The 53,874-nt window shown below is 68.9% G+C and carries 54 protein-coding genes, 2 tRNA genes and 2 pseudogenes (2 of these 58 running past the window's edge); 26 read left to right on the top strand and 32 right to left on the bottom strand.

Features of this window, described 5'->3' with window-relative positions; all coding sequences use genetic code 11:
- Positions 1–150, top strand: partial view of a ferritin-like domain-containing protein gene (locus tag P1K31_RS02605; protein ID WP_276304719.1) — the final stretch only. Its footprint begins 570 nt before the window's first position; the window shows 150 of its 720 coding nt (coding positions 571–720); the start codon falls outside the window, past its left edge; it ends in the stop codon at positions 148–150.
- 12 nt (positions 151–162) lie between these two features.
- On the opposite strand, the gene P1K31_RS02600 is transcribed toward P1K31_RS02605, so the two are convergent.
- The 10 genes from P1K31_RS02600 to P1K31_RS02555 form a co-directional block, all read right to left on the bottom strand.
- The gene (locus tag P1K31_RS02600; protein WP_276304718.1) at positions 163–306 is read right to left on the bottom strand and encodes an SDR family oxidoreductase; all 144 of its coding nucleotides are present in this window, start codon (positions 304–306) and stop codon (positions 163–165) included.
- Between the two features lie 85 nt (positions 307–391).
- Positions 392–583 (bottom strand): hypothetical protein, encoded by a 192-nt coding sequence (locus tag P1K31_RS02595; protein ID WP_276304717.1) that lies wholly within the window; start codon positions 581–583, stop codon positions 392–394.
- 382 nt (positions 584–965) lie between these two features.
- Complete coding sequence (locus P1K31_RS02590) at positions 966–1,157, bottom strand: DUF7576 family protein (RefSeq protein WP_276304716.1); 192 nt, start codon at positions 1,155–1,157, stop codon at positions 966–968.
- 315 nt (positions 1,158–1,472) lie between these two features.
- Positions 1,473–1,634, bottom strand: coding sequence for a hypothetical protein (locus P1K31_RS02585; RefSeq protein WP_276304715.1), 162 nt, complete (start codon positions 1,632–1,634; stop codon positions 1,473–1,475).
- Between the two features lie 30 nt (positions 1,635–1,664).
- Entirely contained in the window at positions 1,665–2,903 is a 1,239-nt protein-coding gene (glmU, locus tag P1K31_RS02580; protein WP_276304714.1) for a bifunctional sugar-1-phosphate nucleotidylyltransferase/acetyltransferase, read from the bottom strand.
- Positions 2,904–3,349: 446 nt separating this feature from the next.
- On the bottom strand, positions 3,350–5,185 hold the full coding sequence (locus tag P1K31_RS02575) for an FAD-binding protein (RefSeq protein WP_276305765.1): 1,836 nt from the start codon (positions 5,183–5,185) through the stop codon (positions 3,350–3,352).
- Positions 5,186–5,216: 31 nt separating this feature from the next.
- Positions 5,217–6,107 (bottom strand): succinate dehydrogenase/fumarate reductase iron-sulfur subunit, encoded by an 891-nt coding sequence (locus P1K31_RS02570; RefSeq protein ID WP_276304713.1) that lies wholly within the window; start codon positions 6,105–6,107, stop codon positions 5,217–5,219.
- Positions 6,108–6,111: 4 nt separating this feature from the next.
- Positions 6,112–6,477 (bottom strand): succinate dehydrogenase hydrophobic membrane anchor subunit, encoded by a 366-nt coding sequence (locus tag P1K31_RS02565; protein WP_276304712.1) that lies wholly within the window; start codon positions 6,475–6,477, stop codon positions 6,112–6,114.
- Positions 6,478–6,894, bottom strand: coding sequence for a succinate dehydrogenase, cytochrome b556 subunit (gene sdhC / locus P1K31_RS02560; protein ID WP_276304711.1), 417 nt, complete (start codon positions 6,892–6,894; stop codon positions 6,478–6,480).
- Between the two features lie 131 nt (positions 6,895–7,025).
- A complete protein-coding gene (locus P1K31_RS02555; protein ID WP_276304710.1) occupies positions 7,026–8,045 on the bottom strand; it encodes a succinylglutamate desuccinylase/aspartoacylase family protein in 1,020 nt (339 codons plus the stop codon).
- A gap of 144 nt (positions 8,046–8,189) precedes the next feature.
- Between P1K31_RS02555 and P1K31_RS02550 the strand changes: the two genes are divergently transcribed.
- Both P1K31_RS02550 and P1K31_RS02545 read left to right on the top strand, forming a co-directional pair.
- Positions 8,190–9,548, top strand: coding sequence for a putative ATP-dependent zinc protease (locus tag P1K31_RS02550; protein ID WP_276304709.1), 1,359 nt, complete (start codon positions 8,190–8,192; stop codon positions 9,546–9,548).
- Between the two features lie 252 nt (positions 9,549–9,800).
- Positions 9,801–10,352, top strand: coding sequence for a DNA-3-methyladenine glycosylase family protein (locus P1K31_RS02545; protein WP_276305764.1), 552 nt, complete (start codon positions 9,801–9,803; stop codon positions 10,350–10,352).
- Between the two features lie 39 nt (positions 10,353–10,391).
- Here P1K31_RS02545 and cysE read toward each other — a convergent pair whose 3' ends face one another.
- The gene (gene cysE / locus P1K31_RS02540; RefSeq protein ID WP_276304708.1) at positions 10,392–10,979 is read right to left on the bottom strand and encodes a serine O-acetyltransferase; all 588 of its coding nucleotides are present in this window, start codon (positions 10,977–10,979) and stop codon (positions 10,392–10,394) included.
- A gap of 487 nt (positions 10,980–11,466) precedes the next feature.
- Entirely contained in the window at positions 11,467–12,621 is a 1,155-nt protein-coding gene (locus P1K31_RS02535; RefSeq protein ID WP_276304707.1) for an acyl-CoA dehydrogenase family protein, read from the bottom strand.
- 123 nt (positions 12,622–12,744) lie between these two features.
- Here P1K31_RS02535 and P1K31_RS02530 point away from each other — a divergent pair, with 123 nt between their 5' ends.
- The 6 genes from P1K31_RS02530 to P1K31_RS02505 all read left to right on the top strand — a co-directional run bounded on the left by P1K31_RS02530 (position 12,745) and on the right by P1K31_RS02505 (position 19,172).
- Positions 12,745–14,715, top strand: coding sequence for a 3-hydroxyacyl-CoA dehydrogenase/enoyl-CoA hydratase family protein (locus P1K31_RS02530; RefSeq protein ID WP_276304706.1), 1,971 nt, complete (start codon positions 12,745–12,747; stop codon positions 14,713–14,715).
- Positions 14,716–14,759: 44 nt separating this feature from the next.
- Positions 14,760–14,834: transfer RNA gene (locus P1K31_RS02525), tRNA-Glu, on the top strand.
- Between the two features lie 544 nt (positions 14,835–15,378).
- Positions 15,379–15,669 carry a DdfA family disk-determining factor gene (ddfA, locus tag P1K31_RS02520; protein ID WP_276304705.1) on the top strand — a complete coding sequence of 97 codons (291 nt, stop codon included), beginning with the start codon at positions 15,379–15,381 and terminating at the stop codon, positions 15,667–15,669.
- Positions 15,670–15,817: 148 nt separating this feature from the next.
- On the top strand, positions 15,818–16,243 hold the full coding sequence (locus tag P1K31_RS02515) for an Hsp20/alpha crystallin family protein (protein ID WP_276304704.1): 426 nt from the start codon (positions 15,818–15,820) through the stop codon (positions 16,241–16,243).
- Between the two features lie 162 nt (positions 16,244–16,405).
- Positions 16,406–18,394 (top strand): AMP-dependent synthetase/ligase, encoded by a 1,989-nt coding sequence (locus P1K31_RS02510; RefSeq protein WP_276304703.1) that lies wholly within the window; start codon positions 16,406–16,408, stop codon positions 18,392–18,394.
- Between the two features lie 85 nt (positions 18,395–18,479).
- Complete coding sequence (locus P1K31_RS02505) at positions 18,480–19,172, top strand: class I SAM-dependent methyltransferase (protein ID WP_276304702.1); 693 nt, start codon at positions 18,480–18,482, stop codon at positions 19,170–19,172.
- Positions 19,173–19,239: 67 nt separating this feature from the next.
- Here P1K31_RS02505 and P1K31_RS02500 read toward each other — a convergent pair whose 3' ends face one another.
- The 4 genes from P1K31_RS02500 to P1K31_RS02485 are packed head-to-tail and all read right to left on the bottom strand — an operon-like array spanning position 19,240 to position 26,882.
- Complete coding sequence (locus tag P1K31_RS02500; RefSeq protein WP_276304701.1) at positions 19,240–21,231, bottom strand: SpoVR family protein; 1,992 nt, start codon at positions 21,229–21,231, stop codon at positions 19,240–19,242.
- The gene (locus P1K31_RS02495; RefSeq protein ID WP_276304700.1) at positions 21,224–22,543 is read right to left on the bottom strand and encodes a YeaH/YhbH family protein; all 1,320 of its coding nucleotides are present in this window, start codon (positions 22,541–22,543) and stop codon (positions 21,224–21,226) included. Before P1K31_RS02495 ends, P1K31_RS02500 begins: the two co-directional genes overlap by 8 nt.
- A complete protein-coding gene (locus tag P1K31_RS02490; protein ID WP_276304699.1) occupies positions 22,534–24,813 on the bottom strand; it encodes a PrkA family serine protein kinase in 2,280 nt (759 codons plus the stop codon). The genes P1K31_RS02495 and P1K31_RS02490 overlap by 10 nt, the downstream gene beginning before the upstream one ends.
- Positions 24,810–26,882, bottom strand: coding sequence for a PrkA family serine protein kinase (locus P1K31_RS02485; protein ID WP_276304698.1), 2,073 nt, complete (start codon positions 26,880–26,882; stop codon positions 24,810–24,812). The genes P1K31_RS02490 and P1K31_RS02485 overlap by 4 nt, the downstream gene beginning before the upstream one ends.
- 408 nt (positions 26,883–27,290) lie before the next feature.
- Here P1K31_RS02485 and P1K31_RS02480 point away from each other — a divergent pair, with 408 nt between their 5' ends.
- Entirely contained in the window at positions 27,291–27,689 is a 399-nt protein-coding gene (locus P1K31_RS02480) for a DUF5820 family protein (protein ID WP_276304697.1), read from the top strand.
- Positions 27,690–27,714: 25 nt separating this feature from the next.
- Complete coding sequence (locus tag P1K31_RS02475; RefSeq protein WP_276304696.1) at positions 27,715–28,167, top strand: UPF0179 family protein; 453 nt, start codon at positions 27,715–27,717, stop codon at positions 28,165–28,167.
- On the opposite strand, the gene P1K31_RS02470 is transcribed toward P1K31_RS02475, so the two are convergent.
- Both P1K31_RS02470 and P1K31_RS02465 read right to left on the bottom strand, forming a co-directional pair.
- Positions 28,164–28,946: a M14 family metallopeptidase gene (locus tag P1K31_RS02470; RefSeq protein ID WP_276304695.1), complete on the bottom strand. Its 783-nt coding sequence runs from the start codon at positions 28,944–28,946 to the stop codon at positions 28,164–28,166. The two genes, P1K31_RS02475 and P1K31_RS02470, sit on opposite strands and share 4 nt — an antisense overlap.
- Before the next feature lie 53 nt (positions 28,947–28,999).
- The gene (locus P1K31_RS02465) at positions 29,000–29,485 is read right to left on the bottom strand and encodes a DUF309 domain-containing protein (protein WP_276304694.1); all 486 of its coding nucleotides are present in this window, start codon (positions 29,483–29,485) and stop codon (positions 29,000–29,002) included.
- Between the two features lie 110 nt (positions 29,486–29,595).
- Here P1K31_RS02465 and P1K31_RS02460 point away from each other — a divergent pair, with 110 nt between their 5' ends.
- Entirely contained in the window at positions 29,596–30,252 is a 657-nt protein-coding gene (locus tag P1K31_RS02460; protein WP_276304693.1) for a helix-turn-helix domain-containing protein, read from the top strand.
- Between the two features lie 200 nt (positions 30,253–30,452).
- On the opposite strand, the gene P1K31_RS02455 is transcribed toward P1K31_RS02460, so the two are convergent.
- Positions 30,453–30,893 (bottom strand): hypothetical protein, encoded by a 441-nt coding sequence (locus P1K31_RS02455; RefSeq protein ID WP_276304692.1) that lies wholly within the window; start codon positions 30,891–30,893, stop codon positions 30,453–30,455.
- Positions 30,894–31,025: 132 nt separating this feature from the next.
- Positions 31,026–31,457 carry a nickel-responsive transcriptional regulator NikR gene (nikR, locus tag P1K31_RS02450; RefSeq protein WP_276304691.1) on the bottom strand — a complete coding sequence of 144 codons (432 nt, stop codon included), beginning with the start codon at positions 31,455–31,457 and terminating at the stop codon, positions 31,026–31,028.
- Positions 31,458–31,749: 292 nt separating this feature from the next.
- Here nikR and P1K31_RS02445 point away from each other — a divergent pair.
- Positions 31,750–31,834 (top strand) — tRNA-Leu (locus tag P1K31_RS02445).
- 244 nt (positions 31,835–32,078) lie between these two features.
- The gene (locus P1K31_RS02440; protein ID WP_276304690.1) at positions 32,079–32,918 is read left to right on the top strand and encodes an MOSC domain-containing protein; all 840 of its coding nucleotides are present in this window, start codon (positions 32,079–32,081) and stop codon (positions 32,916–32,918) included.
- A gap of 101 nt (positions 32,919–33,019) precedes the next feature.
- On the opposite strand, the pseudogene P1K31_RS22025 reads toward P1K31_RS02440, so the two are convergent.
- From P1K31_RS22025 to P1K31_RS02425, 4 genes and pseudogenes are all read right to left on the bottom strand, one after another.
- A pseudogene (locus tag P1K31_RS22025) lies at positions 33,020–33,322 on the bottom strand (DUF3006 family protein); the annotation flags it as partial.
- A 45-nt stretch (positions 33,323–33,367) separates the two neighbouring features.
- Positions 33,368–33,646, bottom strand: coding sequence for a DUF3006 domain-containing protein (locus P1K31_RS02435; protein WP_276304689.1), 279 nt, complete (start codon positions 33,644–33,646; stop codon positions 33,368–33,370).
- Positions 33,639–35,042 (bottom strand): lamin tail domain-containing protein, encoded by a 1,404-nt coding sequence (locus P1K31_RS02430; protein ID WP_276304688.1) that lies wholly within the window; start codon positions 35,040–35,042, stop codon positions 33,639–33,641. The genes P1K31_RS02435 and P1K31_RS02430 overlap by 8 nt, the downstream gene beginning before the upstream one ends.
- A 42-nt stretch (positions 35,043–35,084) precedes the next feature.
- Positions 35,085–35,345, bottom strand: coding sequence for a DUF8072 family protein (locus tag P1K31_RS02425; protein WP_276304687.1), 261 nt, complete (start codon positions 35,343–35,345; stop codon positions 35,085–35,087).
- 196 nt (positions 35,346–35,541) lie between these two features.
- On the opposite strand from P1K31_RS02425, the gene P1K31_RS02420 reads away from it, so the two are divergent.
- Positions 35,542–36,714 carry a DUF63 family protein gene (locus P1K31_RS02420; protein ID WP_276304686.1) on the top strand — a complete coding sequence of 391 codons (1,173 nt, stop codon included), beginning with the start codon at positions 35,542–35,544 and terminating at the stop codon, positions 36,712–36,714.
- 109 nt (positions 36,715–36,823) lie between these two features.
- Here P1K31_RS02420 and P1K31_RS02415 read toward each other — a convergent pair whose 3' ends face one another.
- The 3 genes from P1K31_RS02415 to P1K31_RS02405 all read right to left on the bottom strand — a co-directional run bounded on the left by P1K31_RS02415 (position 36,824) and on the right by P1K31_RS02405 (position 41,136).
- On the bottom strand, positions 36,824–38,530 hold the full coding sequence (locus tag P1K31_RS02415; RefSeq protein WP_276304685.1) for a YcaO-like family protein: 1,707 nt from the start codon (positions 38,528–38,530) through the stop codon (positions 36,824–36,826).
- 54 nt (positions 38,531–38,584) lie between these two features.
- On the bottom strand, positions 38,585–39,397 hold the full coding sequence (gene tbsP / locus P1K31_RS02410) for a transcriptional regulator TbsP (RefSeq protein ID WP_276304684.1): 813 nt from the start codon (positions 39,395–39,397) through the stop codon (positions 38,585–38,587).
- An 83-nt stretch (positions 39,398–39,480) separates the two neighbouring features.
- The gene (locus P1K31_RS02405; RefSeq protein ID WP_276304683.1) at positions 39,481–41,136 is read right to left on the bottom strand and encodes a CHAT domain-containing protein; all 1,656 of its coding nucleotides are present in this window, start codon (positions 41,134–41,136) and stop codon (positions 39,481–39,483) included.
- A 123-nt stretch (positions 41,137–41,259) separates the two neighbouring features.
- Between P1K31_RS02405 and glyA the strand changes: the two genes are divergently transcribed.
- The 3 genes from glyA to P1K31_RS02390 all read left to right on the top strand — a co-directional run bounded on the left by glyA (position 41,260) and on the right by P1K31_RS02390 (position 44,114).
- Positions 41,260–42,507, top strand: a complete 1,248-nt coding sequence (glyA, locus tag P1K31_RS02400; protein ID WP_276304682.1) for a serine hydroxymethyltransferase — start codon at positions 41,260–41,262, stop codon at positions 42,505–42,507.
- A gap of 169 nt (positions 42,508–42,676) precedes the next feature.
- Positions 42,677–43,570, top strand: coding sequence for a tetrahydrofolate dehydrogenase/cyclohydrolase catalytic domain-containing protein (locus tag P1K31_RS02395; protein WP_276304681.1), 894 nt, complete (start codon positions 42,677–42,679; stop codon positions 43,568–43,570).
- Between the two features lies 1 nt (position 43,571).
- A complete protein-coding gene (locus P1K31_RS02390; RefSeq protein ID WP_276304680.1) occupies positions 43,572–44,114 on the top strand; it encodes an NUDIX hydrolase in 543 nt (180 codons plus the stop codon).
- Positions 44,115–44,562: 448 nt separating this feature from the next.
- On the opposite strand, the gene P1K31_RS02385 is transcribed toward P1K31_RS02390, so the two are convergent.
- Entirely contained in the window at positions 44,563–45,270 is a 708-nt protein-coding gene (locus P1K31_RS02385; protein WP_276304679.1) for a DUF7117 family protein, read from the bottom strand.
- Between P1K31_RS02385 and P1K31_RS22020 the strand changes: the two are divergent.
- From P1K31_RS22020 to P1K31_RS02375, 3 genes and pseudogenes are all read left to right on the top strand, one after another.
- Positions 45,269–45,529 (top strand): annotated as a pseudogene (locus P1K31_RS22020) (DUF7528 family protein); the annotation flags it as partial. The gene P1K31_RS02385 and the pseudogene P1K31_RS22020 overlap by 2 nt on opposite strands.
- 64 nt (positions 45,530–45,593) lie before the next feature.
- Positions 45,594–46,526, top strand: coding sequence for a DUF1028 domain-containing protein (locus P1K31_RS02380; protein ID WP_276304678.1), 933 nt, complete (start codon positions 45,594–45,596; stop codon positions 46,524–46,526).
- Between the two features lie 46 nt (positions 46,527–46,572).
- Positions 46,573–46,719 carry a DUF8555 family protein gene (locus P1K31_RS02375; RefSeq protein ID WP_276304677.1) on the top strand — a complete coding sequence of 49 codons (147 nt, stop codon included), beginning with the start codon at positions 46,573–46,575 and terminating at the stop codon, positions 46,717–46,719.
- 220 nt (positions 46,720–46,939) lie between these two features.
- Here P1K31_RS02375 and P1K31_RS02370 read toward each other — a convergent pair whose 3' ends face one another.
- Entirely contained in the window at positions 46,940–47,221 is a 282-nt protein-coding gene (locus tag P1K31_RS02370) for an amphi-Trp domain-containing protein (RefSeq protein WP_276304676.1), read from the bottom strand.
- A gap of 195 nt (positions 47,222–47,416) precedes the next feature.
- On the opposite strand from P1K31_RS02370, the gene P1K31_RS02365 reads away from it, so the two are divergent.
- Positions 47,417–47,704: a PadR family transcriptional regulator gene (locus tag P1K31_RS02365; RefSeq protein ID WP_276304675.1), complete on the top strand. Its 288-nt coding sequence runs from the start codon at positions 47,417–47,419 to the stop codon at positions 47,702–47,704.
- Positions 47,705–47,768: 64 nt separating this feature from the next.
- Here P1K31_RS02365 and P1K31_RS02360 read toward each other — a convergent pair whose 3' ends face one another.
- Positions 47,769–48,956, bottom strand: a complete 1,188-nt coding sequence (locus P1K31_RS02360) for an AI-2E family transporter (RefSeq protein ID WP_276304674.1) — start codon at positions 48,954–48,956, stop codon at positions 47,769–47,771.
- An 88-nt stretch (positions 48,957–49,044) separates the two neighbouring features.
- Here P1K31_RS02360 and P1K31_RS02355 point away from each other — a divergent pair, with 88 nt between their 5' ends.
- The 4 genes from P1K31_RS02355 (at position 49,045) to P1K31_RS02340 (ending at position 52,812) form a co-directional block, all read left to right on the top strand.
- Complete coding sequence (locus P1K31_RS02355; RefSeq protein ID WP_276304673.1) at positions 49,045–50,307, top strand: MgtC/SapB family protein; 1,263 nt, start codon at positions 49,045–49,047, stop codon at positions 50,305–50,307.
- Positions 50,308–50,372: 65 nt separating this feature from the next.
- Positions 50,373–51,710, top strand: a complete 1,338-nt coding sequence (locus tag P1K31_RS02350; protein WP_276304672.1) for an aminotransferase class III-fold pyridoxal phosphate-dependent enzyme — start codon at positions 50,373–50,375, stop codon at positions 51,708–51,710.
- A gap of 72 nt (positions 51,711–51,782) precedes the next feature.
- Complete coding sequence (locus tag P1K31_RS02345; protein WP_276304671.1) at positions 51,783–52,259, top strand: Lrp/AsnC family transcriptional regulator; 477 nt, start codon at positions 51,783–51,785, stop codon at positions 52,257–52,259.
- 208 nt (positions 52,260–52,467) lie between these two features.
- Complete coding sequence (locus tag P1K31_RS02340; RefSeq protein ID WP_276304670.1) at positions 52,468–52,812, top strand: DUF7344 domain-containing protein; 345 nt, start codon at positions 52,468–52,470, stop codon at positions 52,810–52,812.
- A gap of 322 nt (positions 52,813–53,134) precedes the next feature.
- On the opposite strand, the gene P1K31_RS02335 is transcribed toward P1K31_RS02340, so the two are convergent.
- Together P1K31_RS02335 and P1K31_RS02330 are read right to left on the bottom strand one after the other, a co-directional pair.
- Entirely contained in the window at positions 53,135–53,455 is a 321-nt protein-coding gene (locus tag P1K31_RS02335) for a ribbon-helix-helix protein (protein ID WP_276304669.1), read from the bottom strand.
- 127 nt (positions 53,456–53,582) lie between these two features.
- Positions 53,583–53,874, bottom strand: the final stretch of a protein-coding gene (locus P1K31_RS02330; RefSeq protein ID WP_276304668.1) for a TenA family protein. The gene runs 389 nt beyond the window's last position; 292 of the gene's 681 nt are visible here — the last part of the coding sequence; its start codon lies beyond the right edge, outside the window — the gene reads right to left on this strand; its stop codon occupies positions 53,583–53,585.

Raw genomic sequence — 53,874 nt, 5'->3', positions numbered from 1 at the left:
GCGCTCAGCATCCACAGCGTCGAGGCGCGCCACGCCGGCTACCTCAACCTCCACGAGTACCGCCTGCCGTACCCCGACGCCTTCGACCCGGCGAAGACGATGGAGGAGGTCCTCGCCGCCGCCGGACAGTTCATCGTCAGCGACGAGTGACGACGGGGGCGGTCACTGCGTGCTCGACATCCGGCCGTCGAGGACGAGCGACTCCCCGTTGACGGAGGCGGAGCGGTCACTCACGAGAAACAGGGCGGCCTTCGCCACGTTCCCCGGCGTCCCCGCCTTCGAGCATTCTTCACGTCGTGACGTCACGCGCCGACCGGGACGAGCCTACGCGGTATCCACAGGGGTCGAATACAGTCATAGACGGCGAACGGGTGGAGGCCGGGCGCGCGGGTCAGGCGCGTCCGGGGCGCGGGAACGGTCCGGCCACGCGTTCGTAGATCCGGGCGACGAGGATGAGGCCGAGCGCGGCGGCCCAGAGCGCGGCCGCCGCGCTGACGGTCAGGCCCGCGACGGCCAGGCCGACGACGCCGACGAGTTCGAGTACGACGGCCGCGAACGCGAGACCGCCGACGAGCGTATCCATCACCGACGGCAACGTCCGTATCCGGCATAGTTAATTTCACACGAACGCGAATGAGTGGGTCGTTATGGACGCGCTCAAGCGGCGTGTCGCCCCGTTATTGACCGATTAAAACGACCGACGGCGAAGCCTCGGAAGACGGTTCGGGCGCGCCGGTGTCGTCACTCCATCGAAACGATGTGTGAGTGTGCGGACGGCATCGCAGTTGAGCCAGGCGATGCCGCCGCACCCAGTCACAGGTGGGGGTCCCGACTCGCGCCGGGGGTGGCTCCCGTTACTCGGTAACTCCGGTGGAAGCCAAGTCGGTGTTCTCGGACCGATGTCTTAGTTGTACCGGCCGTCGGAATCGGTGAGTTATATCGATACACTCCGATTAAAGACGAAATTAACCCGGGAGACCCGACCACGCTTCGCGGCACTCCGGCCCGCAGAAGTGAGCCACCTCGATGCGCCCGTCGTCGATCCACGTGACGACGCGGTGGGTCGGATCCCGGACTATCGGTCGGTCGCAGACGGCACACCGCGGGGCGTTCGACTCGTCGACCTCCTCCCCGAGGTCCGACGTCGGGTCGACCATCAGCGGGGCACCTCCCCGGAAGACGCGGGCGAGCGTCGCATGAGCCGTGGGAACGTCCCACGAGCACTTATAGTGTCGGTCACGCGATCACGCCTCGCGGTCGAACGTCGGATCGAACAACTGCGCCGAGTTCGGATCGGGATCGCCCCCTCCACGACGGCGCACCGCGAGAGGTCCCCGACGCCCGCCGCGCGCAGCACCTCCTCGCCGTAGGAGGCGTTCCACGTGCGCTCGCTCGGCTCCCGGCGATCGATCTCGTGGACGGTGTCGCAGAGGGTCGACGCCGCACTCGCGGATCTCGCGCGGGGTCCGCTACTACGCTCCCGGGAGGGCCGTCGCGTCCGCCTCGGTGGTCTTCCCGGACGAGACGACGGTCGCCTCGCAGTCGGCCAGCAAGGGCGTGAGCGCCTTCCCGATGGGGCGGGTGGTGCCCGTGACGAACGCGACCCGTCCGGAGAGGTCTGGCGTGTCGAGCATGGACGGACCACGGACGGCGGGGCGGACGTCCTACCGGTCGCGGGTGACCGACTCGCCGGGGGTCGTGGTCGCGCCGGGCGAGAGCACCACGCCCGGCGACAGCGAGGTGTTGATGCCCGTCTTCGCGCCATCGCCCGCGACGACGCCGTACTTGCGCCGCCCGGTCGAGACGCGCTCGCCCTTGACGGTCTGCCTCACGTCGCCGCCGTCGTGCCGGAGGTTCGCCACGTTCGTCCCCGCGCCCAGGTTCACGCCGGGACCGAGCAGGCTGTCGCCGACGTAGGAGAGGTGGGGGACGTTCGCGTCGCGCATGACGACGCTGTTCTTGAGTTCGACGGCGTGACCGACGTGACAGCGCTCGCCGACGAGCGTCGCCCCGCGGACGTAGGCGTTCGGTCCGACGCTCGCGCCCGAGCGGATCAGCGCCGGCCCCTCGATCACGACGCCCGCCTCGACGACCGCGCCCTCCTCGACGACGACGGGGCCGCGCAGGTCGGCGTCGCCACGCACCTCCCCGTCGACGCGCGGTTCCAGTTCCGAGAGCTTCCACTCGTTGGCCTCTAACAGCTCCCAGGGGCGGCCGACGTCCATCCAGCGCTCGACCTGGACGGCCCGCACCTCGTGCTCGTCGACGACGCGCGCGAGCACGTCGGTGAACTCGTGTTCGCCCCGCTCGCTCTTCGGCACGTCGAGCCAGTCGCGCGCCTCGGCGGGGAAGACGTACGCGCCGGCGTTCGCGAGGTCGGTCGGCGGGTCGGCGGGCTTCTCGACGATGTCGACCACGCGCGCGTCGTCTCGCGGGTCGGTCCCCCGCTCGCTCGACCGGTCAGAGGCGCGTGGCGTCTCGTCGCCCAGCGTCAACACCCCGTAGTTCGTCGGGTTCTCGACCCGATACGCCGCGACGGAGGGGCCGCGCTCGAACAGCCGTTCGACGCTCGGGGCGTCGTAGAGGTTGTCGCCGTAGAGGACCGCGAAGTCGCCGTCGATGTACTCCCGGGCGCAGTTGACCGCGTGGCCCGTCCCCAACTGTTCCTCCTGTACGGCGAAACGGACGGGGACCCCCGCGTACTCCTCGCCGAAGTACTCGCGGACGTCGTCGGCCTCGTACCCGACGACGATCAGGAGTTCCTCCGCGCCGGCCCGGACGGCGCAGTCGGCCGTGTGCGCGACCAGCGGTCGGTCGGCCACCGGGAGCATCGGCTTCGGGGTCGAGTGGGTCAGCGGGCGCATCCGAGTACCCTCGCCTGCGGCGAGAATCACAGCCTGCATACCGCCACTCTTCGGGCCACCCGGTTATGCTTTTCTGGGCGTCGACGGGCGAAAGGATTATACTCCGAAGTCGCTCTGGATCGCCCTCGGCGCACCCTGAACGGCCACAACAGTGACGGCGGTGGAGGTGTCCTCCGAAAACGCAGCGGAAGGGGCGGGAATCGAACCACGCGAAGCCCTTGGTCCCGCCGGTCGACTCGTGAGTACCGGCGTCGCGACTTCTACCACGCGTACCCTTCCGCGCCAGTACGTCTACTCCGAGTGACCAGAAATAGACACTGGTACTCCGTACGGGATGCCTCGGCCGTGCGGTTTTTATCCTACGCGAGGGATAACGTTGCTCCGATCACCACGGAAAGCGGCTGACGTCTAGCGGTGGGCGGGCGACATGCGTCGCTTCGTCCGCCGCCGCGACGGTGACCGTCCGCGACGCACGACCGGTGCGGTCAGTAGCTTCTGACCTTCGGCTCGTACTTCCCGCCCTCGCCCTCGAGGATGACGGGCGTGTAGTACAGCTCCGGCCGGCCGTCGGTCCACGCGACCTGCGTGTGCTTGAGCCACTTCTCGTCGTCGCGGAACTGGAACTCCTCGCGCCAGTGTGCGCCGCGGAACTCCTCGCGCGCGAGCGCGCCGAGCGTCAGCGCCTCCGCGAGGTCGATGAGGTTCCGCGTCTCGATCGTCTGGATGAGGTCCGTGTTGAAGGTGCGCGAGGGGTCGCTGACGGCGACGTCGAGGTAGCGCTCGCGGGCGCGACGGATGTCGCGGAGCGCCTGTTTCAGGCCGTCCTCGTTGCGGAAGACGTTGACGTTCCGCGTCATCGACTTCTGGAGGTCGGCGCGGATCTCGGCGTGGTTGACGCCGTCGCGCTCCATCAGCCGCTCGACGCGCGTCCCCTCCCGCTCGACGGCGCGCGAGACGACCGCGTCCGGGGTCGCGTCGAGCAGCGCCCCGCCGTCCGCGGCGACGTCGTCCGTCCCCGCGTCGATCTCGCCTAGCGCGACCGGGGAGTCGACGGACCCGTCCTCCGTCTTCGCGGAGGGACCGGTCCGGATCTGTGCCGTCTCGGGCTGTCGGGTGGCCGCGTGGCGGCCCGCTCGCGCGCCGAAGACGATGAGCTCGGGCAGGGCGTTGCCACCGAGCCGGTTCGCGCCGTGGACCGAGACGCAGGCGCACTCGCCCGCGGCGTACAGCCCCTCGATGCACGTCGCGCCGTTCTCGTCGGTCTCGATGCCGCCCATCTCGTAGTGCTGGCCGGGCTTGACCGGCATCGGCTCCTCGAGCGCGTCGACGCCCTCGAAGTCCTCCGCGAGGTGGAGGATGTTCTCGAGGCGGTCGATGATCCGCTCCTCGCCGAGGTGGCGCATGTCGAGCATGACGCTGTCGTCCTCGAAGCCGCGGCCCTCGTTCGCCTCGGTCTGCTCTGCGCGCGCGACCACGTCGCGGGAGGCGAGTTCGCCGACGTTGTTCGCGTACCCGCGCTCGAACATGAAGCGCTCGCCCTCGCTGTTGTAGAGGATACCGCCCTCCCCGCGGACGCCTTCGCTGATGAGCACCCCCGTCGACGGCAGCGTGGTCGGGTGGAACTGCACGAACTCCATGTCCTGCAGCGGGACGCCCGCGCGGTAGGCCATCGCGGCACCGTCGCCGGTGTTGGCGACCGCGTTCGTGGTGTGGTCGTACATCTGGCCGGGGCCGCCGGTCGCGACGACGACCCCCTTGTTCGCGACGAAGCCGTTGATGCGCCCGGTCTTGATGTCGTAGCCGACGACGCCGTGGCAGCGCCGGTCCTCGGGGTTCTCGTGGTCGGTGACCGCCAATCGCGTGACGTAGTGCTCGTCGTAGACGCGGATCCCCCGCTTCACGACCTGCTCGTACATCGTGTGGAGCAGGTGGTGGCCCGTCTCCGCGCCCGCGTAGGTGGTGCGCGGGAACGAGAGGCCGCCGAACGGGCGCTGGGAGACGCGCCCGTCCTCGTCGCGGGAGAACGCCATCCCCCAGTGTTCGAGCTGGATGGTCTCCTCGGGGCTGTCCTGGCAGAGCGTTTCGACCGCCGGGGCGTCGCCGAGGTAGTCCGACCCCTTCATCGTGTCGTACGCGTGGTCCTCCCAGGAGTCGCCGTCGCGCAGGGCGGCGTTGATGCCGCCCTCGGCCGCGCCCGTGTGACTCCGGACCGGGTGGAGCTTCGAGACGATTGCGGTGTCCGCCCCCTCCTCGTTCGCCGCGATCGCCGCCCGCATGCCGGCACCCCCGCCGCCGACGACGATGACGTCGTGTTCGTGAATAGCCATGAGTAGTCTTGTAGTCGTATTCGGATTACCAGAACTTGAGGTTGTTCTTCACCGCCTCGCGCTTCAGCTCCTGGATGTGCTTCGTGAGCGGGATGTCCTTCGGGCAGACCTCCGTGCAGGAGAACTGCGTCTGACACCGCCACACGCCGTGCTCCTGTTCGATGATCTCCAGGCGGTGCTGCTTCAGGTCCTCGCCCTCGCGCTCGTCCATCGCGAAGCGGTAGGCCTTGTTGATGGCGGCGGGGCCGAGGTACTCGTTGTCGCCGGCGGCGATGTTGCACGAGGAGACGCACGCGGCGCACCAGATGCAGCGCGTGGACATCTTGATCTTCTCGCGGTTCTCGCGCGTCTGCTGCTGCTCGTCCAGCCCCGAGGGCAGGTCGTTCGTCTGGAAGAACGGCTCGACCGCGTCCATCTGGTCGTAGAAGTGCTGCATGTCCACGACGAGGTCCTTCACGACCTCCTGGTGGGGCAGCGGCTCGACCCGCACGGGGTTCGAGAGGTCGCTCAGCTGGGTCTTACAGCAGAGACGCTGGCTGCCGTTGACGAACATCGCGTCCGACCCGCAGATGGCCTGCCGGCAGGAGTGCCGGAAGGTGAGCGAGGAATCGTAGTGGTCGCGCGCGTAGATGAGCGCGTCGAGCACCGTCATCCCCTTGCGGTAGGGGACGACGAACTCGTCGAAGCGCGGGCGCTCCTTCCCCGCCACCTCCGGGTCGTAGCGGAAGACCTTCAGGGTGTACGTCTCCCCGTCGAGCGCGCTCTCCTCCGCGGTCCGCTCCGCCTCCTCGGCCTCGGCGCGGGCGCGCTTCGCCTCCAGCCTGCGCTGCTGCTGGGCGGCGGTCGCCCCGCCCGCGGATTGCTCTTCGGTCTCGGTCTCGGATTCGGTCTCGGATTCGGTGATTTGCGTACTCATTGTGTTAGAGGAAGCCGTTCATCGCCAGCGCCACGTAGGTGCCCTGTGCGACGAGCGCGAGGCTCGCGAGCGCGAGGACGGCCCCGACGATCCGCTTTCGCGTCCCGGCGAGCCCCTGGTTGATGAGGGCGTTGTAGACGCCGTTGACGCCGTGGAACGTCGCCGTCACGAGGAACAGCCACATCGTGGCGAAGTAGCCGATCTGCCCCATGCGGGCCTGCGTCCCGGCGAAGGTGATCTCGTAGGCGTGGTTCACGAAGTGAAGCAGCATGAAGTGGAAGGCGAGCACGCCGATGAGGAACACCGCCGTCAGCCGCTGGAGGAGCCACTTGGTGCCGCCCCGCTCGAAGGAGGAGTAGTGCTCCGCCATCTACAGTCCCCCCAGGAAGGACGGCACGCTCGCGACGACGATCGCGCCCGTCAGGATCATCGAGGCGTAGAAGCTCCTGTCCTGCGCGCGGAGGCCGACGCCGAGGTCGACGAACAGCAGGCGGACGCCGTTCAGGATGTGGAAGACGGCCACCGCGAGCAGCCCCACCTCGAGGAAGCGCACGACGATCAGCCCCTCGAGGCCCTGCAGCGTCGCGGTGTAGATGTCCGTGCCCCCGGCGGCGGTGACGCCGTTCGCGGCGGGCACGGCCGTACTCAGGACGGCGATGTGCGTGAAGAGATACCCGATGAGGACCCAGCCGGTGAACTTGTGGAACACCCACGCCCACATACCGGCGGAGAACTCCCGCCAGCGGCCGAAGTCCTCGACGAGCCCCCTGTCGTACGACTGGCTCATGTGTGTTTGTCGCAGGGGGGCGTGCGGGTATAGTAGTTACTAACTCCCCGTGCGAGCGGACTCGCGAGGGCCGACGGCGGCGACCGGCTCCCCGATACGCGACGGGGAGAGTCGAGAATCGACGGGGACGATCAGGGCGTGCGGGCGATGGACTGCTCCTGTTCGAGCGCGCGGAGGGTCTTCTCCTCCAGCTTCACGAGGTGACAGAGCGGGTTACCGGGGTAGACGAGCGGGTTCTCGAGCACGCCGACGAGCAGGCCGGTGAACGGGGCTTCGACCGTCTCCGTGTCCGCGCGGAACGGGTCGGAGATGGTGCAGATGACGTCGCCCTCGTAGACGAGCGTCCCGCGCTCGTACTTCATGTCGACGAGGCCGCCCACGTCCGCCCGGAGCCACGTTTTCTCGCCGCTGTCGTCGATGACCGTCCGCCAGCCCGGCCAGCGCACCTGCTCCGCGGGGCGGAGGCCGAACTCCGCGAGCACGCTCATGACGCCGTCGAGCGCCCGGTCGATGAGCGAGCGCTGGAACCGATGGGCCTCGCCCATCTCCACGGTGATGGTCGGCGTGTCGGCCTCGCTCGCCTCCCGGCGGAGGGTCCCCTCGGCCCCCTCACTCGACAGGATGACGTTCGAGGCGAACGCGTTCGCGAGGCGCGCCACCTCCGGGTCCTCCATGTCCGCGCGGACGTGGAGCATGTTGGTCCGCCCGCGCGTCGAGGTGTGGAAGTCGAGGCCGTAGTCGCAGGGGTCGAGGAAGTTCCGAAAGATGCGGTAGGCCATGCGCTTGGCCCCGGTACTCGTCTCGCTGCCGGGGAACGACCGGTTGAGGTCGCGGTCGTAGATGGGGAGGTAGCGCTGCTGGGCGATGAACGCGGGGACGTTGAGCACGGGGAGACAGACGAGCGTTCCGGCCAGCGTGGCGTGATCCCAGGTGTGTGCCACCTCGCGGACGACCTCGATCCCGTTCAACTCGTCGCCGTGGGACGCGGCGCTCAGGAACACCGTCGGTCCGGGGCGCTCGCCGTTGACGATCGTAACGGGGATGCGAACCGGGTCGCCGAGGTACGTCTCGCTGACGCTGTAGCGGAGGTTCTGCGTCTCACCGGGGGCGACCGTCCCCCCGTTGTAGGTGAACGCCTCGGGCTCTGCCATGGCGGAGAACTGTCCCGGACGGTATATATCGCCCGCGTCTCACGATCGCGCACGACAGTTCGTCACAACCAGCTACGATCGAGAGGAGGCCATAGCCCTCTAAGACCGGCACACATTTGTCCGGGGGCACTGTTGAATCGCGGTATGTCCACCACTGACGAAAACCGGGTACGAGTCGGCGTTCTCTCGCTCCACAACAGCAAGGAGACGAAGGCCATCCTGAACGCGGTCGACGACCTCGGCCACGTCTCGGAGTGGCTTCGCGCGGAGAACACGGCTATCTCGATCGAGGACGGGGAGGTGACGATCGAACCCGAGGTGGACATCGTCGCGAATCGCCTCCTGCTCTCGAACACGGAGGAGCCGGCGGAGGGGCTCGGTCTCGCGACGACGTTCAACCGCCTCCGTCCGATGCTCAACCAGCCGGGGGCGGTCCTCACCGCCATCCACAAGTTCGCGACGGCGGTGACGCTCGCGGACTGGAACATCCGGGTCCCGGACGCCCTGCTCGCGCTCTCGAACGACGGCCTCAACCGCAACCGCGGCCGCTTCGGCGACGTCGGCGTCTACAAGACGGCCATCGGCACCCACGGCGGCGGGACGTGGAAGGTGGACCTGACCGAGCCCGTCAACCCGAAGGTCGGCAACCGACAGGCGTTCCTTCAGAAGCTCATCGAACTCGACGACGAGAGGCACAGCGACCTCCGGGTGTACGTCGTCGGCGAGGAGATCATCGGGGCCATGCGTCGCTTCGCCCCGGAGGGCGACTGGCGCACGAACGTCGCCCTCGGCGGGGCCGTCGAGGACATGACCGGCGAACTCCCGACCGAGGCCGCGGAGACGGCCCTCTACGCCGCCGAGGTGCTGGGCCTCGACTACGCCGGCGTCGACCTCGTGAAGGGAAAAGACGGCTGGTTCGTCCTCGAGGTGAACCCCACGGCGGGCTTCAAGGGGCTTTACAAGGCGACCGGGCGCAGTCCCGCCCCCTACATCGCGAAGATGGCCATCGAGCGGGTGGGCGGCACCGTCGACGAGGAGCGCGTGCGCGAACTGTCCGCGACGCTCGACGACTCGACGCCCGCGAGCATGCCCCGGATCGACCCGATGGAGCAGGAGGAGGCCCCCCTCATCGGCTACATCGAGGAGGTCGTCGTCAGCGGGACCAGCGGCTCGACCGGCGCGCTCGCGAAGTCGGACACGGGCGCGACCCGCACCAGCATCGACACCTCCCTCGCCGCCGAGATCGGCGCGGGGCCGATCAAGAGCATGACGCGCGTGAAGTCCGGCAGCGTGAAGTCCGGCAAGGCACGGCCCGTGGTCGACCTCGTCATCGGCATCGGCGGCCGCCAGCACACCGTCACCGCCAGCGTCGAGGACCGCAGCCACATGGACTACCCGCTGCTGCTCGGGCGCGACATCCTCCAGCACTATCGCGTGGACGTACGCCGTCGCGCCGACGGCGACGCCCCCAGCTCCGACGACGAGGAAGCGCTCGAGGAGTAGCGTAACCCGCACTCCGGTCACCCTCGGCCTCGGCGTACCTTTTTGTACGAGAACGGGACCAACCCTCCCCGTGAGCTGAGAGCCGACGCGGGGTGGGCAGCGGGAGCGCACCACGTCACCTCGCGGTCCCCGGCGGTCCGGTGGTGCCTGTCAGCCGAGAACGTAACAGTCGAGAGCCCCCGCTCCGTTCGGTCGAGCGTGCAACCACCCGCGAACGAAGACGCGCTGGACGTCCTGCGCCGGGATCCGGTGATGGCCGACCTCGTCGATCGGCACGGTCCCATCGACACGTCCCCGGCCGACGACGAGTTCGAGCGCCTCTGCGTCAGCATCATCAACCAGCAACTCTCGACGGCGAGCGCCGCCGCCGTCCGCGATCGGGTCTTCGCCCTCCTCGGCGACGTGACGCCGGAGACGGTGCTCGCCGCCGACCGCGAGGCGCTCCGTGAGGCGGGCCTCTCGCGGACCAAGGTGGACTACGTTCGGAACGCCGCCGAGGCGTTCGTAGAGCGCGACCTCACCCGCGAGGGGCTCGCCGATCACACGGACGACGAGGTCATCGAGGAACTCACCCGCATCAAGGGTGTCGGGGAGTGGACCGCCCGGATGTACCTCATGTTCGTCCTCGGCCGCGACGACGTGCTCCCGCTCGGCGACCTCGGGATCCGTAACGGCATCCGGCAGATCTACGGGAACGGCGAGGAGATGACCCGCGAGGAGATGCGGGCGATCGCCGAGCGGTGGCGTCCGTACCGGAGCCACGCGATGCGGTACGTGTGGGCCGAGTACGAGTCCGACGGGTAGCGGACGGGCCGCGCGTCGCCGGCCGTCGATCCGCCGTCGTCACCCCGCCGAGCGGCGTCCGTCGCAGCTGTGCCGGGCGCGCTCCGACGGCCTCCCGTCGGCACCGTCAGCGGCCGCGTCGCCGACCGGTCTCGCCGGGACGCCCGCGACGGTCGTCCCCGGGGGGACGTCCTCGACGACGACGGCCCCGGCACCCACGCGCGCGCCCTCGCCCACCGTGATGTCGCCGATGAGCGTCGCGTTCGCGCCGATGAGGACGCCGTCCTCGACGGTCGGGTGGCGCTTGACGGGCTCCGGGGAGTTCCCGCCCAGCGTGACGCCGTGGTGCATGTGGACGCCCTCGCCCACCTCGGCGGTCTCGCCGACGACGACGCCCATCCCGTGGTCGATGAACAGGCGTCGCCCGATGGTCGCGCCGGGGTGGATCTCGACGCCGGTCAGGACGCGGGCGACGTGCGAGACGACGCGGGCGGCGAGCGGGTGGCCGGCGTCGAGCAGGTGCGCCGCCGCGCGGTAGAACCACAGGGCATGGACGCCGGGGTAGGTCAGGAACACCTCCGTGGCGCTCTTGGCGGCCGGATCTGTCTCCAGGGCGGTACGAACGTCCTCTCTGAGTCGATCGAACATGGTGCGTGGTGAGTATCGTGGCGTGCGGTCGTCTGGCGAAACTGGCCGGAGGTGAGAACAGCGGACTCAACAGCGACAGCACGGGCTCCGGAGCGAGCGGTGAGCGAACGACCGACGGCGACCGATGCTGTCGCGCATGCTCGGCTATTCTCACGGTGTGGACAAAAGGGTGGCGAGACTGTGCGACCGTAGCACGACCGACGGTGGCCGTAGATCCACACACTCCGTGAACGTCCGATCCGGTATCGTCGCTGGAGACGGGTGACGCTCTCGGACTGGACCAGCCGTGCGTCTATACTACGGAGACGCTATGTCGGTCAAGGCCGACGCGAACCGACCCAAACGAGGCCATCGAGCGTCCGCGCCGCTTCGCGGCGCGGTTCACCGGGCGCGAACGGAGTTCGCGCCCGGCCCTTTTTGGTCCAGATTTTTCGAGGAGCGGTGCGCTCGCGAAGCGAGCGCACCCGACGAAGAAAAAGGTGGTGGTTTAGAAGCCCTTACCGAGCAGCTCGCGGGCGATGATGTTCTTCTGGATCTCGCTCGTGCCCTCGTAGATCTGTGTGATCTTCGCGTCGCGGTAGAGCCGCTCCACGTCGAAGTCGTTGACGTAGCCGGCCCCGCCGTGGATCTGGACGGCCTCGTTGGCGCAGTCGACGGCGACGCGGGAGGCGAACTCCTTCGCCATCGAGGCGAGCGTCGTCAGCTGCTCGTCGGAGCTGTCGACGCTCCACGCCGACTTGTAGGTCAGCTGGCGGGCGGCCTCGGTGCGCGTGTGCATGTCCGCGAGCTTGTGCTGGATGGCCTGGAAGTCGCCGATGGGGCGGCCGAACTGCTCGCGCTCCGTCGCGTAGTCGAGCGCGCGTTCGCAGGCCCCCTTGGCGATGCCGACGCCCTGCGCGGCGACCATCGTCCGGGTCACGTCGAAGAACTGCATGAGCTGGAGGAAGCCCATCCCACGGGTGCCGACGAGGTTCTCCTCGGGGACGCGCACGTCGTCGAAGATCAGCTCCGCGGTGTCGCTCGCGCGGATGCCGAGCTTGCCGGTGATCTTCTCGGCCGTGAAGCCGTCGCGATCGGCCTCGACGACGATCTGCGAGAAGCCGTTGTACCGCCCCTCGGCCTCGGAGTCGGTCTCGCACATGACGACGAAGAAGTCGCCGACGGTCCCGTTGGTGATCCACATCTTGTTGCCGTCGATCACCCACCCGTCGTCCTCCTTCTCGGCGCGCGTGGAGACGGAGGAGACGTCGCTTCCGGTGTCCGGCTCGGAGATGGCCGCGCCCATGATAGCCTCGCCCGTGGCGACCGGCTCTAGGAACCGCTCCTTCTGGTCCTCGGTGCCGAACTCCATGATGGCGTCGCTGCCGAACGTCGTCGCCGTGATCGAGAGCGCGATGCCGGGATCGACGGCGAACAGCTCCTCGACGACGAGGGCGGTCTCGAGGGCGCTGTAGCCCGCGCCGCCGTACTCGACGGGGATGTTGGCCCCGCTGAGACCCATCTCGGCGGCCCGGTCGAGCACCTCGAACGGGAACTTCTCCTCCACGTCGTACTCCCGGGCGACGGGGGCGATCTCGTTTTCCGCGAAGCGACGGATCTCCTCTCTGATCTGCCTCTGCTCGTCGGACAGCTCGAAGTCCATGTCGGTTTACCTCGCCGTCGTTTCCACATAATCATTTTCCGCAGTCTGTAAACTCGCAACCGGTTGTCGTCGAGCGGATGGGAAACGTTGAACATTCCCGCGTGAGACGCTACGAACGTCACTATGGAATTCGACGACATCGAGACTATTGCGGTTCTCGGGGCCGGAAACATGGGTCACGGCATCGCCGAAGTCGCGGCGATGGCCGGCTACGACGTGATGCTCCGCGACATCAACGAGGAGTTCGTCCGGAACGGCTACGAGCAGATCGAGTGGAGTCTCGACAAGCTCGCCGAGAAGGACCAGATCACGCGGGAGGAGGCCGACGCCAGCCTCGACCGGATCACGCCCGTCGTCGACATGGAGGAGGCCGTGGGCGACGTCGACTTCGTCATCGAGGCGGTCCCGGAGAAGATGGACATCAAGAAGGACGTCTACGGCGACGTGGTCGAGTACGCCCCCGACCGTGCGATCCTCGCCACGAACACCTCCTCGCTGTCGATCACCGACCTCTCGGAGGTGACCGAGCGCCCCGGGCAGTTCTGCGGGATGCACTTCTTCAACCCGCCGGTCCGCATGGCGCTTGTCGAGGTCATCTCGGGGGCGCACACAGACGAGCGGACGCTCGAACTCGCCGAGGATCTCGCCGAGGCCTTCGGCAAGACGCCGGTCCGCGTCCGCAAGGACGTCCCCGGGTTCATCGTCAACCGCGTGCTCGTCCCCCTGATGAACGAGGCCTGCTGGACCGTCGAGGACGGAACCGCCACCATGGAGGAGGTCGACTCCACCGTCAAGTTCGACATCGGCCTGCCCATGGGCGCGTTCGAACTCGGCGACCAGGTCGGCAACGACGTCACCTATCACGTCCTGGAGTACATGAACGAGGTGCTCGGGGAGGCCTACGAGCCCTGCCCGCTGCTCGAGGAGACCGTCGAGGAGGAGCGCTACGGCAAGAAGGTGGGGCGGGGGTTCTACGACTACGAGGGCGGCGAGGGGGCGCAGATCCCCACCGACGAGACGCGCGAGGACGTGAAGCTGCGCCTGCTCGCGATCATGGCGAACGAGGTCGGCCACCTCGTCGAGGGGGACGTCGCGCCGCCGCGCGACATCGACCAGGCCGTGATGCTCGGCGCGGGCTACCCCGAAGGCCCGGCGAAGATGGCCGACGGCGTCGGTCTCGACGCGCTCGTGGAGACGCTGGAGGAGCTCTACGAGGAGACCGGCGCGGCGCGCTACGCGGTCGCGGACGGCCTCCGCGAGGCCGCCCACTCCGGCGGCTTCCACGGCGGAAGCGAGGACGTGGAGGGGATCGAGTTCACCACGATCAGCGTGGAGTACCCCCGCGAGCACGTGGGGCACATCGTGCTCGACCGCGAGGCGCGCATGAACACGATCAACGCGGACGTGCTCGAGGAGCTCTCGGCGGCCGTCGACCTGTTCGAGGGGGACGACGACGTGCGCGCCATCCTCGTCACGGGCAAGGGCGATCGCGCGTTCTCCGCCGGGGCGGACGTCTCCGGCTTCGCCGCCAACGCGGAGCCGCTCTCGGCCATCGAGCTCTCGAAGAAGGGCCAGGCCACGTTCGGCAGGTTCGAGGAGACCCCGATGCCGGTCGTCGCGGGGATCGACGGCTTCGCGCTCGGCGGCGGGCTCGAACTCGCCGCCTGCGCCGACCTGCGGATCGCCAGCGACCGCTCGGAACTCGGCCTGCCGGAGCACAGCCTCGGCCTCCTGCCCGCCTGGGGCGGCACCCAGCGCCTCCAGCGGCTCATCGGCATGGGTCGGGCGAAGCAGGTCGTCTTCACCTCCGATCGCTTCGACGCCGAGACGATGGCCGACTGGGGGTTCGTGAACGAGGTCGTCCCGCACACCGAGTTCGAGGAGGCGGCGCTCGACCTCACAGAGCGGCTCGCCGGCGGTCCGCCGATCGCCCAGCTGTTCACCAAGCGTGCGATGCTCCGCGGCTGGGAGGACATCGACGCCGGCCTCGAACTGGAGGCGCAGGCGTTCGGCCACCTCATGAACACCGACGACCTCATGGAGGGCATCACCGCGTTCATGGGCGACCGCGACCCCGAGTTCCAGGGTCAGTAAAACTCGGAACACTTAACCGGCCGACGGCGAATCGTTTCCGTACGGCTCGGTTGGTGTAGTCCGGCCAATCATGTTGGCCTTTCGAGCCAACGACCGGGGTTCAAATCCCCGACCGAGCATTCTGCGACGAACGAATGTGAGAAGCGAACGCGACCACTCGGGCGATTCGAAGGAGACCGAGGTTCTGCGCGAAGCGCAGGTTCTCGGGCGTGGTTCAAATCCCCGACCGAGTACTTTTTCGAACGAAGTGAAAAAAGCGCGCAGAGAGTGGATTTGAGCAGGGAAGTCGCACGCCCGGAACGGCGCTTCGCGCCGCAGCCCGGAACGTCTTCACGTGTTCAACTCCCCGACCGAGCGTTCTGCGACGAACGTGGGGAGCGAACGCGATTACTCGGGCGATGTAGCCGAGCACGTTAGACCGCACTCCGCCGAATACCCCGACGGGAATCACAACTAGAAGGTCGTCGGTCGCCTCGAACCCCGCCCGCCTTCCCCTCGGAACCGAACACCGTCCCGTAACTGTGTTATTAATCCATCTATTACAATAATAATATTAATTAGCAATTATTATAATATTGTCTGACGAACCTTCTTGTACTTTTGCGCCGCACTCCAACAAGAGAGGTAGCACGAATGATAACGGCCGACTCATCCCGCGAGACGGTGTCCCCCGAACCGGTGGCGACCGACGACGGCATCGCGTACCGCGCGTTCCACGACATGACCGAGCCGGGATCGCTGAGTATCACGGTCATGCAGGCCGTCGGCGCGGTGGTGGACGTGGATCCGATGGCCCTCGATTCGCTGTACGAGGCCGTCGATCCGGACGCGCTCGACGAGCTGTTCTGTCCCGGCCCGGAAAGGCAACCGAGCATCGACGGCCGCATCCGGTTTCGGTTCGCTGGGTGCCACGTCACCGTCGAGAGCAACGGGACGATCCTCGTCGAACCGTAGGGACCTCGCCGGTTCACGGACGGCGCGCGTGCGTTACACGCTCTCGGTTACTTCTAGTTAGTCTCGGTGTAGAGCCCTCAAAACACGTGATATCACCGTTCTCGCAATCCTTAATATCTCGAGCATCGTTAGGGAGTACCGAACAGCTATGATGAATAGACGTACCCCCTTCGAGGAGATGGAGCGCGTGTTCGACCAGATGCGTCACTCGATGCTCGGCACCTGGGACCTGTCCGTCCCGACGCCGGACCGCCGGTGGCCGTCGGGAGCGACGGCCGGCGCGAACGTGAGTATCGAGACGGACGACGACGGGTACGTCGTCCACGCGGATCTCCCCGGTTTCGAGCGGGACGAACTCGAACTCACGTTCGATGACGGGGTCCTGACGCTCTCGGGCGACCACGAGGTCGCGGACGAGACCAGCGCCCGTCGGCGCAACGTCTTCGAGCAGGTGACGATCCCCGGCGACGTGCTCGCCGAGGAGGTCACCGCGTCCTACCGCAACGGCGTGCTTGAAGTGCGACTCCCCACCGCCGACGCGGGCGACGACGCCCACCGGATCGACATCGAGTAGACTGCCCGCGACGTCGGTCGTGGGGTCGGCCCTGCGCGGGTTCCGCCACGCACGTCGGCCGATGGTCGGCCGCCGCCCGCTCGGTCGAACACCGATCCTTCGTCTCTCCGTCATGAACTACGGTAACATTGATGTATATCACTCGCAATGTGTGCGCCGACGATGGCTCCCGACCGACGACGGACGGCGGACCTCCTCGAACAGGAGCGCGAGTACACCGACGCGGTCATCGGCTCCGACACCACCGGGCGGTTGTTCGAGGCGAGCGCGAAGCGCAACGCCGACCGGCCGGCGCAGGGCTACAAGGGCGGCGTTCACGACCGGTCGCTCGTCGAGGTGGACGCTATCGAGCCGGCCCCGCCGGGCGACTACGCCACGCTGACCTACCGTGAGATGCGGGACGTGGTCCACGGGCTCGCGGCGGGCTTTCGTACCCTCGGAGTGACGGGCGGCGACCGCGTCGGGATCTTCGCGAACACCCGCATGGAGTGGGCCCAGACCGACTTCGCGCTGCTGCAGGCGGGAGCGGTCGTAACGACGGTGTACGCCGAGTCCACCCCCCGCAAGGCGTCGTACCTGCTCTCGAACCCGGGGGCGACGGGCGTCGTCGTCGAGAACGCGGAACTGCTCGAGCGCGTCCTCGAGGTGGAGGACGCGCTCGACCTCTCCTTCGTCGTGGTGATCGACGAGGTTACGGGGTACGCCGACCGGGACGACGTGTTCACGCTCGGGGAGGTCTACGAGCGCGGCCGCGAGGCGTTCGATCCCGCCGACCTCGAATCGTGGCTCAACGAACGGTCGCCCGGCGACCTGGCGACGCTCGTCTACACGTCGGGGACGACCGGTGAGCCGAAGGGCGTACGGCTCACGCACGCGAACCTCCGGGCGAACATAAACGGCATCAGGAGGCGCGTCGGACCGCGCCCCGACAAGCCGGAGAACCTCGCGGTGTTCGACGAGCACTGCCGGACGCTGTCGTTCCTCCCGCTCGCACACATCTTCGAGCGCACGGCGGGGCACCTGTTCCCGCTCGCGAGCGGCGCGTGCGTCAACTACGCGGAGTCCGCGGACACCGTCGCGGAGGACATCCGCCTCGTCAGCCCGACGAACGTCACGAGCGTTCCCCGCGTCTACGAGCGGATCTACGACTCGATGCGCGAGCGGGCGAGCGAGTCCGACCTGAAGTCGAGCATCTTCGAGCGGGCGGTCGAGACGGCCCGCGAGCGGGCGCGCACCGACAGTCCGGGCGTCGGCCTCCGGCTGCGCCACGCGCTGTACGACCGCCTCGTCTACCGGACGATCAGGACGCGCATGGGCGGCGAGATCGAGTTCTTCATCAGCGGCGGCGGGAGCCTCTCTCTCGACCTCGCCGAACTGTTCGCCGGCATGGGACTCCACGTCCTCGAGGGGTACGGGCTGACGGAGACCGCCCCCGTCGTCTCCGTCAACCCGCCGGAGGATCCCCGGCCCGGAACCCTGGGTCCGCCGCTCGTGGACGTGGAGGTGCGACTCGACGAGTCGGTCGTCTCCGAGGATCGGAAGCGCCGCGCGCGAAGCGAGATCGGCGAGTTGTTGGTGCGGGGGCCGAACGTGACGGCGGGCTACTGGGAACGTCCTGACGCCACCGAGGCGGCGTTCACGGCGGACGGTTACTTCCGCACCGGCGACATCGTCGAGCAGACCGACGACGGCTACCTGATCTTCCACGACCGGCTCAAGCAGTTGCTGGTGCTCTCGACCGGCAAGAACGTCGCCCCCAGCCCCATCGAGGACGCGTTCTCGACGAGCGACCGCGTCGAGCAGGTGATGGTCGTCGGCGACGACCGGAAGTTCGTCGGGGCGCTCGTCGTGCTCGACTTCGAGGCCGCCCGCGAGTGGGCCGACCGGGCGGGTATCGACCTCCCCGACGACCCCGCGGCCGTCTGCCGGGACGACCGGGTTCGTGCCTGGGTTGCCGAATCGGTGGAGGCCGTCAACGCAACCCTCGAGAGCGAAGCGCGGATCAAGCGCTTCGAACTCGTCCCCGAGGAGTGGACCGTCGAGAACGACATGCTCACGCCCTCGATGAAGAAGAAGCGTCGCACCATCCTGGACCGCTATGAGGGCGAGGTGATGGACCTCTACGCCGAGGCCCCGCTGGCGGGCGACTGACGCCCCGGGAGTCCCGGGCGGCTCGTGAGGTACGAGGGACGCGGGAGTCGAGTGACCTTTACCGCCGGGGGCGCTGTGGCTACTAGTGGACTCCTCAGAGGTCATCCGACGGTGGGCGGAGCGGTCGGGCGAGTTCTCGCCGAGCTACTACGCCTACTACGGCCCCAACGAAACCAGCGAACGGATCCGCGGGCTCCTCGACTCCGTCGTCGGACGGGAGGCGACCGTCCTGGAGCTCGGTTGCAGTTCGGGCCGACACCTCTCTCACCTGCACGACCACGGGTACGAGGACTTACACGGCATCGACGTCAACGACGAGGCGTTCCGCGTGATGGAGGAGACCGCGCCCGAGCTCGCCGCGCGCGTGACGTTCCACGCCGACGCCATCGAGAGCGTCGTCACCGACTTCGACGACGATCGGTTCGACGCCGTGTTCTCCGTCGAGACGCTGCAACACGTCCACCCGGACAACGGGTGGGTCTTCGGGGAACTCCCCCGGATCGCGCGGGACCTCCTCGTCACGGTGGAACACGAGGGGCGGAGCGATCGCGACGGGGAGGACGGACCCGAGGGGGAGAGCGACCGGGGGAGAGCGGAGGGCGCGGGGGACGACGGTCGCCGCCGATCGGGCGTGATCGACGTGAACTACGTCAACGGCGAGTTCCCGCTGTACTACCGTGACTGGGGGCGGATCTTCGCCGAACTGGGACTCACAGAGATCGAGTCGGAGCCGGTCGGACGGGACACGCTCCGGGCGTTCCGACCGCCGCGGAAGTAGTGCGCAGCCGGTACTCAGCGGGGCGCGTTCGGGAGCGAGGGAGGCGGAGGAACGCGCTCGCTCGACCTCACGCCAGCCACTCCTCGGGCTTCGTGTCGTAGTCGACGTCCGTCGCGGCGAGGTGCTCGACCTCGTCCCAGGGGAGATCCCGCGTCGCGAACTCCTCGCCGTCGAAGCGGATGAGCTTCCCGCGCTCCTCGGGGATCGGTTCGCGGTCGCGCCGCCGGGCCACCTCGACGTCGTGATCGTCGAGTTCCTTCACGATGGTCTTCAGGTTGACCGGCCGCCCCCACAGCTCGAAGACGCGTTCGAGTACCTGCTGGGCCTGCTTTACGTCCAGCATGACCCCGTTGTACTGGTGGCCGAGCAGCAGTTCGTTGCGGTTGTTGTAGTTGCCGTCCTCGACGACCACCGTCGGCTTGCCGAAGTTCGTGAAGCGGAGCATGAGCTTCTTCTTCACGTCCTCGACGTCCGTGCTGGTGGCGCGGTAGTCCCGGGTCGTGTGGGTGTACTCGTAGGTGAAGTAGTGGTTCTCCTCGACGAACTCCTGGGTGAGGAACTCGTCGAGGAACGTCACGTCGTTGTGGCTCTCGCGGATCTCGCGCATCCGGTCCCAGCCGCGACGGCGGTCCACGTCCGCGAGCGCCTCCTCGACGCTCCCGTACCGGTCGTCGTCGAACATGTAGCGCGCGATGCGCTCCAGGTCGGTCTGGGAGAGGCGCTTCAGGAACCCCCGGTGCTGGCGCTTCACCAGCGAGTAGTGGCGCTCGCACAGCCCCTCGTAGGTGAGCACCTTCCAGGGGTAGCGACCGACGTCGACCTCGCCCGCCCTCGCCGCCGCCAGCGCCTCGGCGTCGACGCGCGGGTCGTCCGGATCGAGCGCGTCGAGCGAGTCCGAGTCGACGTGGGCGATCGCGGGGTCCGGTTCGAGCGCCGCGAGGACCGCGTCGAGGTCCACCCGGTCGGAGAAGTTCCGCCAGGTGATCCCCCGGACGCGCAGGAGCTTCTCGGCGACCTCCCGGCGGTTGGTCGTGTTCTCGATGTACTCCCACAGCTCCTTGCCGAGCTTGTAGGGGTTGAACCCCGGCGAACCGAGCACCATCGACTGGTGGTCGGCGTAGTCGACGAACTCGTTCTCGTCGGCGAACCCCTCCTCGGCCATCATCATGGACTCCCAGTAGGCCGCCCACCCCTCGTTCATCACCTTCGTCATCCGCTGGGGGGCGAAGTAGTACGCCTCCCGGCGGAGCACGTCGAGCACCTCGAGCTGCCAGTCCTCGAAGTCGACGGCCTTGCCGGCGTCGCGGTCGTAGCGCTTGCCGTGGTTGCGCAGGAACGCGATGACGTCGAGTTCCGGCTCCGCGGGGAAGCGCGCCTCGTCGGACGTCCCGCGCTGGGATTCGAGCCACTCGTCGCTGAACACCTGCCGCTTCACCTCGTCGCTCAGCCCGAGCTGGTCGAGCCGCTCGGCGATGTCCTCGGCCTCGAACGGCTCGTCGCCGCCCGTCGCGACCGGGGTGAACGGGTCGTGCTGGTCGATGCAGTCCTCCAGGCAGAGCACGTGGTCGATGAACGCCTCGACCTCCTCGCGGTCGATGTCCGGGTCGTTCATGTACGACTCGACGATGCGCGCGTGACTGGCGAGCATCCGGGCGGCGTCCGGCGTGTCGCTGAACAGCCCGAACCACTGGTTGTGCTTGAAGAAGTCGGAGTGCGCCTCGACGTGCGTGATGACCGCCTTCTGATCCGCGGTCGTGTTTGACTCCTGGAGGAAGGCGTGGGCGGGGTCGTCGTTGTTGACGATCTCGAACGCCTTGCCGCCGAGGAACTGCCGCTGCTTTCGCTGCTGGTCGTACTTCATCCCCCACCGCCAGTGCGGGTACCGCTCCTGGAACCCGTCGTAGGCGATGAGTTCGTTCATCTCGTCGTAGTCGATGATCCAGTAGTTGACGGGGTAGGGATCGAGTCCCAGCTTCTCCGCGAGGGCGGCCGCTTCGCGTACGGGTTCCCGCAGCGAGGCGGCGACCTGCTGTTTCCGGATGCGCTCTGGTTCACTCATTGTCCTCTGTACTCAGGATGGTGTAGATGGCGTCGACCACGTCGTCGGGGCCCGTGACGTAGGCGACGGCCACGTCGTTGCTCCCCTTGAAGTGCCGTTCCACCTCGTCGGCGTGCGTCGCGTTGATGGCGTTGCCCGACGGCTGAGTCTCCACGTAGGCGTGGAGGTTCGCCGGGATCTCCTCCATCAGCGGGATGACCCGCTCCTCGGTGTCGTTCGAGGAGTTCTCCGAGTCGCCCGCCGCGAAGACGTAGCGGTTCCACTCGCTCCACGGGTACTCCTCCAGCAGTTCCTTGGCGAGCTCGTACGCGCTCGAGATGCGCGTGCCGCCGCCGCTGCGGATGCCGAAGAACTCCTCGCGCTCGACCTCCCAGGCCTCGGCGTCGTGGGCGATGTAGACGAACTCGGCGTTGTCGTACTTGCCGGTGAGGTACCAGTCGAGCGGGGTGAACGTGCGCTCGACCAGTTCGCGTTTCTTCTCGCGCATGCTGCCGGAGACGTCGCGGATGTTCACCACGACGACGTTCTTCTCGCGCTCCTCTACGATCTCGGGGTAGCGGAAGCGCTCGTCCTCGCGACGGAATGGGATCTGCCGCAGGCCCTCCCGCCGGATGCGCTGGATCGGCGTCTCCTCCTCGACCTCGGCCTCCATCTCCTCGATGCTCGCCCAGCGGTCGCGCTCGGTCTCGGGGATCTCGGAGGCCGCGTCGACGATCCAGGCCCGCGAGACGGGCATGTTCTTCTCGCGCGCCCAGGCGAACACCTCGTCGGGGCCCCACCCCTCGACGCGGAGCGCCTCGCGGACGTACGACCCGTCGAAGTCCATCGCCAGCTTGCGCTTCAGCCCCTCCTTGAACAGGTGCTCGAAGTCGAGGGTGCTCGCGGGACCGGTGCGGGTGATGTCCGTGTAGTCGCCCTCCTTCTCCTCGATGACGCGCTTGCCCTTCGGCTCCAGCGTCAGCCCCAGTTCCTCGTCGAGTTCCTGGGCGAACTCCTCGGGGTCCATCTCGTAGTACTCGTGGTCGGCTCCCTCCTCGCCGGCCTGGCCCTCCTCGCCGTCGCCGTCGCCCGGCTGGGGCTGTGGCTGGCCGACCGGGTCGCCCACGTCGGGCGTCCCGCCCTGGCCCTGCCCCACGCCACCCTGGTCGAGGCGGTCGTAGGCGAACTCCGGGAGATCCACGATCTTGATGGGGATGCGCACCTCCTCGGGGAGGCTCTGGCCGAGGTCGCCGTACTGGATGAACTCCGAGAGGTCCTGCCTGCGGGCCTCGCCCACTTCGCGGTACCGCTCGAGGTCGTCTCTCAGTCCCATCGGTAACTCACCTGGCTCATGACGTGTCGGCTGGTCAGCTCCGCCGAGGCGGCGCTGTAGCCGAAGAGGTCCTGCATGTCGTCGATCGTCGATTCCTTCACCGCCTTCGTCTCCGTGCCCGTCGGCGGGTCGTCCCACTGGCGGGGGTCGAAGTCCTCGAACACCCGGCGGACGTCGTCCCAGTCGTGGCTGCCGAGCACCGCGCGGATGACCGGGATCTCCTTCAGTTCGATGTCGCCCATCCGGAACTCCTCGTCGCGGTGTCGCCACGCGTGGCGGTTGAGCGCGGTCATCACCTTCTCCGTGCGGAAGGTCCGCACGGCGGGCAGCGGTTGCGTCCCGTCGTAGTGGGACTCGTCGAACCGCCCGAGGTGCTCGATCTCGAACACCTTCATCTTGAGCGGGTCCGGTTCGACCTCCTCGCCGCGGTCGTTGGTGATGGTCTCGCCCTCGTTCCAGGCGTAGACGTGCTCGACGTACTCCTCGACGGTTGCCTCGTCGACGCGCTTGTCGCGCATGATGGCCGTGAGCACGTCCCGCTCCTGCTGGCGGAAGATCCGATTTTTCACCTGCACGAGCCGGTTCTCGAACTCCGTCCGTTCCGCGTTCGAGAACACAGGCGCGTCGACGAACCCGTCTGCCATGCCGTTCAGGACGTCGCGGGGCATGATGACGTGCTCGACCGGGAGGTCAGGGTGGTGGCGGTCGCTCTGCTCGTGCAGCAGGTCGGCGATGACGTCGCGCGTGTAGGTGACGGGGATGCCCTGCTGGCCGTCGCGGGCGTTCGTGCCGAACTCGAAGTCGTCCTTGTCGCGGCGCTCGTCGCCGTCCTGGATGTAGCCGGCGTCGAACAGCAGCGCCTTGTCGACGAGGTCGAGTCCCGGCGGCAGGTCCTCGGTGTCGAGGCGCGTCACGACGTTGTACAGCGCCGCCGCCTCGATCGCGTGGGGCGCGAGCTCCTTGCGGTTCACGCGCCGGCGGTTGTCCCGCACGTCGATGGCGACCGGCTCGCGGATCTTCTCCTCGAGCCGGTCGTACGTCGTCGCCGTCCACACCGTCGTCTCGTTGGTGAGCTCCCGGCGCAGCAGCTCGGCCTCCAGCGAGAGGTTCGTCAGGTACCGGAACTCGTGCTTGTCGAGCCGCCGCTTCAGCGCCTTCAGCGGGTCCTGCCCGTGGCGTTCGGCGTGCTGGTTCAGCTGGGCCTCGAGGTCCGGGTTGGAGATGATGAGCAGCTGGGTGTCGATGTCCATCCCGATCCCCTTGTCGAGCTTCACGCTCCCCTCGTCGGGGACGTTGAGCAGCTTCTGGAGCAGGTCGGCGTGCTGGGCGGCGTCCTCGACGAGGGTGAGCAGGCCGTTGCCCTGCGAGAGCACGCCGTCGTAGCTGAACGCCTGCGGGTTCTTCCGCCCGCGCGAGTCGAGCGCCTGGAGCATCCCGTGCATCCACGACCCGACGAGGCGCTCCTTGGGCGTCCCGTCGTCCTCGGAGTGGAGGACGCCGATGCCGGTCCCCACGTCGGCGACGAAGTTCTTCACCCGGAGGTGCTTCGGATCCGTCACGGCCGAGAAGAGGTCGTCCCGGCCGCGCCTGCGGTACTGCTCCTCCAGGTAGTCGTAGGCCTCCCGGCAGAACGGGTCGAGTCGCCCCTCGACCTGGATGTCGATGTGGTCGTCGAGGCGGTCGTTGAGGTCCGCGAGGAGTTCCCGCCTGACGTCCTTGGGGAACACCGAGAGCGGGTGAGCCTGAACCGGGCTCACGTACCAGTCCTCGTCGTTGCTCACCGGGGCCTCGCCGTAGGTGAGGCCGGACCCCTCGGTGTCCGCGCCCGAGATGTTCCACTCGACGGTGTAGCGCCGCCCCTCGTCCGTCTTCGAGTACTCGCGCAGGCCGTTGATGAGACAGCGCTTCAGCTCGCTCTTGCCGGTCGCGGTGGGCCCCTCGAGCCAGATTATCTTCTCCTCCTTCCCCCGGCGGGCGGCGATGGAGCGCAGGTCGTCGACGAACTCGTTCAGGACCTCGGTGTTGCCGAGGATGGCGTGCTCGCCGTCGTTGTAGGGGTCGTCGAAGAAACGGTAGCGCTCCTTCTCCTCGCCCTCCTCGACGACCGCGCGCGTCCCCGCGGCCTCGATGGCCTCGAGCAGGTACTTGCTCGCGTGGGAGGCGATGCGCGGCTGCTCGAACACCCGGTCGACGTACTCCGCGAGGCTCATCGGCTCCTCGTAGGTCTCCGTCAGCGCGCGGTCCGCCTCCCCGATGAAATCCCGGCTCATTCCTCCATCTCGGTTCGGGCGACCTCCGCGCCGGCGAATTCGAGCACCTCCTTAGCCCCCTCGCGCGAGTAGCCCTGGTCCGTCAGCGCCTCGATCCACGCGTTGCGCTCGTCGTCCTCCATCTCCCCGCTCGACACCAGCGCCGAGAAGTTGATGTTGTGCTTCTTGTCCTCCCAGAGCTTGCGCTCCAGGGCGCGGCGCAGGCGGTCGTTGTCCTGGGGGTTGAAGCTCGTCCCCTCGCGGGCGCGCCGCGAGACCCAGTTCGAGACCTCCTGGCGGAAGTCGTTCTTGCGGTCCTCGGGGATGTTGAGCTTCTCCTCGACGCTCCGGAGGAACTTCTCGTCGGGTTCCTGCTCGCGGCCGGTGATCTCGTCGACGACGGTGTCGTCGTCGATGTAGGCCATGACGTGGTCCATGTACTTCTCGCCCTGGCGCTGGATCTCGTCCACGTCGTAGGCGAGCGCGTGGCGAACGTCCTCGATGGCGCGCTCCCTGTACTCCTCGCGGACCATCTCCAGGTACCGGTAGTACCGCTCGAAGCGGTCCTCGGGGATGGAGCCGTGGTTCTCGAGGTTGGTCTCGAGGTGGTTGAACGTCGTGAGCGGCGAGAGGAAGTCCCGCCCGCGGTGCATCGAGTCCATGATCGCCTCGGCGATCTCGTCGCCGATGAACCGCGGTGAGACGCCCTCCATGCCCTCGCCGATGTCGGCCGTCTCCTCGGCCTCCTCGCGGAGCTTCTTCACGTCGGTGTCGTCGCCGTCGTCGATCTCGCCGTTGTAGGCCTTCGCCTTCTGGACGATGTCGACGGTGCCGCCCGTGGGCTCCTCGATGCGGGTGAGGACGCCGAAGAGGCCGGCCATCTCCAGCGTGTGGGGCTCGACGTGGATGTCGGGCACGTCCGCGTTGCGCAGCATCTTCCGATAGATCTTCGACTCCTCGTCGTACTGGAGCACGTAGGGGAAGTCGATGCGCTTGGTGCGGTCGTTGAACGCCTCCATCTTCTCGTCGCCCTTCTTGTCCTTGTACTCGGGCATGTTGGTGCGTCCGACGATCACCTGGTCGATGTCGATGCGCGGGTTGTTCTTCGGCTTGATCGTCTGCTCCTGGGTCGCGTGCAGGAAGTCGTAGAGGAACTCCCGCTGGAGCTTCAGCAGCTCCTCGCCGGAGAAGATGCCGCGGTTGGCGTTACAGAACGCCCCCGAGTAGTCGAACGCGCGGGGATCGGACTCGCCGTAGACGGCGAGCTTCGAGTAGTTGACGTCGCCGGTGAGCTCGGTCTCGTCCTGATTCTTCTTGTCCTTCGGCTCGAACGTCTCGACGCACTGGCGCTTGTTCTCGTCGGCCACCAGCCGCATGATCTCGACGTGGTTCTCGAGGACCCGCTGGAGGTCGTCGTCGTAGTGCTCGAGCAGCTTGTCCATGTAGAACTCGCTCGCGGGGTCTAAGCTCTGCTCGTTGCGGATGGTGTACGGCGCGTCGAGGCGCTCGTTGAGGTCGTCGATGACGCGGTCGCGCTGGGCCTGCGGGAGCAGGACGATCGGGTCCTGGTCCATGGGCGAGCGTACCACGTCGTCCGCCGGATCCTGATCCCGGATGACGTCACAGAGGTTCGTCCAGCGGAACGTGTACATGCGCCCGTCGTCCCGGGCGGTGTAGTCTTCGAAGTATCGGCGCACCTGTCGGTCGAAGTCGGACTTCCCGGAGCCGACCGGCCCGAGCAGGAGCTTGATGCGCTTCTCCGGCCCGAGGCCGCGGGCGCCGCTCTTCACCTTGTTCACGAACTCGTGGATGGCTTCGTGGATGTTGCGCCCGTAGAAGGTGTTCTCGCCGTCGTGGAGCGGGTCCTCGCTGGCGAGGCGGTACTCGACGACCCCGAGTCGCTCGTCGTACTCGGTGCCGTAGTAATCGAACATGTCCGCGACGCGCTGGTGTGCGTTACGCGCGATCCGCGGCTCTTCGTACACCTCGCGGAGATACCAGTCGAACGTCCGGGTTTCGCGCAGATCCGCCGGTATCGAATCCCGGTACTCCCGACTGAGTTCTTCGAGGGTTTCCATGTCGCCTGTCATGGTATCACGGAGACGGTATGTCTCATTCCCGGTTCGCCCGGAACGGACAGCCACGCTGCCCGCAAGTGCCGACGGCCACCCCCCTTCGTGAACTCACGCGGCTCGTTCGCCCACGTGTGGTGTGCTATCACGCGACTTCCCCGTGCGGCCCACGTCGCTGTCACGACTCGGGTGCGCACAAGGACTGATCGTATGGGGCTGTGACCACCGATACTGTTGGCTCTGTTATTGCCTCACATAGATAAGTCTTCCCACGGACGTCGGATTTCCGACGGGTTTCCCGCCCCCACGAGAAGGGAAATCGACGGACAGCTCGGGTGAAACTGAGTGTCAGAAATTATTAACTATCGAGAGTTTATAAGGGGGTCGGACCGCACGACTGATGCGGGCGGGGTGGGTACTGCCGGTATGACCGACGACCTCGCCGAGGGATGGCGGGTCTGGAGCGACGCCGACGACCGGCTGGTGCTCGCCTACCGTCCGGACGTGTTCGACGGCGGCGACTTCCCCCCGCCCTGCCTCCCCACCATCTACGTCACCCGGGGGTCGCGCACCAGGCGCCCCGGCGTTCGACCGAACCCGCGTCCGGACGACCCGTGGCACGTGACGCTGTTCCTCGAACCGGAGGTGAAGCACGGTCCGCACCTCCACGACGACCGCGAGGAGGCGTTCGAGACCGCTCGCGACCTCGCGGAACGGTTCGCCCGGGGCGAGATCGACTACCGGGGGCTGTACCAGGTCCCCCGCGAGGAGTACTTCGAGAGGCTGGACGAACTCACCGGACGCGACTCCGGGCGGGAGGCTTAACCGCCCTCGCACCCGTCTCTCGGATATGAGCACCGTCACCCTCATCGGTCCCCGACTCGCGGAGGAGGGCGTCGAGTTCGTCTTCAACGGCGAGTCGCCCCTCTGCGAGGGCTGTCCCTACCGGGGACAGTGTCTCAACCTCGACGAGGGCGTCCGCTACCGGGTCACCGACGTGCGCGACTCCGGGATCCTCGACTGCGCCGTCCACGACGCGGGCGTCACCGCCGTCGAGGTCGAACCCGCGCCCGTTCGCGCGAACGTCGCCTCGAAGAGCGCCTACGCCGGGTCCTCGGCGACGCTCGAGGGACCCTGTCCCCACACCGAGTGTCCGAGCCACGAGTTCTGCGAACCGCTCGGCGCGGCGTTCGACGAGTCGTACAAGATCCGCGAGGTCGTCGGCGACCCGCCCCACGAGTACTGCGCGCTCGACCGCGACCTGACGCTCGTGGAGTTCGCGCCCCGAGACGGAGAGCCCTAACCGAGCGTCCCCGTCAACTCCGCCGCGTAGCCGAACTCCTTCTCGTAGCCGTACGGCGACATCAACACGGGGTAAAAGGGCTCCCGTGCGACCAGTTCGTCGTCGTCGGCCGTGGCGAACGTCGCGCCGGGGGAGACGCGCTCGAAGTTCGCCACCCGGACGTCGTAGGTCGTCGCCGGCGTCTTCGGAATGAGCCGCTCGAGGCGGAAGACGGGGATGTCCGCCGATCGGCGCTCGCCCGCGGGAAGCGCTCCGATCGCGCCGAGGAACTCGCGGACGAGACGGACGGCGTACGCCTTCGCCTCCTCGGATCCCTGCCGACCCGCCTCGACCTCGATCACGTTGGCGTACTCGACGAGCCGCCCCTCGGTGAACCCCCCGGCCTCGACGACCGCGTCGATGGAGAGGTAGGGACAGATGGCCTCCGTCAACGGGTCCGCGTCGTCGACGATGGCGAACGGTCGGTCGTACGACTGGGTCGAGTGGATCGACAGGGTGGTGCAGCCGCGCAGCTCGCGCAGCAGCTCGTGTGCCAGTCTGCGCTCGTACTCGTCTGCGTCCGGATCCCCCGGGAAGACGCGGTTCAGGTCGACGTCCGTGTAGCGGACGTTCCTCTCGAGCGCCGGCTCGTTGGCGACGACGAACTTCACCGGTCGTTCGAGGGACGGTCGCTCGCGGAGGAAGTGCTCGACCGCGTGCGCACCGCACGGTTCGTCGCCGTGGAGCGCGCCGACGACCGCGTACTCGGGCTCCCCCTCCCCCAACTGCTCGACCCGCATTTGCTGGGAGTACGGACGGCCCCCATTTCAGTGCCGCGGTCCGCGCCGACCCGTCAGCGCTCGAGCCCCGCGGCGTACTCGAAATCGCTCTCGCGGGCGGTGAGTGTCTCCCCGTCGAGGACGATGCGCCAGCCGTCGATGGCGGTCGGATCGTCGAGCGCGGCGGTGAGCGTCTCCCGCACGTCGAGCACGTCGACGCCGTAGAAGTCGCGGGGGACGCCGTGAAAGTACTGGAGGGCGGTGTCGAACAGCGACCGCATCCCCCCGTCGTCCCCGAAGTCGAAGCGCTTGTACGCCCCCGCCGCGACCTGCACCATCCCGTGGAGGAACTTGCTCTCGGTGGTGCCGCGCCCGTAGTTGTACCACTGATCCTCGAAGCAATCGTGACTCTCGTGGTACGCCCCCGAGTTGTACAGTCGGACACCGTGAACCGTCGCGCGCCGGAGCGTCGCGTGCTCCCAGCGACCGTCGTCGCGCCACCCCGTCGGACTCCCGCGTCGCGGCGGCCCGACCGTGGGATCGCGGGTGTGGTCGTCCATGTGGGTACCACACCCCACGCCCGGGTAGGTCCGTCGGTGGAGGGAGCGCGGCGGAGGGGATCGCCTTCAAATGTAAACCTTTAGGCTCGTCCGTCCCCCGCCCCCGGACGATGGGACTCATCGTGGAATACCGGGTCGTCTCGCCGTTTCTTCGAAGCGCACTCCAGGCAGTTCCCTCGATGCGGGTAGAAGTCGAAGACGTTCGGATGTTCCACGACGAACCGGTCCGGGTCGTCGCCCGGGCGAGCGGCGACGACTTCGAGGCGTTCGAGGCGGCGCTCGACGACGACGCGACCGTCGAATCGCACCTCGTCCTCAGTACCGTCGACGATCGGCGATTCTATCGGATCTCGCTCACCTCGCACGGCGAAGAGTGCATCGTCTACCCCGCGATCGCCGACCTCGACATCTCGCTGCTCGACTGCCGGATGACGAGCACGGCGAGTTCGGTTCGGGTGCGCGTTCCGTCGCGCGACGCGCTCCAGCGGCTCCGCCAGGCCTACGAGGAACGGGGTATCTCGTTTCACCTCGAGGGGCTCTACCGCCTCGACGCGACGGGAGGGGAGCGCTACCAGCTCACCGAGCGACAGCGCGAGGCGCTCGTCGCCGCCTACGAGGCGGGCTACTTCGAGGTGCCGCGGAACTGCTCGCTCGGGGACGTCGCCGACGACCTCGACATCTCGAAACAGGCGCTCTCCGCGCGGCTTCGACGCGGCGAGGCGAACCTCGTCAGGAACACCGTCGTGGACGACGGCACGTATAAGTAGTTGTCATGTCAACCGTCGTCGCTAACGGGTAGGCCTCGAACCGTGGACTGGATGCCTCCGGCGGGCGCGCGTCGAAAGTCGATGTGAACGTGGGGGTGAGCGAGCCTCGGATCGAGGCTCGCTCGGAGCTCTCGTCGACTCGCGCCGCCGGGACATCTCACTTGCTCTGTCGGCGGTCGTTCCGCCCCGTCCGTCGACTCTCAGAGGTCCTTCGCGATGTCGTTGAGCGCGTTCACCCGTGCGGAGCGACCCCTGAGGTCGTCCGGGTCGACGAACGCGGAGAGGCGCGTCTCCCGGACGTGTTCGCGGAGCGTCTCGAGGGTGCGGTTCTCGATCCGGAGGCCCGTCAGGTACGCCGCGAGTTCGCGGCACTCCTCGTCGGTCGCCCGTCGGCCGCCGTCCGCGCCGCGGAGGTCCCACGCCGTCTCGCGGGCGTCGTTGCCCTCCGGGAGGGTCGCACCCCCCGCGAGCACCAGCGCCCTCGCCGTGACCCACGGGACGACGTCGGCCGCGTCGTACCCCCGTTCGCGGAGGAGGCCCACGGCCCGGTCGGTCAGGTCGAACTGCCGCCGGGCGGTACCGACCGCGGCGATCAGCTTCAGTTCGTCTCCGTCGCGTGCGAGAAACGGGGCGGTCGCCATGGACGCGGTTGTGACTCGGGGGACATGTGCCCACCGGTCCCCGCCCCGCGCTCATACTGTCGGACGTACGCCCGTCGGGAATCTCGCCACCTCAGGGTGGCGAGTAGCGTCACGAAGGTACGTCCGACAGTATCATCCCTCGGCGGTCAGCGTCCGCTCGAAGTCGTCGACGGGGATAACGGAGTAGTCCACGGTGAGGGTGTCCTTCGTGGCGCGGATCTTGCCGACGAACGTCGAGATCTCCTCCAGGGTTCCCTCGAGGATGAACAGCTCCATGCAGTAGTGATCGCCGACGTGGTTGTGGACGTTCGAGGCGACGAGCGACTCGTGCTCGTGGCGCAGGTGCATCATCCGCTCCTCGACGTTCGTCGTCTCGTAGTTGAACAGCACCGTGACGACGCCCATCAGCGTGCGGTCCTCCAGCCGCCTGTCCTCGAACTCCCCGAGGAGGTTCCGCGCGGCCTCGCGGACGACCTCGCTCCGACCGGTGTACCCGTGCTCCTCCGCGAACTCGTCGAGGCGCTGCAGCAACGAATCCGGCATCGAGACGCTTACCACTGCCATGTATTAACGGAGCTCCCAGAGAGTATTAAACATTCAGTACAACCCCGCGACCTTCCGGGAGAGTGCGGTAGAACGAACGCGATAACCCGCCGCTCGACCGTCCCTCGGCGCTTACGGCGAGTAGTAACCCGAAACGTGATCGAAGGGACGGGGCGACGTGCGACCGACCGCTCTCGCGCCGGTCGCCGCGCCGGCCGCTCGATCGCGGGCGACGGCGTTCGAGCCTCGAAACGCGTCGCTGCGGTTCGGTTCGCAACGCTTTAACGCTCTCCCCGGCGACTCAGTGGTGCGTGCGAGGGTAGCCAAGCCTGGCCAACGGCGGCGGACTCAAGATCCGCTCCTGTAGAGGTTCACGGGTTCGAATCCTGTCCCTCGCATCGATGGACGCGAACGAACGTGAGCGTCCTCGCACGAGACGAGAGGATTCGAAGTAGACCGAGGTTCTGCGCTTCGCGCAGGTTCTCGGGCGTAGTTCGAATCCTGTCCCTCGCATCGTGCGTACGATGCGGAAGACCGCACTGGAGCGGCCTTCCCTCGCAACACCCCTCGAAACGTCACTCCGATAGCTCACGCTCCGGCCGCGCGACAACCTTCTTACCCGAGCGGCCGTCACATCGACCGATGGCGGAACTCCGGCGCATCACGACCTACCCGGTGAAGTCCCTCGACCCGCAGGTGCGCGAGGCGGCCCGCGTCGTCGAACGCGGCGCGCTCGACGGCGACCGCGAGTACGCGATGGTCGCGGCCCCCGAGGACGCCCCGCACGACCCGGAGACGGCGTCGGTCGGCGGACGGGGCGACTACGTGAACGGCAAGCGGACGGCGCGGGTCCACCGCCTGCGCTCGACGGTGGACCGCGAGGCGCGAACGCTCACCCTGCGCGAGCACGGCTCCGAGGGGTCGCTGACGTTCGATCTCGACGACCGCGCGGCGCTGAACGCGTGGCTGAGCGACTACTTCGGCGAGCCCGTGAGCGTGCGACGGGAACCGGCCGGGGGGTTCCCCGACGACCGGCAGCACTCCGGCCCGACGGTCGTGAGCACCGCCACGCTCCGCGAGGTGGCCTCGTGGTTCGACCTCGACCTCGACTCCGCCCGGCGGCGGTTCCGCGCCTCCCTCGAGATCGGGGGCGTCCCCGCCTTCTGGGAGGACCGCCTCTACGCCGACCGCGGCGAGGCGGTCGCGTTCCGCGTGGGGGACGTCGAACTGCTCGGCGTGAACCCCTGCCAGCGCTGCGTCGTCCCCTCCCGCGACCCCGACACCGGCGAGGCGACGCTCGATTTCCGCGAGACGTTCATCCGGCGGCGGGGGGAGACGCGCCCCGGGTGGCTGGACAGCGAGCGGTACGACCACGACTTCCGGCTGATGGTCAACACCCGCGTCCCCGAGCGCGAGTGGGGGAAGACCCTCCGCACGGGCGACGAGGTCGAGGTGCTGGGGACGCGCTCGCTGCCGACGTAGGTCGGGGATCGGCGGCAGCGTACCCGACTCGACCGCTCCGTCCCTCCGCTGTCCGCCTCTCCACCCGTTCCCGCGTCCACGCTTCGCGCGAGGCGATCGAAGCGCGCCCTCGCCCGCCGCCGTCGCTCCCGCGTCGCGGCCGGGTCGTACCGCAGCGAGACGATCCGACCGAGCGCGAGTCGGGCGTCGAACGACGCGTCGACGCGACGACCCGCGCGCGGGAGTCGGTCGCGCTCGACGGTTCGCACGCGGCCGTCGGCGAGGACCAGCACCGCGTCGTCGCCCTCGAAGCGGTCGAGGACGGCGGTCTCGGTCGCGGTCAGTTCGGGAGCGGGGGTCCACGGGACGACGAGCGCGGCGAGGGCGAGCGAGATCGCGAGCAGCGCGGGGGTCGGCGACGGCACGGGATACGCTGGTCCCGCCCTCGTTCATAAACTCTCGCCCCGCGCTCACTCCTCGTCGTCCGCGTCGTCGGGGCGTCGCGCGAGGCGGTCGAAGCGCGACTGGGCGTCCTCCCGGCGGCGGTCCGTCTCGTCGGGGTCGTAGTCGACCCCGACGACCTCGCCGTCCTCGACGCGTACCGCGAGCACGGCGTCCTGGTGGCGCGCTTCGGGCGGCAGGTCGTAGCGGTCCACGACGACGTCGCCCGCCACCCCGTCGTCGTCCTCCAGGAGCAGCACCGCGTCGTCGCCCTCGAAGCGGTCGAGCACCGCCGCGTACTCAGGCATACGTCTCCGTGAGGACCCGCTGCCCGTTGTCGTTTTCGACGACGACGGTGTCGCCGTCGTTGTTCCACACCGGCCCGCTCGCGTTCCAGTGGAGGTCGGTATCGTCGTCGCGCCCGTCGCCCGTGCGCAGCGTCACGCGCTCGCCGGGGGCGAGGACGACGCCGTCGGGGACGGCGTAGGTCTTGCCCGCCTCGTCGCGGATCGTCCACCCCGAGATGTCGAGCGGCGCGTCGCCCGCGTTCTCGAAGACGACGTACTCGTCGTTCAGGTTCCGCCGGTCGTCGCCGGCGGCGTCCGCGTGGATCTCCGCGACGGCGAGCGCGGCCGGTCGGTCGGTTCGATCGGTTCCGTCGGTTCCGTTCCCGCCGTCCGCGCTCTCGACGACCGTCCGGCGTTCCAGCGCGCCGTCCGCACCGGGGGCGACGGGATCGCCCTCCCGCAGCGCGAGCGGGTCGGTGGGGGCGGCACGCTGCGTGTAGACGGCCGCGCGGTCGCCGTCGCTAGCGAACGCCACGTCGCCGTGGGTGGCGGTCCAGTAGGTCCGCACGTCGCGCTCGGCGAGGCGCTGCAGCGTCTCCTCGTGTGGGTGGCCGTAGCGCGAGTCGTAGGCGCTCGAGATAACTGCGACCTTCGGGTCGGCGGCGTCGAGGAGCGCCTCGCCGGTGCTCGACGCGCTCCCGTGGTGGCCGGCGCTCAGGACGGTCGTGGGGAGGGAACCGCCGGTCCGATTCACGACGTAGCGCTCGCCCGCCGCCTCGGCGTCGCCCGGGAGGAGGAACGTGGTGTTCCCGTGAGCGAGAGAGAGCACGAGGCTGTTCTCGTTTCGCTCGCGGTTCTGGAGGTATCCCTCGGGCGGGGCGAGCACCTCGACGGACGCGCCGCCGAGGGGGATCGAGTCCCCGGCGACCGTCCGGTAGAGCGGGACGTCGTGGCGTTCGACGGCGTCGAGGTACTCCTCGTAGGTCCGCGTGCTCGACGCGATCCCGGGGTCGTACACCGCCCCGACGCCCTCACCCTCCGTCTCGAAGTGCTCGATCACGGCGGCGTGTCCGCCGATGTGGTCGGCGTCGGCGTGGCTCGTCACGAGGTGATCGATGCGATCGACCCCGCGGCGTTCGAGGTACCGAACGACGTGCTCGCCGTCGTCGGTGTAGTCGCCCGAGTCGACGAGCATCGTCTCGCCCGTCGGCGAGATCACGAGGACCGAGGTCGACTGACCCACGTTGATGAAGTGGACCGAGAGGGTCCCGTTCGCGCCCAGCTCGGGGACCGATTCGTCGCCGTCGTCGCCGTCGGGCGGGTCGTCCGGCGTCTCGGGCGTCGGTACGCCCGGCGAGGCCCCGGAACATCCGGCGAGGACGAGGAGCAAGCAACAGAGCAGGGAAGCGGCGCGCATCGTCGGCTAGTGAGACGGGGGCGATACCAGTCTGTCGGCGGGTCAAACCGGTTCGACGTCCGTCACCTCGCCGACGACCTCCCACCCGCTCGCCGTCGCGCGCGCGACGAGCAGGGGATCGTCCTCGCCGTCGGTCACCATCCGGTAGGTCGTCCCGCCGTCGCGGTCGACCCCCTCGGCCTGGAAGGACTCCTGAAAGAACTCGGCGCTCCGCATGTCGAGGTCGATCTCGTCGCCGCCGTCGAGGCGCAGTCGGACCGGTTCGGGCGCGACGTTGTGGATCCGCTTCGCGAGCGTGTTCATGCGTTCCCCCTCGTCGCCGCGCGACATAATCGGTGGGCATTCGCCGCGGTGTCGGGTGTATCCCGCCGCGCGGGAGGGCGGCGCGCCCCCGCACGCGACGGGATGGCCGCGTCGACGCTCCCGGTGCCGGAGGGGTTTTGCGCGCCGACTGGGGACGACCGGAACCCTAAACACGTCGCGGACAGCCACTCCCCGTATGGAACTCGAAGAGCGGTTCGGCGCCGGGCTCAGCCCCGAACGGGCGTGGCTCTACGTCGGCATCGCCGCCCTCGTCGTCCTCGTCGGGGGGTCGCTGGTCTTCCGCGAACTCGTCTACGATCAGTTCCTCTGGCAGTACTTCTGGGGGCCCGTCGTCGCCGACGCGAACAACGCCGCGTGCGCGGTCCGCGCCGGCGGGTCGGTCGACCTCGTCTACGACCCGGCCACCTGCGCGCGGGCGGAGGCGACGGGGCGGATCGTCGCCGAACCGGGGTACACGCTCGTCTCCGAGGTGGGCTACGCGGCGACGCTCGTGTTCATGCTCGCGGGCGTGCTCTTCCTGCTCCGCCGCCTCGACCTCGTCCGCGAGCGGTCGGCCTTCTTCGCGCTGGTCCCGTTCATGTTCTTCGGCGGGGCGCTCCGCGTCGTCGAGGACGCGAACGACGCGGCCGTCGCCGCGAGCGGGGTCGATCAGCTCGTCGCGTACCCGCTCAACACGCTCCTCATCAGCCCCGTCATCTACTTCACCGTCTTCGCGATCACGCTCGCCTCGCTGCTCGCCGCCGTCTGGCTCGAACGCGCCGACGTGGTCGAGCACTACGAGACGCCGCTCGCCGCCTTCGGGACCGTCTTCCTGCTCGGCACGCTCGCGTACCTCTACGTCGTCGTCACCGGCCGGCTGGAGGCCGTGCTCCCGAACGCGGGCTTCTACCCCCAGATGCTCGTGCTGACGGTCCTCCTGTCGGTGTTCATCGCGGGCGTGGTCTACTTCGCCGCCGACCGGTACGCGCCCGAGATCACCGCCGGGACGGGGCTCATCGCGCTCGTCGTCCTGTTCGCCCACGCGCTCGACGGCGTCGCCAACGTCATCGCCGCCGACTGGGCGCGCGAGATCGGCCTCCCGTTCGAGTACGTCCCGAAGCACCCGATCAACGAGTTCATCATCGAGTACTCCTCGGTCGTCCTGCCGGAGGGGGTCGTCACCGCCATCGGGAGCGCGTGGCCGTTCCTCCTCGTGAAGGTCGTCGCCGCGACGCTCGTCGTCTACATCTTCGACGAGACGGTGTTCGAGGAGAGCCCGCGCTACGCCATCCTGCTGCTCGTCGCCATCGTCGCCGTCGGCCTCGGGCCGGGCACGCGCGACATGCTCCGCGCGACGTTCGGGATCTGAGCGCCCCCCCTCGACCGCTATCGCGCCTCGGCCGTCGCAGCGACCCCCTTCGGCAGATCGACGTCGATGTCGATCGTCCCACGGTACGCGTCTTCTGCGGCCGAGCGCGCTACGGGAAGGGGTGGTGCTCTCGACGGGTGCGCGACTCGAAACCCAGTTCGGCGGGCACCGTCTCAGCGCGCTCGCCGAAGTAGGCGTCGCCCATGAACAGCGCCTGGGCCTCGGGGAGCAGCACGCGGACGACCTCGAACCCGAGCAGTCCCACGTCCCGCGGCGTCAGGCGGGCGGCGTAGGCGTCGAGGCCGGCGTCCGTCACGCGCTCGACGAGCGTCGAGAGTTCGGCCCCGCCCTCGGGCACCCGGCCGGCGATGCTCGACGCGGGGACCGTCGCCGACGGCTCCACGAACCCCCGGACGGAGTCGGGGAGGGAGGCGAAGTGACCGATGCGCCCGCCCGCGTCGGCGGCGTCGGCGCGCCCCATCCCGCGCAGTTCGAGCCAGTTCTGGACGGCCTCACAGCACGCGGAGCGCGCGGCCGCGGCGGGGTCGAGGTCGGCCGCCGTCCCGGGCGCGAAGCGGGGCCACTCCCCCTCCCGGTGGACCGCGCAGGCGACGACCGGCACGTCCACGTCCTGCGTGAGCAGCGTCGCCGTCACCGACAGCCCCTCGGCGCGGGCGCGCCGGACCAGCGCCTCGAACCCGGCGTCGTCCACGTCGAGCCCGAGCGGATCGAACGTCGAGTACCACGCGAGCATGGCTGCGTCGCGCTCTATCACCTCGGTGAGCCCCGAGACGAGCGCCGCCGCGCCGGAACTGCCGAGGCCGAGGCCGGTGGTGATCGTCGGGCCGTCGGTCTCGTAGGGGAACAGCGCGCGCTCGGCGGGCAGGGCGACGCGCTCGCCCGTCCGCAGGTCCTCGCCGGGCACCCACGCCGTCGGCTCGTCGGCGGGCGGGGCGACCCCCTCGGGCGCGACGAACTCGCTCGCGGGGACGGCCCCTGACAGGCCCGCGGCGGGCGCGGTGAGCAGGTCGCTCCGGCGGTAGACGCCCGCGCCGTAGCGTTCGAGCGCCTCGCCGAGCGCCTTCATCAGCGCCGCGTTCCAGTCGGGGTCCACGCCCGCCGCGTGCCCCGCCGCGCGCGCGTCGCTGAAGCCGCTCGTGTCGCAGACGGTCGCGAGGTAGTACGGCAGGGGGAACGACTCCGCCTCGCCCACCTCGCGCACCGCGCCGACGCGCTCGTCGAGCGCGCGCTCGGCCCGCGACAGCGCGTCGTCGAGGCTCCGCCCCTCGTGATCGCGCCGGAGTCCCCAGTCGCGCTCCGGGGCGCAGGAGCAGTGTGGGAGGGGCAGGAACTCCCGCCGCGCGTGCGGGACTTCCACGACGCGCCCGAGGATCGACGCGCCCGACGAACCGTCGCCCGCGAGCAACCGGGCGGCCTCCCGCCCGGCGACGGTCCCCGCCAGCCGCGCCGTCGGCGCGTCGACCTCACCGTCGTCCGTCCCCGCGAGGTTCGCCGCGACGCGGCCCCGGAGGCAGTCGTAACAGCCGGTCGCCGGCCCGAACCCGGCGACCGAGGCCTCGACGCCCGCGACGGCGCGTCCGCCGACGCCGCCCAGTTCGACGGCGAGCCAGCGACCGCGGTCGGCGGTCGTCGATTCGAAGGTCGGCGCGCCGACGGCGTCCACGACGAGCGCGAGGTCGGCGTCGACGCCGCCCAGGTCGGCGGCGGTCGTCTCGACGATCCCCGCGCCGACGTCGGCCAGCGTCGCTCGCGCGGCGTCCGCGGCGGGGCCGTCACCGACGAGTGCGACAGTCATGCCAGTAGCCAGCGTGGAAGGAAGGAAAAGTCGGGCGGTTACGATCCGTCCGCGTTACGAGGCGAGCAGGCTCTGGGCGACGTTGGCGAGTTCGTCCGTGTCGGCCTCGCGCAGGCGGTCGTCGCCGAGGACGAGGCGCAGGCGCGGGCGACCGACGTCGATCGGAACCTTCTCGGTGTCGATGAGGCCCAGTTCCTCCAGACGGGTCTTGGTGCGGGAGAACGTCGCCTTCGAGGCGATGCCGACGTCCTCGCCCCACTTGGAGATGTCGTAGAGGAGCTCCTGGTTCTTCGCCGCGACGAGCAGGCTGATGGTCACCTCGTCGAGCCCGTCGCCGTCGCCGCGGGCGGTCTCGAGCGAGGCGAGCACGCCGTCGAAGTCGCCCGCGACGTCCGCGCCGATCTCCTCGTTCAGCGAGTCGCGGACGCGGGTGATGGGGGGCGTGCGGAGGTTGAACGGCTCCGCGTCCTCCCAGGCGGCCTCGTACTGCTGGCCCGCGCTCTCGACGAAGTCCCCGTCGTCGGTGGCGAGTCCGGCGACCAGGTTGCCGGCACCGACGATGGCCGTGACGGTCTCGTCGGTGACGATGAGCGTGTTCGACGGTTCGTCGTAGCCGCGCAGTTCGAGGCGGCCGGCGTCGATCAGGTCGGCGGCGGTGCTCGCGACGAGGAAGTCGTCGAGCACGTCCTTGAGCATGCGCTCGTCGCCGAGCAGTCGAACGGAGACGTCCTCCGCGTCGGCGATGACGTCGACGGCGGCTTCGAACGTGTCCGCGGACGGGCTGACCACGTACATCGTCCCCTCGGCGTCCGCGAGCGCGGCGGACAGAAGCGATTCGATGTTCGACTCGAGTAAGTTCGAGGTCATTGTTAGACTATAGGGTAATCAGGTATTTAATTTCACTGATTGTCAATAACTGAAACCGCCCGTTGAGTTTATATTCGCGGGATTCAGGCCTTTTTTAGATCGTCGCTGAACGTGTCAGACCAGTAGAGCGTACCGTCGTAGATGACCGGCACGTTCCGGGCTTTTATAAACGCCTCGGCGGACGCCGGGTCGAACGACGCCCTGGCGGCCGTCCCGCGGAGGCGACGGCAGGACTCGAACGGCGCGCGGAAGCCGTCGCCGACCCGCCCGTCCGCCGGGACCCGGTAGGTGAGTTCGTAGCCGTCCTCGGTCTCGTCGAGGTGGACGACCGCCGGCTCCGCGCCGGTGATGGAGTAGGTGCCGTCGCCGACCACCGCGTAGTCCGTGCTCATCATTATCTGTCGCCGGGCGAGTTGCATCGCGCGCTCGATGCCGAACCCGCACATGAGCAGCCGGGCGAACGTCGTCCCCACGGTCGCAGCCGGGCGGTTGAGGACGGTCCGTAGCGTGACCGCCCCGGCGACGCTCCCCCGCTCCACGAGCGCCCGACCCTGGTGGTACGACCCGCAGGCGTTGAGGAAGAACGTCCTGACGCCGGACCCCGAGAGGCTCTCGCAGTCGAGACCGCCGTCGGCGCACTGGAGTCCTCCGACCTCGCAGTGACCGATGTAGTGGACGAAGTCGTGCTCGGACTCGAGCAGGCGCGCCAGCTCCTCGACCGAGAGCGACTCGTGGACGGTCACGTCGGCGGGCATCCCGGCCGACCGCTCGCGGTAGGTGCGCGCGACCACCTCGTGTTCGCCGTCCATCGCGTCGTCGTTGAGGACGACGCAGACGTCGAGTTCGCCGTTCGGGGGCGGGGCCGCGAGGCGGTTCTCGAACGCCGCGAGCGACGGGGTGAACGCGGACACCGGGACGCCCTCCGCGAGCCACGCGTGGAGTTCGCCCTCCTGCAGCTCCGGATCGACCACGTCGACCGACGCGACGGGACCGGACCTGGGCGCGCGAAAGAAGTCGTCCAGCGAGCGGCGGAGCAGCCCCTGCGCGTCGATGTCCGACCACTCGGGGAGGTAGACGAGGCTCAGCGAGTCGAGCAGGTAGGGCAGACACGGCAGCGACGCCGTGGTCGGGTCGGCGTACGTCGCCAGGTGCCACTCCGGCCAGTCGTCGTCGAACGCCCCGATCGGGACGTCGAGGTACGCCTCCAGCCTCGCCGGGATCGGCGCGTCCGCGAGCGCGATCGGACAGAGGCCGTGGTCCGGAAGCGCGTCGCGGTGACACGTGAACTCCTCGCCCCGGTGCTCGCGGACCAGACAGTCGAGGAAGAAGACGTGGCGAAGGAGGTCCGCGACGTCGGTCTGGAACTCCGGAAGCGGCGCGAGGTCGCGAACGCCCTCAGACGTGAGCAGGCGCGGGGGCGCCGACCCCTCCTCGGCGAGGGTGACGGTCGCGCCGAGGTAGTACGCGAGCGGCGCGGCCACGAACAGGTACTCGCGTTCGGGGGGCAGTCGGAGTTCGACGCCGGTGTCGAGGCGGTTCTCGCGCAGCGACGGGGGGACCTGCTGCTCGTCGCTCACGGTCACGAGCGGCGGGTGGGGACGGGTGTCGGGGTGCGAGCGCGCCGCGTCCGTCGTGCGCATCCGGGCCGAGAGATGCGTCAGCGCCGTCGCGATACCCGTAGGCGTGGCCGAGACGGCGAGTAACGGCGGGTTCGTACCGACACCGTCGACTGAACTCATCGCATCGGCCGCGCGCTCTCTCATTCAATCACTTGATACGAGCAGAGTCGTAAAGATGTATCGCCCACTCCCGATTCGACCGGTAGGGGTAGATTATTGAAGAGGCCCGGCCGATGGGCGCACATGGACTACGAGCACGTCCGTGCCGTCGACCCGGCGGTCGCCGACGCGCTGACCGCCGAAGTCGAGCGACAGCGCGAGACGCTCGAGATGATCGCCTCGGAGAACCACGTCTCCCCGGCGGTCCTCGAAGCGCAGGGAAGCGCACTCACGAACAAGTACGCCGAGGGCTACCCCGGCGAGCGCTACTACGCGGGCTGCGAGTACGCCGACGAGGTAGAGACCCTCGCCATCGATCGAGCGAAGGAGCTGTGGGGCGCGGAGCACGTGAACGTCCAGCCGCACTCGGGGACGCAGGCGAACATGGCGGTCTACTTCGCGATGCTCGAGCCCGGGGACAAGATCCTCTCGCTCGATCTCACCCACGGCGGCCACCTCAGCCACGGCCACCCCGCCAACTTCACCGGACAGCTGTACGAGGTCGAGCAGTACGAGGTGGACCCCGAGACCGGCTACCTCGACTACGAGGGGCTCGACGACCTCGCCCGCGCGTTCGACCCCGACGTCGTCGTCTCGGGCTACTCGGCGTACCCCCGACAGGTGGACTGGGAGCGCATCCAGGAGACGGCGGAGGCGGTGGACGCCTACCACCTGGCGGACATGGCGCACATCACGGGGCTGGTCGCCGCCGGCGTCCACCCCTCGCCGGTGGGCACTGCGGACTTCGTCACGGGGAGCACGCACAAGACGATCCGGGCGGGCCGCGGCGGCATCGTCCTGACGAGCGACGAACACGCCGACGCCATCGACTCGGCGGTCTTTCCGGGCGGCCAGGGCGGCCCGCTCATGCACAACGTCGCGGGCAAGGCCGTCGGCTTTAAGGAGGCGCTCGAACCCGACTTCGCCGACTACGCACGGCAGGTCGTCGACAACGCGAAGGCCCTCGGCGCGCGCCTGCGGGAGAACGGCCTCGCGCTCGTCTCCGGCGGCACCGACACCCATCTCGTGCTGGTCGACCTGCGCGAGTCACACCCCGACACGACCGGAGGAGAGGCCGAGTCCGCGCTGGAGGACGTGGGGATCATCCTGAACAAGAACACGGTGCCCGGCGAGACCCGCTCGCCGTTCAACCCCTCGGGCGTCCGCGCCGGTACGCCCGCGCTCACCACCCGTGGCTTCGACGAGGCCGCGAGCGAGGAGGTCGCGGACCTCATCTACCGCGTCGTCGACAACCACGACGACGTCGACGTGAAGGCCGAGGTCGCGGAGGACGTGCAGGCGCTCTGCGCCGACTTCCCGCTGTACGACTGAGCCCCGCCCGGCGAACCGCGTCGCCCCGCGACCGGTCCGCCGATACGCCGTCCCTCGCTCCGTCGATCCCGCCCGTCCTATGCTCGAACGTGCACATCTATGCGCTAACGGTGTCGGAAGATGAGCACGAATCCGAGTATTCATTAGCGCGGCGGTCCGCCTCTCGGGTATGACCGACGTCATCGACGGCAACGCCGTGGCCGCCGACGTTCGCGCCGGGCTCGAGGCAAGTATCGACGCCCTCGCCGACGCCGGCGTCACCCCCGGCCTCGCGACGGTGCTGATGAGCGACGACCCGGCGAGCCGGACCTACGTCTCGATGAAGCAGCGCGACTGCGAGGAGGTCGGCATCGACGGCGTCCACGTCGAGATCGCCCCCGACGCCCCCGCGGAGGACCTCTACGACGCGATCGACGACCTGAACGCCGACCCCGCGATCCACGGCGTGCTCGTCCAGATGCCGGTCCCCGACCACGTGGACACCCGGCGCGTCCTCCGGAGCGTCGACCCCGCGAAGGACGTTGACGGCTTCCACCCCGAGAACGTCGGTCGCCTCGTCGCCGGTCACGCCCGGTTCAAGCCCTGTACGCCCCACGGCGTCCAGAAGCTCCTCGAGAGCGTCGACGTGGACCCCGAGGGCAGGGACGTGGCGATCGTCGGCCGCTCGAGCATCGTCGGAAAGCCCCTCGCCAACCTCCTGATCCAGAAGCGGACGGGCGGCAACGCCACGGTGACGGTCTGTCACTCGCGCACGAGGGATCTCGCGGCGAAGACGCGCGGGGCGGACGTGGTGGTCGCCGCCGTCGGCGTCCCGCAACTGATCGACGGCTCGATGCTGAAGGAGGGCGCGGTCGTGATCGACGTGGGCGTCAACCGCGTGGACGCCGACACCGAGCGGGGCTACGAGCTGGTCGGCGACGTCGACTTCGAGAGCGCGAGGGAGGTCGCGAGCGCCATCACGCCCGTTCCGGGCGGCGTCGGGCCGATGACCCGCGCGATGCTCCTCTACAACACCGTCAAGGCCGCGAGCGAGCAGGAGGACGTTCCCGTCGACCTCCCCTGAGATGGGAGACCACGTCCACGGATCCGACCCGGACACCCTCCCTCCCGATCCGGCCCCGGACCCCCCTCCCGACGCCCTGCTCGACCGCTACGGCGACGCGATCCGGAACGAGAACGCCGTCGAACTCGACGCCGAGGCGTTCGAGTCGATCCGCTCGCGCGCCGAGCGGGGCTGGGGCGTCGGCGCGCTCGTCGTCCACGAGTCGCGCGCGCTGCTCGTCAGGCAGGACGGCGGCTGGTTCCTCCCCGGGGGGATGCTCGAACCCGGCGAGACGCCCGCCGAGGGCGCTTCGAGAGAGGTCAGGGAGGAGACGGGGATCGAGGTCGAGATAGACGGCCTCGCCGCGATCTCGGAGCAGACGTTCGTCAGCGGCGCGGAGGCGTTCCGGTTCTACTTCGCCACGTTCGACGCGACGCCAGCGACGACCGAACCGCCCGAGGACCCCGGGCTCGACGGCGAGGACATCCGCGCCGTCGAGTGGCGCGAGGCGATCCCGGCGGACACCTACGACCGCGATCTCGTCCTCGCGCTCCTCGATCGGTAGCGTTTGGACCAACGGGGGAACTGGAAGCACCGGCGTCCCCAATCGAAAGCCCTCGGCGCTCTCGACTCCCGCGGCTCGTCGCGCGCGTTCGCTCGCGCTGCTCGCTCACGTGCTTACGTCGCCGGGGTTCGTCGAGCGCACCTCGCCCTTTCGATCCGCCAGCGAAGCTGGTGGTGGTCGCCACCGTATCTGAACACCGCCCCTCGTTCGGGGCGAGCGTTTATAACCGAGAACGCGGCCAGACCCCGTGTGATCTGACTACCGACGCGGGACGGTCGCGGGAGTCGCTCCCGGACAGCGGTTGCGCGGCGCGCCGTCTCGCGTTTTCCCTCCCCTCGCCGCCTGTTCGCCCAATTCGCCCGACCCGGACGTTCGACGATCCGGGGGTCGTCGAGCGATCGCTGTAGATCGGGGCGCGTCAGCGCGGGGCGGTGACGGGGACGGGGGCTCACGTCACGGCGTCGAGGCGCTCCTCAGCGGCCGCCAGCGCGTCCTCGTCGCCGTCGATCAGGTACGCGCCGAGGTCCTGGGCCGCCCGCGCGAGCCGTTCGCTCGTCGCGGTGGACACTTCTCCGTCGAGCGCTTCGACGCGCTTCGCCTGATCCCGGAGCCGACCGAGCACGCGCCCCGCGAGTTCGTCCGGGTGATCGTCGAGGTGGGTCCGCACGTCGCCGCGGTACGCCTCGACGGCGGCGGCGTAGGCGAGCCCGCGCGCCGCGCGGAGCGAGTCGGGGACGTCGCTCGGCGCGGGTCGGTCGTCGAGGTCGGCCCCGCGGAGCAGCGCGAGCAGGTAGAGTTCCTCGTCGTCCGTGACGCGCATCGCCCGCCGAAGGTCGCCCGCGACGTGGACGAGTTCAGTCGCGGCGAGGTACGTGTCCGAGAGCGGCTTCAGCCGCCCCTCGTTGATGAAGCCGGTCCGACGGACGTACTCGCGACACCGCTCGGCGGCGGCCGACGCCGCCTCGAGCAGATCGTCGTCGGCCGCCGCCCGCGCCGCCGTGAGGTCGAGCGTCACCGGGTGGTCCGTGTGGCGCGTCCGCTCGTCCACGCCGCGGCTGCGGAGGCTCCCGCAGTTCGGACAGGTCACCTCGCCGGTCTCGTAGTACGACCACCGGGTTCCGCACTGGGTGCACTCGCGTCGCCCCCGGACCTTCATGGCGGTGCTACGAACCGACGCGGGAAAACGATGCGTGGTCGCGTCCCGACGGCCGCGCGGTCGTGCTGACGGTCGGCGAGGACGAGCACGTCTCTCGACGGCCGAGGCGCGCGCCCTGCGCGTGCTCTACGACGACCCCCCCTCCGAGTTCACGGCCGACGACGTCGAGGGGGCCACGGGTGGCCGTCGCCACGTGCTCGTCTGGCACGTCGCGGCGCACCCGGCGTTCGACTGCCGGATAGTCAGCGGACAGCCGCTGAGCGCCCGGAAGGGGTGGACGGGGGGTAGGGAAGGTTTTTCCCCCGACGGTCGATGCGTCGCACATGCACCCCAGACCGTCGACGTTCTCGATCGTCGCGCGCGACCCCGAGACCGACGCCGTCGGCGTCGCCGTCCACTCGAAGTTCGTCAGCGTCGGCGCGGTGGTCCCGTTCGCCGCCGCCGACGCGGGCGCGATCGCCACGCAGAGCTTCGCGAACGTCGCCTACGGACCGGACGGCCTCGACATGCTCCGCGAGGGGAGGACGGCGAGGGAGGTGATCGAGGAGCTGACGGGGGCGGACGACGAGGCTCCGTCGAGGCAGGTCGGCGTCGTCGGACGGGACGGCTCGGTCGCGGCGTTCACCGGCGAGGACTGCTTCGACTACGCCGGCCACCGTCAGGGCGAGACCTACGCCGTCCAGGGGAACATCCTCGAGGGGCCGGAGACCCTTGACGCGATGGCGTCGGCCTTCGAGACGACGGAGAGGGGTCTCCCCGAGCGTCTGCTCGCGGCCCTGCGCGCGGGCAACGAGGCGGGCGGCGACAGGCGCGGAGAGCAGTCGGCGGCACTCTACGTCGCGAAGCCGGACGGCGGCTACGACGGGGGCAACGATCGCTGGGTGGACGTGCGGGTCGACGACCACGAGTCGCCGATCGAGGAACTGGAGCGCGTCTTCCGGCTCTATGACGTCACGCTGCTCGAACGTGTCGAGCCGGAGGAGACGCGCGAACTGACGGGCGAGACGGCCCGCGAGATCCTCGCGGCGCTCGCCGAGGCGGGGTGTTACGAGGGGACGCCGTCGGAGACGTTCGACGGGGAGGCGCGCGCCGCCCTGGAGGAGTTCCGCGGGACGAACAACTTCGAGAACCACTCGCTCCTCGCACTGGAGGACGCGCTCGCGCGGGGGTGGGAGGAGACCGATCCGAGTCAGGAGGGCGCGGATCGGCTGGTGGAGGCCATCTGGCGCGGGCTCTCCCGGCTCGACCGCGTCTGAGGGGGCCGGGCACAGGCTTTTGCCCTCGCCGCGTGGTGGTGTGCGTATGCGCAGCGAGGAGGAGGTCCGCGAGCAGTACGAGTTCCTCAAGGAGCAACTCGAGAGCGACGAGATGCGCCACGAGGGCGTCCGAAAGCTGTTCACGCACTACCGCCGCGCGCTGGGGTGGGTGTTAGAGGAGGAACACATGTGAGGGCGTGCCGGTAAGTTTATACTACTGTGACCGCTTGTCTCTGTTGACGCTTCGCTTGGAGGGCCGAAGCGTCAGCGGGGACCAATTCAGGGCGGCGGGCCGGGATGGGCGTTTTCATCCCGTCCCGGCCTGCTTTCCTTTCCTACTCGACGCCAGCGGAGCTACGCGTGCGTTGGTCTGATACCGCAAAAAACGCGAAACGGCGAGCGCGCCGTGCGCCTCACTCGACGGAGAAGCCGCCGCCCTCGCCGCCCTCTCCCTCCTCGCCCTCGTGCCACTCCAGTTCGAACTCGACGCTGAGCTCCGGCGCGCCCGATCCGGTCTCGCGCTCGGCCTTCACCTCGAAGACGGGGCGTTCGGGGACCTCGAGCGTCACCGAGTCGCCGCCGGCCGAGAGCGTGATCGCCTCGCCGGCATCGAGTTTGTCCGCGACGGCCCGGAGGTGTTCGGCGACGGTCGACCGCGATTCGGTCCGCTCGGATTTGAACAGTATTTCCTCCATACCCCCCGATAGACGGGAAACGGGATAAGTCGGTCGACGAGAGGTGCTAGCCCCGTGATGTGACGAGCCCTGGGAACGCGGCACCGAGACGACGCATCTCTGCGGGGGCGGGGAGTTTCCGTCGGACGGACCGTCGTGCGATCCCCCTCGGCCGACATGTTTATACCGCCCTCGAATTATTATCTTAAAAGACACATGTACGATCTGACCGGCTTCCAGCGCGACCTGTTGTACGTCATCTCCGGCAGCGAGGAACCCCACGGCCTCGCGATCAAGGAGGAGCTGGAGGACTACTACGAGAAGGAGATTCACCACGGGCGACTGTACCCCAACCTCGACACGCTCGTCGAGAAGGGGCTGGTCGAGAAGGGCCAGCGGGATCGCCGGACGAACTTCTACACGCTCACCCGCCGCGGCCGTCGCGAGATCAGCGCGCGCCAAGAGTGGGAGTCGCAGTACCTCGACGGCGAAATCGAGGCCTAGCGCGGGAGAAGCGGGACCCCGCGCCGGGGGTCGTCGTCCATGCGTCGAAGTCGTCGACCTCCCGCTAGTTTCTCCCCGTTCGGTTCCCTCCGTCGGGAGTCGGTTCGAGCGCCTCTGCATCGGCGTCGGCGTCAGTCGGCGCGGCCGCCTCGAACGCCCTCGGCATCGCCCCGGGGTCGACCGCGTAGGGCCTGACCGGTTCGTCCGACAGCAACTCCGGGAGGACGATCCGGGCGAAGTGGTAGACCAGGACGAGCAGGAGCGGCCCGAGGAAGATGCCGTACCAGCCGAACAGCAGCGGCCCGAAGATGTAGGCGAACATCACCATCCCGATGTGGAGGTTCCGCCCGGAGACGTACGGCCGGAGGACGAAGTCGGGCACCGAGTCGACGATGACGAAGGAGACGGCGAAGAAGACGGCGACGAACCAGAGGTACTCGCCGGCGGCGTACTGCTGCACGAGGAGGTAGCCGGTGAGCGGCAGGTAGACGAGCTTCATCCCGACCACGGGGATGAGGCTCGCGACGCCGGTGAGCAGGCCGAGGAGCGCCGGGTACGGGATCAGCGTCCCGGGGACGAGCTCGTTCAACAGGGTGTAGGAGAGCGCGCCGATGACGCCGGTGATGAGGGCGTTGAGGATGTTGCCGAAGAAGACGCTCGAGAGGTCGGTGTCGATCGCCTTCCAGTAGTCCCGGAGGACGCCGCGGGAGTCGTCGAAGCGGCCGAAGAACCACCGCGAGAGGCGGCCGTCGTCACGGAGGAGGTAGAACGCGATGGCGAGCATGACGAACAGGTGCAGCAGGGCGTTGCCGATGAAGCCGAGGTAGCCGAGCGCCTGGTCGAACGCCCGCTGGGCGATGTCGCGCAGCGTCGGGTCGCCGAGGAGGGTCTGGGGGTCTTGGACGATGTTCGAGACGTCGAGGTACGGCCTGACGAGCGGGTCGAGCGGTCCGAGGTTCACGCCCTGGGTCGTCGCGATGCGCTGGTACTCCTGGAGGCCGATCGCCACGGTGTAGGCGAACAGCAGGATGGCGGGGAGCGCGAGGACGAACAGCGCCGCGAACGCGGCGAGACTCGGCGGGTAGATGCGCCGCTTCAACCGCGAGTACACCGGGCGAGTCGCGTAGTAGATGAAGACGCCGAACACGAACGTCCCGATGAAGGAGTAGACGACGAACAGCACGGCGGTCGTCAGGACGACGCCGACGCCCACCCAGCCTGCGCGCCACCAGTCGATAGCGGGACGGTCCATACACCTGCATATCGAGAACCGGACAAAAACCCCCCGGCGCACACAGCACGAGGGTTTATGAACTACCGAGCGCTATGTAGGACTCTATATGTCGCAACTCGTCGAGTTCGTCGACCCGATGCTCCAGCGGCTCCTGCTAGCCGCGGCGCTCGGGTTGTTCCTCGGACTGGAGCGCGAGTGGGCCCACCGCTCTGCGGGGGTCCGCACGTTCTCGCTGATCTCGCTGCTCGGGGCGGTGTTCACCGTCCTCGACGCGGACGGCCTCCTGCTGATCGGCGGTGCGCTCGTGGTGGTACAGGGGACCGCGCTGATGGTTCGCGGGCTGCTCGACACCGACGAGGGGCTCTCGCTCACCACGGCCGCCTCGATGCTCGTCGCCTACGGGGTAGGCGTGCTCGTCGGCGAGGGACACATCACCGCCGGAGTGACGGTGGCGGTGCTCTCGTCGTTCCTGCTGGTGTTGAAGCGGGAGCTACACAGCTTCGCGTGGGGGCTCACGCGCTCCGAACTCCGCTCCGCGACGGAGTTCGGGATCCTCGCGTTCGTGGTCTACCCGCTGCTCCCGGCCGGCGAGACGACGGTGCGGATCGCCGACCTCTCGGTCTCCGCCGAACCGCGGCTGGTCTGGTTGCTCGTCGTCAGCGTCGCGGCCATCGGCATCGTCAACTACGCCATCGTGAAGGCGTACGGCAGCCGCGGCATCGCGGTCACGGGCTTCTTCGGCGGGCTCGCCTCCTCGACGGCGGTGGTCGGGACGATGCTCGACCACGTCCGCCAGCGACCCGAGGCCATCTCCTACGCCGTCGCGGCGGTCCTGCTCGCGGACGCCGCCATGGCGCTTCGCAACCTGGCGATCGTCCTCGCGTTCACGTTCGGATCCGGACCGCTGTTCGGCCTCGTCGTCCCGCTCGGGGTCATCATCGTCGGGAGCGTCGTCGTCGCGGCGTTCACCGCCGACTGGGGAGAGAGCGTCGACGTCGACCTCGAGAGCCCGTTCTCCCTGCGCAACGCGCTCGGCTTCGGCGCGCTGTTCGCGCTCATCCTCGCCGGGTCGAGCGTGGCGAAGGCCCTGCTGGGGAACGCGGGGTTCCTCCTCGCGGCCGCGCTCTCGGGACTCGTCTCCAGCGCCGGGGCGACCACCTCCGCGGTCCTGCTCTACAACGGCGGCGCGCTCGACGCGGACACCGCCATCCTCGGGGTGATGGTGGCGACGGTCGCGAGCGTCGGGGTGAAGGCGGCGCTCACCCTGGCCAGTCCCTCCCGGTCGTTCGGCTACCGCGTGGCCGTCTGGAGCGCCGGCCTCACCGTCGGCGCGACCGCGGCCAGCGTCGCGCTCCTGATGGGCGCGTGAGGGCCCGGTAATACCTGCCTCCATCCCAATCCCTTATTTAATCCCCCGGTGCCAAGCGCGGTCGTATGGATCGAGAGACGGCCACGCCGACGGTGCGGTCGATGCCGGGCGAGCGCGCCCGGGAGTGGGCCGCCCGCCACCGAGCGTACGCAGCCACGAGCACCTACGTCTACGACTTCGTCTGGGATCTCACCGCGGACGCCGCGGGACCGTTCTGCACCGACGTCGACGGGAACGTCCTCATGGACTTCACCAGCCACGTCGGGGCCGCCCCGCTCGGATACAACAACCCGTACGTCCTCGACCGCCTCCGCGAGTTCGACCTCGTCGACCCCCTCAAGATCGCCGGCCAGGACTTCTACGTGAGCGGCGAGGGCGTCGGCGACGAGGGGCTCCCCGGCCCGACGGGGCTGATGGAGCGGCTCGTGGACGCGACGGACCACTACGGGATGGACACCGTCTTCCTCTCTAACTCCGGCGCGGAGGCGATCGAGAACGGCATCAAGATCTGCTACGACCACACGCGGGCGAAGTACGGCATCACCTTCCAGGGCGGGTTCCACGGGCGCACTCTGGGCGCGCTCTCGCTCAACCGCTCGAAGGGCGTCTACCGCCGCGACTACCCCGAGATCGCCGCGATCCACGACGTCCCCTACTGCGACGACGCGGGCTCCGACCCCGCCTCCTGCTCCTGCGGCTTCTTCGTCGACGGCACCTCCCAGCTCCGCCGGATGCTCGCCCCCGAGTCGGGCTACGTCGATCCGAGCGAGGTCGCCTACGTCGTCCTCGAACCGGTTCAGGGCGAGGGTGGGTACCGGATCCCGAGCGACGCGTTCATGCGGGAGGTCGCCGACGTGGTCGAGGAGTACGACCTGCTGCTCGTCGCCGACGAGATCCAGTCCGGGATGGGTCGCACCGGAAAGCCCTGGGGATCGGACCACTTCCCCGTCGAGCCGGACGTCATCTCGAGCGCCAAGGGGTTACGCGTCGGCGCGACGATCTCCCGCGAGGAGGTCTTCCCGGCCGAGCGGAGCCGCATCTCCTCGACGTGGGGCGCGGGTGACGTCCTCGCCTCCGCACAGGGGGCGCTCACCATGGACGCCATCGAGGAGTTCGACCTGCTCGACAACGCCACGGCGCGCGGCCGCCAGCTGGTCGAGACGCTGCGCGACGCGGACCCCGACGGCGTGGTGGACGTGCGCGGGCTCGGGCTGATGCTAGCCGTCGAGTTCGCCACGAGGGAGCTGCGCGACGCCGTCATCGAGGCGGCGTTCGAGCGCGGCTTTCTCACCCTCGGCTGCGGGTACAAGACCCTCCGCCTGCTCCCGCCGCTCGACGTCACCGAGCGCGAGGTCGACCTCGCCTGCGATCTCCTGCTCGACGCCGTCGCCGACGCGACCTGATCGGCGGACGGCAACCCGACGCGCGCTGCGCCGGCACAACGCTCATTGGGACGAGGTCGTGACGTACGCCCGATGAGCCCGCTCCAGCTCGACGAGGTCGATCGGGGGATCCTCTACCTGCTCCAGCGGGACGCGCGGAACGCGACCGCCGCCGGGGTGGGAGAGCGGGTCGGCGTGTCGGCCAGCACCGTCCGCAACCGGCTCGCGGCCATGGAGGAGGCGGGCGTGATCGAGGGGTACCACCCGCAGATCGACTACGAGCGGGCCGGCTTCCAACTCCACGTGTTCATCGCCTGCCACGCGCCGGTCGCCCGGCGGGCGGAACTCGCCGGGGAGGTGCTCGACTTCCACAACGTCGTCAACGTCCGGGAGATGCTCACCGGATCGAACAACCTCTACGTCGAGGCGATCGCCACCGACTCGGACGCCGTCGACCGGATCACGACGCGGCTGGACGAGATCGGCCTCGACCTCGTCTCGACGAACATCGTCAAGGAATCCCACGCACAGCCGTTCGATCACTTCGGGGATGAGGTCGTCGAGGAGTGAACCGCTCGCCGGGCGTTCTCGCCCGAGGGAGTTTGTCGGTGACCATAATTTATCCCCCCAGATTCTATACTGCCGAAAACGTCGCGCTCCCCCCCGGGCCGTTGTGGATTACGCAATTCATGATGGTGCGTAATCCACAGGATCCATGCCCCCAGGGCCCGTCGTTCGGAGTACAGTTGCGGAAGTCCGCAACTGAGAGTGATAGAACATGAAGGTCAAGCAGATCGAACGGTCGGTCGACACGCACCTGCGACTCCTGTCGAATCGCCGTCGTCGGTACGCGCTGGCCTGCCTGCAGGAGTACGGACCGTCGATCGCGTTGGCCGACCTCGCCGACGAAGTCGCCGTGCGGGAGCACGACGCTCCGCTTCCCGCGATAGACGAGAGGGCGGTGCTCGACGTCTACATGTCGCTGTATCACTCGCACGTCCCGAAGTTCGTCGACGCCGGGATCGTCGAATACGACCAGGAGCGGGACCTCGTCCGGATCGAGGGAGTGCCGCCCCTGCTCGAACGGTTGTTCGGCGTCGTCGAGCAGGACGATCGACCGTAGGGGACCCCGGACGACTGACCTCGGACGGTCGCACGCCCGTCCGTACCGAGCGCGGCGCGCGCCGAGCGAGGCGCGCCTTTCTTGATCCTCCCGGAACCGCAGAGCCGGACGGGATGCCGGCGATACGCGATACCTGAAGCGACTGGGCGAACACTCGCCGCGGTTGCCGGGGCGAAGCATCCGCGAGAGAGGGCCGAAGGCCCGATCGAGCGGTTCACCGCGGACGCTCCGCGTCCGCAGCCTTTTTTGGTCCAGGTTTTTGGTGGGGGTTCGAGGCGCTCGCTCCGCGAGCGCCGAGGACCCTCTCCAAAAAGGTGGTGGTCTAGAACTGATACCGCCGGCCGTCGTTGTCGGGGGGGTTCGGCGCGCCGGTCATCTCCTCGTAGGTCATCCCCGAGAGGTACTCGTCGTAGGTGACGTCGAAGCCGCTGCGGAGGTGGAAGTCGGCGCGCCCGGTGTCGACGGCCGTCTGGAAGAACATGTGGACGGCGCGCCGGACGATCTCGTCCGGATCTTCGGGGTCGAGAGCCGCCGTGAGGAAGGCGAGTTCGTGGCGCGTCTCGCGGTCGAGGTCGACGGCGAGGCCGTCGCCGAGGTCGCGGTAGGTCCGCTCGACCGCGTCGTCGAGTTCGTCGAGGCTCATGGGCCCCCCTGACGCGCCGGAGGGATACGGGTTGCGTTCGCCGGGCCGCCCGGGGCGATCCCGGAGGCCGCCGCCGTCCTCGCCTCGCCCGCCCCCGCCCCGTCCGACCGCGCCTCACTCAGCCACCTCACGCGCGCTCGTAGGCGGCGTCGAAGAAGGCGACTTCGAGGGCGACGCACCGCTCGAACAGCCGCTCGACCCGGCGCTCACGCTCGGGGGAGAGCGTCCCGGCGGCCGCGTCGAGTTCCCCCCGGAGGAACGCCACGACGGACTCGAACTCGGGGCCGGCGTGCAGGTCGATCCACTCGGCGAGGTAGAACGCGTCGGGGCGGGCGTCCCCGGCGGCCGAGGCCCACGTCAGGTACACCCACTCGGCGGGGACCAGGACCGCGAGCGTCTCGGCGTAGCCGCCGTCGAGC

Source organism: Halomarina halobia (assembly GCF_029338575.1).
In the GTDB taxonomy this organism is placed as follows: domain Archaea; phylum Halobacteriota; class Halobacteria; order Halobacteriales; family Haloarculaceae; genus Halomarina; species Halomarina halobia.
This window is presented reverse-complemented; position numbering and strand designations above follow the sequence as displayed.

What these genes read in the sequence shown, in the direction of transcription:
- P1K31_RS02595 (WP_276304717.1), bottom strand. Translation starts at nt 583, where the DNA reads ATGGATACGCTCGTCGGCGGTCTCGCGTTCGCGGCCGTCGTACTCGAA.
- P1K31_RS02590 (WP_276304716.1), bottom strand. Translation starts at nt 1,157, where the DNA reads ATGGTCGACCCGACGTCGGACCTCGGGGAGGAGGTCGACGAGTCGAAC.
- P1K31_RS02585 (WP_276304715.1), bottom strand. Translation starts at nt 1,634, where the DNA reads ATGCTCGACACGCCAGACCTCTCCGGACGGGTCGCGTTCGTCACGGGC.
- glmU (WP_276304714.1), bottom strand. Translation starts at nt 2,903, where the DNA reads ATGCAGGCTGTGATTCTCGCCGCAGGCGAGGGTACTCGGATGCGCCCG.
- P1K31_RS02570 (WP_276304713.1), bottom strand. Translation starts at nt 6,107, where the DNA reads ATGAGTACGCAAATCACCGAATCCGAGACCGAATCCGAGACCGAGACC.
- P1K31_RS02565 (WP_276304712.1), bottom strand. Translation starts at nt 6,477, where the DNA reads ATGGCGGAGCACTACTCCTCCTTCGAGCGGGGCGGCACCAAGTGGCTC.
- sdhC (WP_276304711.1), bottom strand. Translation starts at nt 6,894, where the DNA reads ATGAGCCAGTCGTACGACAGGGGGCTCGTCGAGGACTTCGGCCGCTGG.
- P1K31_RS02555 (WP_276304710.1), bottom strand. Translation starts at nt 8,045, where the DNA reads ATGGCAGAGCCCGAGGCGTTCACCTACAACGGGGGGACGGTCGCCCCC.
- P1K31_RS02550 (WP_276304709.1), top strand. Translation starts at nt 8,190, where the DNA reads ATGTCCACCACTGACGAAAACCGGGTACGAGTCGGCGTTCTCTCGCTC.
- P1K31_RS02545 (WP_276305764.1), top strand. Translation starts at nt 9,801, where the DNA reads ATGGCCGACCTCGTCGATCGGCACGGTCCCATCGACACGTCCCCGGCC.
- cysE (WP_276304708.1), bottom strand. Translation starts at nt 10,979, where the DNA reads ATGTTCGATCGACTCAGAGAGGACGTTCGTACCGCCCTGGAGACAGAT.
- P1K31_RS02535 (WP_276304707.1), bottom strand. Translation starts at nt 12,621, where the DNA reads ATGGACTTCGAGCTGTCCGACGAGCAGAGGCAGATCAGAGAGGAGATC.
- P1K31_RS02530 (WP_276304706.1), top strand. Translation starts at nt 12,745, where the DNA reads ATGGAATTCGACGACATCGAGACTATTGCGGTTCTCGGGGCCGGAAAC.
- P1K31_RS02515 (WP_276304704.1), top strand. Translation starts at nt 15,818, where the DNA reads ATGATGAATAGACGTACCCCCTTCGAGGAGATGGAGCGCGTGTTCGAC.
- P1K31_RS02510 (WP_276304703.1), top strand. Translation starts at nt 16,406, where the DNA reads ATGGCTCCCGACCGACGACGGACGGCGGACCTCCTCGAACAGGAGCGC.
- P1K31_RS02500 (WP_276304701.1), bottom strand. Translation starts at nt 21,231, where the DNA reads ATGAGTGAACCAGAGCGCATCCGGAAACAGCAGGTCGCCGCCTCGCTG.
- P1K31_RS02495 (WP_276304700.1), bottom strand. Translation starts at nt 22,543, where the DNA reads ATGGGACTGAGAGACGACCTCGAGCGGTACCGCGAAGTGGGCGAGGCC.
- P1K31_RS02490 (WP_276304699.1), bottom strand. Translation starts at nt 24,813, where the DNA reads ATGAGCCGGGATTTCATCGGGGAGGCGGACCGCGCGCTGACGGAGACC.
- P1K31_RS02485 (WP_276304698.1), bottom strand. Translation starts at nt 26,882, where the DNA reads ATGACAGGCGACATGGAAACCCTCGAAGAACTCAGTCGGGAGTACCGG.
- P1K31_RS02480 (WP_276304697.1), top strand. Translation starts at nt 27,291, where the DNA reads ATGACCGACGACCTCGCCGAGGGATGGCGGGTCTGGAGCGACGCCGAC.
- P1K31_RS02475 (WP_276304696.1), top strand. Translation starts at nt 27,715, where the DNA reads ATGAGCACCGTCACCCTCATCGGTCCCCGACTCGCGGAGGAGGGCGTC.
- P1K31_RS02470 (WP_276304695.1), bottom strand. Translation starts at nt 28,946, where the DNA reads ATGCGGGTCGAGCAGTTGGGGGAGGGGGAGCCCGAGTACGCGGTCGTC.
- P1K31_RS02465 (WP_276304694.1), bottom strand. Translation starts at nt 29,485, where the DNA reads ATGGACGACCACACCCGCGATCCCACGGTCGGGCCGCCGCGACGCGGG.
- P1K31_RS02460 (WP_276304693.1), top strand. Translation starts at nt 29,596, where the DNA reads ATGGGACTCATCGTGGAATACCGGGTCGTCTCGCCGTTTCTTCGAAGC.
- P1K31_RS02455 (WP_276304692.1), bottom strand. Translation starts at nt 30,893, where the DNA reads ATGGCGACCGCCCCGTTTCTCGCACGCGACGGAGACGAACTGAAGCTG.
- nikR (WP_276304691.1), bottom strand. Translation starts at nt 31,457, where the DNA reads ATGGCAGTGGTAAGCGTCTCGATGCCGGATTCGTTGCTGCAGCGCCTC.
- P1K31_RS02440 (WP_276304690.1), top strand. Translation starts at nt 32,079, where the DNA reads ATGGCGGAACTCCGGCGCATCACGACCTACCCGGTGAAGTCCCTCGAC.
- P1K31_RS02435 (WP_276304689.1), bottom strand. Translation starts at nt 33,646, where the DNA reads ATGCCTGAGTACGCGGCGGTGCTCGACCGCTTCGAGGGCGACGACGCG.
- P1K31_RS02430 (WP_276304688.1), bottom strand. Translation starts at nt 35,042, where the DNA reads ATGCGCGCCGCTTCCCTGCTCTGTTGCTTGCTCCTCGTCCTCGCCGGA.
- P1K31_RS02425 (WP_276304687.1), bottom strand. Translation starts at nt 35,345, where the DNA reads ATGAACACGCTCGCGAAGCGGATCCACAACGTCGCGCCCGAACCGGTC.
- P1K31_RS02420 (WP_276304686.1), top strand. Translation starts at nt 35,542, where the DNA reads ATGGAACTCGAAGAGCGGTTCGGCGCCGGGCTCAGCCCCGAACGGGCG.
- P1K31_RS02415 (WP_276304685.1), bottom strand. Translation starts at nt 38,530, where the DNA reads ATGACTGTCGCACTCGTCGGTGACGGCCCCGCCGCGGACGCCGCGCGA.
- tbsP (WP_276304684.1), bottom strand. Translation starts at nt 39,397, where the DNA reads ATGACCTCGAACTTACTCGAGTCGAACATCGAATCGCTTCTGTCCGCC.
- P1K31_RS02405 (WP_276304683.1), bottom strand. Translation starts at nt 41,136, where the DNA reads ATGAGTTCAGTCGACGGTGTCGGTACGAACCCGCCGTTACTCGCCGTC.
- glyA (WP_276304682.1), top strand. Translation starts at nt 41,260, where the DNA reads ATGGACTACGAGCACGTCCGTGCCGTCGACCCGGCGGTCGCCGACGCG.
- P1K31_RS02395 (WP_276304681.1), top strand. Translation starts at nt 42,677, where the DNA reads ATGACCGACGTCATCGACGGCAACGCCGTGGCCGCCGACGTTCGCGCC.
- P1K31_RS02390 (WP_276304680.1), top strand. Translation starts at nt 43,572, where the DNA reads ATGGGAGACCACGTCCACGGATCCGACCCGGACACCCTCCCTCCCGAT.
- P1K31_RS02385 (WP_276304679.1), bottom strand. Translation starts at nt 45,270, where the DNA reads ATGAAGGTCCGGGGGCGACGCGAGTGCACCCAGTGCGGAACCCGGTGG.
- P1K31_RS02380 (WP_276304678.1), top strand. Translation starts at nt 45,594, where the DNA reads ATGCACCCCAGACCGTCGACGTTCTCGATCGTCGCGCGCGACCCCGAG.
- P1K31_RS02375 (WP_276304677.1), top strand. Translation starts at nt 46,573, where the DNA reads ATGCGCAGCGAGGAGGAGGTCCGCGAGCAGTACGAGTTCCTCAAGGAG.
- P1K31_RS02370 (WP_276304676.1), bottom strand. Translation starts at nt 47,221, where the DNA reads ATGGAGGAAATACTGTTCAAATCCGAGCGGACCGAATCGCGGTCGACC.
- P1K31_RS02365 (WP_276304675.1), top strand. Translation starts at nt 47,417, where the DNA reads ATGTACGATCTGACCGGCTTCCAGCGCGACCTGTTGTACGTCATCTCC.
- P1K31_RS02360 (WP_276304674.1), bottom strand. Translation starts at nt 48,956, where the DNA reads ATGGACCGTCCCGCTATCGACTGGTGGCGCGCAGGCTGGGTGGGCGTC.
- P1K31_RS02355 (WP_276304673.1), top strand. Translation starts at nt 49,045, where the DNA reads ATGTCGCAACTCGTCGAGTTCGTCGACCCGATGCTCCAGCGGCTCCTG.
- P1K31_RS02350 (WP_276304672.1), top strand. Translation starts at nt 50,373, where the DNA reads ATGGATCGAGAGACGGCCACGCCGACGGTGCGGTCGATGCCGGGCGAG.
- P1K31_RS02345 (WP_276304671.1), top strand. Translation starts at nt 51,783, where the DNA reads ATGAGCCCGCTCCAGCTCGACGAGGTCGATCGGGGGATCCTCTACCTG.
- P1K31_RS02340 (WP_276304670.1), top strand. Translation starts at nt 52,468, where the DNA reads ATGAAGGTCAAGCAGATCGAACGGTCGGTCGACACGCACCTGCGACTC.
- P1K31_RS02335 (WP_276304669.1), bottom strand. Translation starts at nt 53,455, where the DNA reads ATGAGCCTCGACGAACTCGACGACGCGGTCGAGCGGACCTACCGCGAC.